We start from the raw sequence: 57,671 nt of genomic DNA, 5'->3' as shown, positions 1-57,671 counted from the left end.
TATCACTATTTTTTGATTTGTATAGTCCTAATAAAATATTTGATTTTAATTCTTCTCTTTTAAATGGTTTTATCAAATAGCTAATAGGGTTGGTTCTAATTGCACGATTTATTGTTTCCTCATCGGAATATGCTGTTGTAAAGATTATTGGTATAGTGTAACTATTTTGAATCTCTTTAGCTATATCTATACCATCTTTATCTCCTCCTAAATTTATATCCATTAAAATTAAATTTGGAGAATTCTTTTTTACACTTTCTAGTGCACTTTCATAATCTGTAGCAATATCTGTTACTTCATAATCAAAACTTTCTAATGCTTTTTGAATTTCTAAAGCTACTATTGTTTCATCTTCTACTATTAATATTTTATTTTTACTCATATTCAATCTTAATTATTTTTAAAATGATAACATTTTTATGTCACAGGTATGTCACATATTTTCTTTCAAAAAAACCTTTTTAAAAAATTTTGATGCAAGTCTTGGATTATATGAGATTATTAAAAAAGGAATATTAACATTACCATATGCTGATAATTCTTTTTCAACATTTACTCCTCCAAGCTTTTGAAATAGTTTTAAATGGTCTTTTCTTATACCTGATAAAGCAATATCTACATCATTATTGATAAAAACATTATAGATACCATTCATTAGATATTTAAACTCTTGATTTAATCCTTGATTTCTTGTTTTTACAATATTCCTTGAGATTTCTCCTATTTTTTTATAAGTGTTTCTAAATTCGTCAAAATTTACTTTTTCTTCTGTTGGAAGTTTGTTATTTGAATCAAATATAAATCTGATTGTTCCTGAAATTTGATTGTTTGTTGTACAATATATTATTGCTGAGCTTTTATCAAAAAGGTCAAAGTTTAAGCCTTTTATTTTATCAGGACACTCTTTATCATAAGAAATTTCATGATAAACATCACTTCTTAATTTAAAAACCTCAATTAATTCTTCTGTATTTTTAATTAAATTTATATTAGAGTATTTATCTTCCCATTTGAGTTTCTTATTAAAGTTTATGGTCTCTTCAATAATTTCCTCAAGAAAAATTCTTTTTTTAAATATTTCTAAGGCTTCTTTTTGTTGTTCATTAAATTGTTCAGGAAGATAATTTGATTTTGAAATAGTTTGATTTACAAAATCTTGTAAATAGTTTATTGAAATGTTTTTATTTAAGTAACTCATGTTTGTCCTTTTTTAGACAAACTATATATGTTCTATGTCACATGTAGTGTTACAAAATAATTTCTATTCTTTATCCTCCCAAATTATTTTAGAAAATACCCCTTTTGTAGTATCTATGAAAATATTTCCTTTTAGCTGTTTTCTTGCTAAGGTATCAACAAGTGTAAGCCCTAAAGAATCATGAACTTTTTCTTTGTTATATCCTATTCCATTATCTTTTACTATAAGAGTAATTAAATTGTTTTTCTTTGTAAGAGTAATAGATATCTTTCCTATAAGATTAGGAAATGCATATTTAAAAGAGTTTGTTAATAGTTCATTTAATATTAAACCACAATAAATAGCTTGTTCCATTCTTAGGTTTGTTTTTATATCTATTTTTATATCTACATCTTTTTTATAACTTTCTTTCACTTCTTCAATTAAAACTTCAAAATACGCATAAGTATTTATATGTGAGATATTATCTTGTTTATATAAGAGTTCATGTAAGTGACTCATTGCATTAATTCTATTTTGAATAGTAAGTAAAATATCATTTAACTTCTCATTTTTTACTTCATCATTTTGAAGACGTATTAGTGAAACTATAGTTTGCATATTGTTTTTTACTCTATGATTAAGCTCTTTTAACAGAAGCTCTTTTTCTACTAATGTTTCTTTTAAATCTTTTGTTCTTTTGTTTACTTCTTTACTTAATCTTTTTGTTTCACTTTCTTGATGTTTTAATAATCTTTGATTTGCTTCATTTTTTTGTTTTTGTAACTTATTAATTTTATTAGCTAAAGCAATTGAAAAAATTATAGCCTCTAAAACAAAAGAAGTTTCAACAAAATATGGAAAATATTGATAAATATTAAATACTCCAGCACTTGATAGGAACATTGCTAAGCCAGATAGTAAGAAAATAGACCAACCAAAAAGAATAAAGTAAGCTTGTGTATTCTTTTTTAATGCAGCATATATTGTAAGGGACATTAAATATACAAGTAAAAGCATAGTTAATATATTTCTATATTTATCATATGAATTAGTAAGTAAGAAAAAGATTATAGATAAAATAAGTATTAGAATATAAATATTTAAAAATCTATTATTTTTTGGGTATTGTTTTGTATGTAAGAATTCTTTTGTAAAAAAAGCTAAAGCTAAAATAGGAATAGCAACAATTACAGAAGCAAAAATAAATACATTTTTTATTAGATAACTTTCTAAAATGTAAGTTGTAGCTAATCCTACATATAAAGAGTGATGAATAATTATTCCAATAATATAAAGAACATAATATAAGTAACTTACATCTTTTGTAAAAAAATATATAAATAAATTGTATATGGCTAATATTAGCATTGCTCCAAAAAATAGACATAAAATAGCTTGATGTTTTAATTCTTTACTTAAAAAGTTTGAATTCTCCCATAAATTAATTTTTACTATTAGTGGAGTTATTTCTGATTTAGCTTTTATATAATAGGTCTTCTTGCTAAATGGTTCTAGTACTATTTGAAATGTTGAATTAATTGTATTAGTATTTTTATCTTTAAAAAATAAACCTTTTTGTATCTTTCTATAATTATTGTCAGGCGAATAAAACTCTATGTGAGTGGTTAATGGGTTATCATATTCTAATATTTTTAAAATTTTTTTTTCAGTTTCATTTTTTAGTGTGAATTTTATCCATACATTAAAAGCAGGTGAATACCCAAATCCTACCATTTTTTTATCATTATTTCTAAAGTTTATGTTCTCTTTTTTAATATCTAATATTGAAAGATTTTGGGTAGAATCAATATATATTTGTGAAAATCTTAAAAGATCTATTTTTTCTATTTCTGAATAAATAGGTAATGTTTTTGAGAATAAAGGATTAAAAAGTAAAAGAACTAATATTAATAATTTTATATGCATATAGTCAAAGTCCTATTTTTTTCTAATTATACAGAATATTGATTAGTATATTTATAAAAAATAAGTAAAATATTATGAAAAGATTGAATTTCATTTTTACCTATAAAAATTATATTGTTTTAAGTTTTATCTGTTACAATTTCACTCTTAAAGATATTTCAACAGTATTACTATTTGGGGTATCGCCAAGCGGTAAGGCACTGGTTTTTGGTACCAGCATTCGCAGGTTCGAATCCTGCTATCCCATCCATTTATCGATTAGCGCGGAATAGAGCAGTCCGGTAGCTCGTCGGGCTCATAACCCGAAGGTCGTTGGTTCAAATCCAGCTTCCGCAACCAATTTCAAATAGTTTTTTTTATCTCTGAAGCACTTTTTATTATGTCTACCCCATATTTCTGTCTAAGTATTTGGATTTTATTACTAAGTTCTCTTTTTTTTATGTCTGATTCATATTCAAAAATATTATAAGTATACTCATTTGGATTTGAAAAATTATAAACTGTTAGATTTAATTGAATTATCCCATGATTATGGTGCGTATCATTTTTTTTAAATAAATTTATCATACTTTTTTTAAAGTCTTCTTCATTAAATATTCTATTTACATTTATAAAGTCTTTAGCTTTTAAATTTGATTCATATTTGATTTTTATAGCATAAGAAAGAGGGTTTTTATCAGTTTTTTTTACAATAAAACATAAATATCTACTTAATATTAGAACTCTTCTTTCAAGTTCTTGTCTATCATAAATAGCATCAAAACTTCTACCTATACCAATAGATTTTTTATCCCTTTGAAGGTTTAATTTATTATCTTCTATTCCACAGACTCTATTATAAAGTTCAATACCAGGCTTTTTCCAAGAGTAAAATAGTTCTTTTTTATTCTCAATATTACCTAAAGTTTTTATTCCATAACCTTTTAATCTTTCATGAAATTTTTTTCCAATACCTGGAAATTCTTCAATAGGAATATTTTTTATATAGTTTTTTATATCTTCTTTTTTTACAAGTTTTATCCCATCTGGTTTAGCATGCTCAGTTATTAATTTTGAAAGGTATTTTGATGAAGCTATTCCTATTGAGATAGGTAAATCAAGTTCTTCTTTGATTTTTTTCTTTAAATTAAATGCAAACTCTTCAATCTCTTCTTCTTTTATATAGCCACTTAAATCCCCAAAGAATTCATCAATAGAGTATTGTTCAACTAAAGGGATTTCTTTTTTTAATAAATCAGAGAGTTTCTTTGAAAGTTCATGATATAAAGGGTAGTTTGGAGCAATCATTTTTAAGTTTGGGCATAACTTTAAAGCTTCGTTTACACTCATTGCTGTTTTTATTCCGTAAGCTCTAGCTTCATAAGATGCTGTAGTGATGATTCCTCTTATTCTTCCGTTTTCATCTACAAAGTATTCTTTAAAACTTTTTTCGCCTTCATTTGTTAGAATTGTGCTAACAAAAGCTCCACCATTTTCACTTATATGTCTAAGCTCTTTTTTACTAGAAAATATATTTAGATTACTTCGTCCTCCTACGGCAGTAGGAATATTTTCTAAACTTTTATCAATAGTTCTGTGGGCTGATACAAAGAAACAGTCTAAATCTAGGTGTAAAAACATAAAATAATTATAGCAAAATATATTTCATTTTGCAATAGTATTTCAAATGGTAATATTAGAAATTAAATCAATATCATTATCTACAATAATTATCACATCAATACAATATGAAATATCAAGTTTTTTTATTTGAAGATAGTATTCAATACTTCTTTTTAATTTAGAGAGTTTACTTGGAGTAATATTATTTATAGCTGTTTCATAATCAAGGGCAGATTTTACTTCAATGAAGTGATAGATATTATTCTTTTTAGCAATAATATCTATTTCTCCAAGTTTTTTTGCAAAGAAATTTGTTTCTATAATATAAAAATCATAGTCTTCTAAATATTTACAAGCTTTTTGTTCTGCTAGTTTCCCTTTTTCTTTAGAAGACATCTTATATCAACCTCCACCAACAAACTGAAGAAGTTCTAATTTATCATTCTCTTTTGGTTGATAACTATTCCATTGCTCTTTTTTTACAATTTCCATATTTACAGCAGCAGCCATTACTTTTTCTTCTATTTTTAGTTTATCTATAATTGTTTGTAGTGTAGAGTTTGCATCAAAAGTTTTTTCTTCACCATTTACAATAAGATTCATTTTATATCCTTATTTTTAATTTTTAGTTTAACAGTTTATTTTCATAATAATCAAATGAAAAATAGTTACACTTTTATTTTAAGAATAGAAAACTAAAAAGTTTCCCATTCATCATCATTTTCTGTATTATTAGCTTTAATAACTTCTACTTTTTTTTCTTTATTTTCTTTTTTTAAAACTGAAGTTTCTTTTTCTTTTTTTATAGTTGTTGTTTTTTCATGTTTTTTTATTTTGACACTATTTTTATTTAGAAACTCTGATTTATTAGCTTCTTGTACAATATTTATTGCCATTTGTGAGGTCTGATTTGCAATGTCACTTGTGTTACTTGCAATATGTGCATTTTCTTGAGTAGCTTTATCTAATTGTGCAACTGCATCATTTATTTGAGCAATTCCTGTACTTTGTTCCTTAGATGCTGTTGTAATATCAACGATTAAAGTATTTGTTTCTTGAACTTTAGTATTAATAGTTTGATAACCTTCTATCATTTTTTGAGAAATTTCTTTACCACTATTTGCTTTTAATGTAGCATTTTCAACAATAGTTTTTATCTCTTTTGCTGCGTCTGCACTTCTATTTGCTAGGTTTCTAACCTCTTGTGCTACAACTGCAAAACCTTTTCCAGCTTCTCCTGCTGTTGCTGCTTCTACTGCTGCATTTAATGAAAGAATATTTGTTTGGAATGCTATTTGGTCTATTACTGTAATAGCTTCAGCAATTAACTGTGTTTGTGAGTTTATATCTTCCATTGCTGAGGTTGTTTGTCCTGCTAATTCTTGTCCTGTTTTTACAGAATTACTTAATTCTTGAGTATAATTTGCCATTTGAGCTATATTTTCTGAAGTATTTGTAATTGTACCAGTAATTTCTTCTAGTGCAGCAGCTGTTTCTTCTAAAGAAGCTGCTTGTTCATTAGAACTAACACTTAATTGTTCTACATTATTTCTAAGAGTTTCTGCATTTTCATTCATAGTGTTACCATTTTGTAAACTATCAAGTAACATTTTATTGATTATCTCACATAATTCATTTAAAGTTTTTGCAACTTCACCTTTAGGTGTTTGAATTTTTTCTCTAAAATCTCTATTTTTAAAACTAACTAATACCTTATTTAGTTCATTAATATCATTATGAACATTTCTCTCCATAATTTCAAGCATTTCATTAAAGATTATTTGTAGCTCTTTTAGTGCTTCATTTTGAGTTGTTTTAGTGATTTTTTTATCAAGATATCCTGCTTTTACTTCTGCAACTACTCTTTTTACATCATCAATTAATACAGAGTCTTCTTCAATCAAAGTTTGTGTTTTTTTGATATTTTGATTTACTTCTTTTGACATTGTACCAATCTCATCTTTACTACTATCATCAAGTAAGTCTATATTATTTTGTTCTTTATTAAGATATTTGAAAAAACTTAATAGTCCATTTTGGAATTTTTCAAGAGGATCAAAAATACTTTTCTTTGCAATTACAAGCATAACAAAGGCTAAAATAATCATAATTATAAAAATAATTATAATATTTGTAATCATAGTTTCAAATATTTCTTCTTCAGTTGAAGACTTCATTTCATTTATTGAAGTTGTAATATTATCTACATAAGCTCCAGTTCCAATTATCCAATCCCACGGTTCAAATTTAATTACATATGAGAATTTTGGCTGCGGTTTTTCAAATCCGGGTTTAGGCCATACATATCTTACTAAGCCTTCATTATCTCCATCAGAAGTAGCTTTAATCATTTCTTTAAAAACATAAACACCATTTGGGTCTTTATTTTCTGATAAATCAGTACCATTTAATGCTGGTTTAATAGCATGCATTATCATATTTGGATGAGAATCATTTATCCAATAATAACCATCTTTCCCATATCTAATCGCTTCAATTGCTTTTACTGCTGCTTGTTTATACTCTAATGTATTTTCTGGATTTTCTTGGGCTCTCTTGTAGAAGGCTTCTACTGTTTTATATGCAATTTGCACATAACTTTTAAGTTCTTCTTCTTTTGCTTTAAAAGCTTGCTGCTCAAACTCATTTGTTATTTTATCTGAGGTTTTATATAAAGCTATATTTGATTCAATTAAGATTATTACAGAAACAATTACAATTGAACTTATAACTATTAGTAGTAATTTAGCTTTTATGGATAGATTTTTCATTATTTTCCTTTTGCTAAGAAGTTTAATGTAAAATTATACATAAAAGTTAATGTAAAGAACTTTATCAAAATATTATTTTTATTAAATGTCATTTTTTGATATATAAACTTTTGAATCTATCTCCCATTCCAGTAGGCTCGATAAGCATCTTTACTTTTTGTAACTCTCTTAAATAATTATTTTCAGAACTATTATCTTTAAGTATTTCTAATAGATTTATAATCCCAAATTCAATTAAAGTATTCATTTGAGTATTGTATTGAATATCTTCTATTTTATTATTTTTAAATAAATCTATTAAATGAGTAAAAAATACGTCATAAGTAAGGTCAGAATTTTTAAAATAATTTTCTAATCTAATGTTTGTTTCAAAGATTGGTAAAACTTTATGCTTTGAATAAATTCTTGCGGAAAAATCATTTCTAGGAAAGTTATCCCCATAATCAAAACTAAGAAAATGAAAATGTGATATATTTTTACAAAGAGTATCTATAAAGTTTTTATATTCTAAACATACTTCCCCTTTTGTAATATTATATTTCCTACAATGATTTATAATATCTAAATCTATACACTTTTTAAAAGATATTTGATTGTTTTTTACAAAGGCTTGTTTTAATTCAGAGTTTTCTGTAAAAACTAAATCACAAGGAAATGCATCAAAAATCTCATTTGCTATAATAAAAGCATTTTCTAATTTTAAATCTTCGATATTATTATAATGTTTAAAATTTATTGCATCTGCAAAACATTCTTTTAAATATTTTTTTTGTACTTCTTTAAGGTTTTCAAATCTTTCCACAATAGCAAAATTTAAACTTTCTAAAAGTTTAGGTTTTAAAGTATAAATAAATTGAATAATATCAGCTAAAAGATATCCGTGGTGAGCACCAATTTCTACTATTGTTGTATTTTTGGGTAAATTACTCTTTTCTATTTCATCAACAATCTTTTTAGCAATACTTCCCCCAAAAAAACTGGAAGTTGAGACAGAAGTAAAAAAGTCACCTTCTTTTCCTATAGTTTTATAATTACTATAATAAGCATCTTTATCATAAAGCCAATTGTTCATATATTGGCTAAAAAGTATATTTTGATTCATTTTTGAAGTTTATCTAAAAAAAATTAATATTAAATATATAGTTTCTGTAACTACAATGTAAATGATTTTTGATATAATATCAGCTAATCAAAATTATAAAATATAAAGGAGTAGCCCAATGGAAAAAAGAACTAAAATTTTAGCAACATTAGGGCCAGCGAGTAATAGTGTTGAAATGATAGAAGGTTTAATAAAAGCAGGAGCAAATATGTTCAGGCTGAATTTTTCTCATGGTGATCATGAATATCATTCAACTACTTTAAAAAATATTAGAAAAGCAATGAATAATCTTAATACTACAATTGCAGTTTTACAAGATATTTCTGGACCAAAAGTAAGAATAGGGGAATTGGAAGAACCTTTTAAACTTTTTAAAGGTGATGAAATAACTTTTATAAAAAATGATATTGTAGGATATAAAGAAGCTGATAAAAAATATGTAGTATCAATTAATTATCCTGACTTACTAGACAAGGTAAAAGAAGGAGAATATATTTACTTATATGATGGAACAATTAGAGCAAAAGTAATAGAAACTGGTGAAGAGATAAAAGCAGTTATCGAGAATCAGGGTACTTTAGGTTCTAAAAAAGGAATAAACTTCCCTAATACAGTAATAGATATAGATGTTATTACTGAAAAAGATAAAGCAGATATAAAATGGGGAGTTGAAAATAAAGTAGACTACTTTGCTATTTCTTTTGTTCAAAATAAAAATGATATTGAAAATGCAAGAAAACTTTTAGGTAATTATAAGGGAAGAATTATTGCAAAAATTGAAAAGTTTGATGCTGTACAAAATATTGATGAAATTATAGAAGTAAGTGATGGAATAATGGTTGCAAGAGGTGATCTTGGAATTGAAGTCCCATATTATGAAGTTCCAACTATTCAAAAAAGATTAATAAAAAAAGCAAACCAAGCTTGTATTCCTGTAATTACTGCAACACAAATGTTACTTTCAATGACTGAAAATGAAAGAGCGACAAGAGCAGAAATTTCTGATGTTGCAAATGCAGTTTTAGATGGAACAGATGCTGTAATGCTTAGTGAAGAAAGTGCAGTAGGGATTGACCCTATAAATACTGTTGATACTATGGCACATATTATTAGAGAAACAGAGGAAATTTATCCTTTTGATAAGCATGACAAATTAGCTTATCATGATAAATTTGATGTTATTCAAGCAACTGCAACAAAGCTTGCAGATGATTTAAATGCAACTGGAATTATTGCTTTAACAAGTTCTGGTAAATCAGCAATGAAAATTTCAAGATATAGACCAAGAACACCAATTTATATCTTTACTCATAAAAGAAGAGTTTTAAATCCTCTTTGTGCAAATTGGGGTGTTCAACCAATTGCAAAAATAAAAGAAGCACAAGCTTCTAAGATGATTCATTCAATGCTTAAGCATTTAGAAGCAAAAGAGTTATTAAATAAAGATGGTATTTATATTGCAACAATTGGTTATCCAGTAGGACAACCAGGAAGTACAAATACTATTAAAATATTAACTCCATCAGAGATGGAATATTATTTAAATTTACCTACAATGAAAAAGAAGTAGAATAAAATATTATGGCAAAAGCCATAATATTTTAAATAACTTTTGCATATATTTCTAAAAGTTCAACTTGCTTTTCAAGTTCGTAAATTTTTACTTCTATTGATTTTATTTTTTGTGAATTAGCAAGGGTATCAACATCACTTTGAGTTTTTAATTGAGCATTTTTTTCTTCAATAATAATTTTTAATAAAGATTCATATAATTCAAAATCTTCTTTTGCAATTTTCTTTTTTCTTTCTAGCATATTGATTTTCGATATTTTTGTTTTATAAAAATTTTGTTCTTCTATGATTGTTGTATTTAAATTTAGTTTTGCTTTTAAGTACTCTATTCTTTGTGATTCAATATCATTGAAAGTTCTTACATCTAAAGGCATAGAAACAGATAAACCATAAGTTTTTGAATTTTCATCTAAAGAGTAGTTATTGTCTGTATCATGATAATGTGTATAGTCTAAATTAACATTTAAACTTGGGAGATATTGAGAAATAGTCATATCTTTTAGATAATCTTTTTGATTTATATCTGCTTTTGCTTTAGCTAATTCTAAAGAGTTGTCTAAAAAAGTTTCTTTATTTGTTAAACTAAGTGTTGGTAGTGTAAATCTTTTATATTCTTTATTTGATAAGTTATTAAAACTATTTTCTAATTCTTCTTTTTGATAATAAAGATCTGCTAATGAGTTTTTTATAGTATTTGCATCTAATATGGCATTATCTAAATAAGAAGTATCTAAAAAACCATTTAAAACTTGTTCTTTTTTTCTTTGAATATCAATGTTTGCATTTTTTAAAAGTAATTCATTTTTTTTAATATTTAAATCTAAAATATGCAGGTTAAATAAAATAGTAGTAGCTTGTTTTATAAGCTCTTTTCTTTGTGTTTCAATATCTAAACTGTTATATTTAAAATTTGCATTTGCATATTTTATAGCACTATAAATTCCTCCACTTTTAAAAATAGGTTGGTTTATAGAAATTATACTTTTAGCTGTATCATAAGTATCTGTATAGTTTTTTGAATAGCTAAAAGTGATTGGATTAATCCAATCTTTTTTTAACTTTGAGCTATTTTCTTCATTTTGTTTTTTATTAAAGTCAATGATATTTAATCTATCTTCAGAAAGAATATTTTCATCAACTTCATTTGCATTTAAAAAAGTAGTGAATAAAAGGAAAATAAAAAAATTTTTATTTAATTTTTGTAAGTGCATTTTCTAACCTCTTAAATCCTTCCTCAATCTCTTTTTTTGATATAGTTAATGGTGGTAAAAGTCTTAAAGTGTTTCTTCCTGCTTTTAAAACTAAAACACCTTCTTCAAAACATTTTGAAATAAGTGCTGTAAGAGTTTCATTGTCTTTTATTCTAAAACCTTTCATAAGTCCAATCCCAACTTTTTGAGTTAGTATTTCAGGGAATTTATTTTGAATTTCATTTAGTTTTTTATCAAAATAAATAATTATTTCATCAAGCTCCCCACTATTTTTATATGAGTCTAAAAGTTCTAATACCTTATTTGCTGCAGCACAACTTAAATAATTACCACCAAAAGTTGAACCATGGTCCCCTGGTTGAAAAATATCTTTGTGTTTTGTAATAACTGCACCAATAGGAACTCCTCCTCCTAAACCTTTTGCCATTGTAATAACATCTGGTTCAATTTCATAAAGATTTGAAGCTAAAAATTCACCTGTTCTATAAGCACCAGTTTGAACTTCATCAATTATTAATAAAATACCTGCTTCTTTTAAGAATTTTGCTAGTTCTTGAATATCTTTTTTTTCAAAAGGTTGTACTCCACCTTCTCCTTGAACAAGTTCTATCATAACAGCAACAGTTTCATCATCAATAGAGTTATAAATATCATCAATTCTTGCATCATATTTAAATCCATCAGGATATGGTGAAAAATTTGGACTATGCATAGAGCTTTGTCCCGTAGCTTTAACTGTTGTTATTGTTCTTCCATGAAAAGAGTGTTCTAAAGTAATTACTTTATATCTTTTTTTGTTGAATTTTGTTTCTCCATACTTTCTTGCAATTTTTATTGCACCTTCATTTGCTTCTGCTCCTGAGTTAGAGAAAAATGTTGCAACATCCATTTCTGAAAGTTGTGCAATTTTTTCAGCAAGTTTTGCTTGTGGTTCAATTGCATAAAGATTTGAAATATGAGTAATATTACTAACTTGTTTATATATTGCATCTGCAACTTCTTTATTTCCATGACCTACTGAAACTACTCCTATACCTGAAGTAAAGTCTATATAGTCTTTGTCTTTCTCATCAAAAAGTGTTGCGTTTATACCTTTTTTAAAGTTTACATAATTTCTTGCATATGTATGAAGTACATACTGTTTATCTAATTGTTCTACCATTTTTTTTCCTAAAATAATCTATAATATTTGAAAAAGATTATATCTAATAGTATATTTAATTTTAGTCATTTATAGCTTTATCATAATAACGATTTAAATCAAATAATCCAAATTGAAGTTTATTTTGTTTTTTAAATTGATTTGTAAACCAGTCATAATCTTCCCAAAAATCTGGATTTGCTCTATTTATTATAAATTTTGAAAGTTTTTTCTTTTGTTTTTTAGAATCTTGATAATCATAAATTAGATTGAAAAATTCATTTAAATCATCTTGTTTGACTTTTATAAAAATATTGGGATAAGAACCAACAAAACCTTCTATAAAATTAATTCTATCTTTTTTAGGGTTTAATCTAGAATCTTCATTAAACATTAATGCCACATTATCATGCCATCTATTTATAACCATAGAGTAAACTAGATTTTCATTATTGTTTAATTCAATTTTAATATAGGCTAGATTCGTTTTATCATCTGTATGATATTGAATAAATCTTGAGTTATTTGGTAAAGTCAACATTTTTAAGCTAGTTTCAATCTCTTCTTTTGTTTTGTACTTTCGTAAGATTTTTGTATTTTTATAGTCCTTTTCAATAAAGTTTATTTTATCTTTTTTAATATTTAGCTCTTTAAATAGTTTATCTATAAACTCATCTTTATAATCTTCTGTTGAATATTCAATGTTTGGTTCATTATTTGAAGGTATATAAAGGGCAAAGTGTTTAGCTAACCAACCTTTATACCAAGAATTAAAATACTCTCTTCGTGAATTTTTTGGTAAAAATTCTAAGAAGTTTGTTTCCCCTTCAATTCTTAGTCTATCCATATGCTTTCTTACTAAAAACTGATGGGAAGTACTTCCAAAAATATCAAAACCAGCAACTAGAGAATAATATAATCTTTCAAGTAAAGGAAAGTCAATAAGCCATAAAGTTTTTGGAGTATTCCCTAAAGCTCCTTTATGAACGGAAGCTGAATCAAAATGTCTATAAATAGTTAGTATAGAATCATTTTTTTCTTTATTTCCTTTCCAAATATTTTCTAAAGAAAGACCATCTTTATAATACTTTTTATAGATTTTATTTTTATTATTAAAATATATTTCAGCTTGTTGATAGTTTTTAATAATAGTAAAAGTCTCCAATAAATCAGGATTTTCTCCGTACTTATTTGGAATAGACAAGTTTTTAAGATTTTTATTTAAATAAGAAGAATCTTTTACTGCAAGGTCTGAATTTGGATCCATAAACATAACCCAGAAATGATCATTTATTACATTTAATGCAATTTGCCCTTTACAAACAGGTCCTCTAATATAATTCATAATGAAATAGTGGATATCATCAAGAAGAAACTCATATCTACTCTTTGCTGGAATTTGTTTAAAAGTCTTTAAAGCATTTGCAGATATTTTTGTATCAAAAGGGGGCATATATGGTTTTTCTACCCAAGGAATATTTATAAATAATTCTTTATATCTATTTAGCTTAAAGTCGTTTAACTCATAAATCATATGAGTTTTATGCACAATAGTGGATTTGATTTTTCTAATTCTGTAAAAAAAATCCTCTTCTATTTTTTCGTAAGGGAATCTAGTAGGAATAATTTCTATTTTACCAGTTTTAGTTTTTGACCTTACTATTTCAAAAAAGTTATTACTATTTTTATCAAAATATAAATGTGCAAGGAAAATATGTTCATAAATATATCTTGCTGTAACTTGGTATTTTATCTCTTGTTTATTAAAAAAGTTTTCAAACTTCTCTATTTGATTTTTTTCAAAATCTGAAATCAAATGTTTCTCATCAGAAGTTTGAGTTTTCTTTTTTAACCATTTTTCAAGAACTTTATGTTCATCTTCGCTTAAGGCTGGAAATCCATAAGGCATACCTTTATGGGGGTTGTCTTTTAGATAATCTTTTAACTCTTTTTCATTTTTCACACAACTTAAGTCATCTGTTTCAGGAGAATATTTACCTATATTAGTTGGTTTCTTTTGTTTTTGATTTAAAAATTCTAACATTATAGAATTATTTGAATCTTCAAAATGTTTATTTACCGAGAAAAACTCTTTTTCTCTCCAATGTTCTTCTCTAGATGCATCTACAAATAGTCTAGTAGGTTCTGCTGCTGTTAATCTATTTTCATAAATATCTTTTTTATTTGCACCTCTAATAAGACCTTCAAAAGATGATAGTTTTAATTGACAAGGTGAGTTATAACAAGAGTGACAGGTTACACATCTATTATCTAAAATAGGTTTAACATCTTTAGTATATGAAATCTTATCACTTGCAAAAATAAGACTTTTAAAACTAAAAATAAGAAGGGAAAAGAAGAGTAAAAAAATATACATTAAGATTCCTAAGGTTTGATTGAGGCTATTATACATAAATTTAAATTTTTAAACTCCTTTTTGATAAAATCCAAACTAAAATTAAAGGGAAAAAATGCAGCATTTAATTCGAACAGCAGATTTTACAAAAGAAGAAATTCTTGAACTTTTTGATGATGCTAGAATGTTTTTAGATATGGAAAGTAACGAAGTTTTAAAAGGTAAAATTATCGTTAATCTATTTTTTGAAGATTCTACTAGAACAAGAAGTGCTTTTGAAATGGCAGCAAAAAGATTAGGAGCACAAGTTATTTCTTTAGATGTAGGAAGAAGTTCAAGAAGTAAAGGTGAGACTATCTTTGATACAATTGCAAATATAAATGCTATGAGTCCAGATGCAATTACTATTAGACACAGTGAATGTGGATTACCAGGAAGTTTGATAGAACATGTAAATTGTCCTATTATAAATGCAGGAGATGGAAAACATGCGCATCCCACGCAAGCACTTTTAGACCTCTTTACAATGTATGAACATTTTGATGGAGATTTAGAAGGTAAGAAAGTAGCTATTATTGGAGATGTAAAATCATCAAGAGTTGCTGGTTCAAATAGAAGACTTCTTCCTAGATTTGGTATGGAAGTTTGTTTTGTTGCTCCTGATTGTTTTAAATATGAAAGTAATGAATTTAAACAATATGATAAAATTTCTGATGTAATTGATGAGGTTGATGTAATCATGAGTTTAAGAACTCAACTTGAAAGACACAATGAAGTATATTTTCAATCTTTAAATGACTATGCAAAAGATTATTGTATTACAAAAGAAGTGTTTGGAGATAGAAATATTCTTTTACTTCATCCAGGTCCAGTAAATAGAAATATTGATATTTCTGATGAAATGCTAAGTGATCCACGAAATAAGATTTTAGAACAAGTAAAAAATGGTGTTGCAGTAAGAATGGCAATACTTAAAAAACTAATCAAATAAATTGAATAAAAACTTACAAGAAATATTAAATTATTATGGCTCTTTAAAAGAGCCATTTCTTTTTATAATTTCTTATGACTTAACAGAATTTTATGTGAAACCTTTAAAAGAACTTCCAGAAGATATAAAATATGAAATAAAAGAGAAAGTCTCTTCAAAGATAGATAAAAAAGAAGAACTTACAAAATATCCAATCTCTTTTAAGGAATATAAAAAAGCTTTTGATTCTTTACAAAAACATATTAAAAGTGGAAATTCATATATTTTAAATCTTACTTTTAAAACGCAAGTTGAGACAAAATATAATTTAAATGAAATTTATGAAAAAGCAAATGCAAAATATAAACTAAAGTTTTTTGAAGAATTTGTTTGCTTTTCCCCTGAAAAATTTATTGAAATAAAAAAGAATAAAATTTCTACTTATCCAATGAAGGGAACAATTGATAGTAAAATAGAAAATGCAAGTGCCAAGATTTTAGGAAATACAAAAGAAATGGCTGAGCATACTATGGTTGTAGATTTATTAAGAAATGATTTGGGAATTATGGCTAATAAAATTACAGTAGAAAAGTTTAGATATCTTGATAAAATAAATGCAGGAGATAAGAAACTTTTACAAGTAAGTTCCAAAATATCAGGGCATCTTGAAAAAAATTGGAATGAAAAAATAGGTGATATTTTAATTTCACTTCTACCAGCTGGGTCAATTACTGGAACACCTAAAAAGAAAACTGTAGAAATATTAAAAGAGAATGAAACTTACGATAGAGGTTATTACACTGGAGTTTTTGGAGTTTTTGATGGAAGTTCTTTAAATAGTGCTGTAATGATAAGATTTTTAGAAAAACAAAAAGATGGAAAACTTTTTTATAAAAGCGGTGGTGGAATAACCTGTGATTCAAATCTAGAAGAAGAATATAAAGAACTACTTGATAAAGTTTATCTACCTTTTTAAATTACAAATAGATTACAAAAACAGAAAAATATATTATTTGTAACCAAAAAGTATATTTTCTTTACTACAATCCTAAAAAATTTTTTAGGAGATGAAATGAAAAATAAAATTTTCATTATAGAGTATCAAAAAGGAAGTGATAAAGGTTTTGATGGTTTTAGACCTGATACTAAACCAATTTTAGATGCTATTGAAGATTTAACTGATTATCAAACAGAAATTGTTTTTTATAAACCAAATAGAAAGTATGAATTATTAGACTATTTAAAAGAAAGAGCTGTTGCAGTAATAAGTAGAATTAATCCAGGAAATTTAAAAGAAGTCGATGAATATTTTCAGTTTTTAAAAGCTTTAGGAAATAGTGGAGTTGAGGTTCATACTCATCCAGATGTTATGATAAATCTTGATTTTAAAGATATCTTAGCAAAATTAAAAGATACAAGACTAGGTGATGATGAAACATATTTTTATCATACATATACAGACTTTGTGAGAAAATTTCCAAAAGATTTGAAAAAGCATGGAATTAGAGTTTTAAAAACAAATTATGGCTCAACAGGTGAGGGTGTTTATTTAGTTTCTTTAAAAGATGATGGTTCTATTTATTCTGTAGAAGCTGTAAACAATGATAAGTTTTACTATGATAATATGAATGAATTCTTAGAAAAATTTGAAGTTAAATTTGAAGAAGAATCAGAAAATGCTGCATATTTTAAAGGAAAAACTGGTTTTGTAGGCTGTAGATATCTTGAAAGAATCAGTGAAGGAGAAGTAAGAGTTCTTCTTGTAAATGATAAACCAATCTCAGTAGTTCATAAAAAGCCTCAAGAAGGTGAGTTTTCAGCAACACTTTTTTCTGGTGCAAAATATAAATATGAATCTCCAGATGAACCTAAATGGAAAGATGTTATTGATCTTACAATGAAAGGTTTAAAAGATATAAAACCTTTTTTAAATGGACAAAATTATCCTTTATTATGGACTATGGATTATATTATGGATTATGATGATAAAAAAAGAGATACCTATATTTTATCAGAAATAAATTGTTCTTGTGTTGGTATTACTACAGAATTACAATATGCAAAAGAAGTTGCAAAAGTATTTGTAAAAAAAGATAAAAAATCTAATAAAAAGTAGGTTATCCTACTTTTTTGCTTCTATATTCTTTTATAATTCTTTTAATAAATTATAAAAGGATAAATATGAAAAGTACAGCTTTACTTCTAATAGATTTTCAAAATGATTATTTTGAAACTTTTAAAGATTCAAAATTTCCATTAAACAATAGTGAAGGGGCTTCTTTAAAGGCTTCAAAAATTTTAGAAAAGTTTAGAGATAAATCTATAGATATAATTCATATAAAACATGAAAACCCAAAAGTTGATGCACCTTTTTTCCAAGTAGGTTCAAATGGAGCAAATATACATAAAAATGTAGAACCTCTAGAAAGTGAACTTGTGATAACAAAAAATTATCCAAATTCATTTTTACAAACCAATTTAAAAAATTATTTGGATGAAAAAAATATTGATTCTGTAGTTATTGTGGGAGCAATGACTCATATGTGTGTAGATGCAACCCTAAGAGCTGCAAAAGATTTTGGATATAATTGTACAGTTATAAGTGATGCTTGTGCAACAAAAGACTTAGAGTTTGATGGGAAAATAGTTTCCTCTTTTGATGTTCACAAAAGTTTTATGGCTGCTTTTGAATTTGCTTATGCAAAAGTAGAAAGCACTAATGAATTTTTAAAAGGTTTTGATACTTGAAATTAAATAATTTACTTGTTTTATATGTTTATGATAAAGAATCTTCAAAAAATGAAGTTTTACCTCTTTTAGAAGAAAAGTTAAAAAAAGTATTTACAGCAAATAGTTTAAAACAAGCCCAAAGTTGTTATAGGAAATATTCACCTTGTATTATTGTTCTTGATGATTCTTTTTTAGATAATACTATGGTGAAGTTTCTTCAAGAAATTAGACAAAGTGATATAAAAACAGCATTCTTAGTTTTAAGTAATAATAAAGCAAATGAATATCTTTATGCATTAATGGAACTTTATATTACAAAATATATTTTGAAACCATTTAAAATCGAACACTTACTTTTAGGTTTAAACAAGTGTCTTGAAGTTATTGAAAGTAGAATTTACAGTAATGTAAATTTAGGAAATGGTATTTTGTTTAATTTTCAAACCCAAAGCCTTACAAAAGATGGGAAAGTTTTTGTATTAAATAAAAAAGAATCCATTTTAGTAAATCTTTTTATACAAAACCCAAATAGAGTAATAACTTATGAGGAGTTGGAATATCATATTTGGGATAATGAGTGTACCACAGCAGCTTTAAAATCTTTAATTAGAGATTTTAGAAAAAAAACTTATAAAACAATTCTTAAAAATTATTCAGGAATTGGATATAAATTAAATCTCCAAAATTAGCTTTTCCTCCAAAGTCTTAAAAAGCTTATAATATCATCTTTTACATAGCCATTTTGAGTTATATCATGTTTAGTTTGAGCTAAGATTACGACTTTAGCATTCTTATATTTCTTTAAAGCCTTAGTACAGTGTCCTTCCACTTTATAATCTTTGCTAGCTTCTGATTTTTTACTAAAAAACTCATCATTTGTTCCAATAATATTTAAAATTGGATCACTTTTTTTAGCTCCAATTTTAAAATCTTTTGAATAATATCCATTCTCGCAAGAATAAGCTGTAATAATTCTAGCTTTAAATTCTTTCCCTTTATATGCAGCAGCTGCTAAACCACCTTCTGAATTTCCCATTAAAAAGATATTGTTTTTATCAATAAAATCAAAGTTTTTTATTTTATTTATATTAAATACTATTTCAGCTTGTCTTAGTTTATGTACTTTCTCATAAGCAGATATTTTATCAGGAGTTTTATATGTAGGTCTGTTATCTATTTTTAAAGAGTTTGGGCAAATAAAAATAAAACCTTGTTCCACAATCCATTTTCTATAAACTGTACCTTTATTTAATCCACTTGAACCATGTATAAATAAAACTAAAGGAAATTTCTTATTAGTATGATTTTTCTCTTTTAGTAGTTTTTTTATTTTATAATACTGTCCATAATAAGGTTTTTCTAAGCCCATAAAGCCTTTTGGTAAACCTATATAAGAGTATTTAAAGGTATCTTCAAAATTATCATATTTATTAAATTCTTTTTTTATTTTTTTCAAAATTTTTTATCCTGATTTTTTGAAATTATACCAAAAGCAAAAAAAGAAAGGATAAATTAAATATTTATTTTGATATTATTAGAAAAATAGGAATAAATAGACAATATGGAATACTTTGAAACTATAAAATGCTTTGATACTGAAGTTTATAATCTCTCTTTTCATGAAAAAAGAGTTACAAATACAATAGGTTTAAATCTAAATTTACAGGAGTATATTTATCCCCCTTCAAGTAGACTTTATCGATGTAAATTAATTTATAATGAATCAGAAGTTTTAGATGTACAGTATTTTGAATATACTAAAAAAAAGATAAACAGTTTTAAAATAGTTTTTGATGATAAAATAGAGTATTCTAAAAAGTATTTAGATAGAAGTAATTTAGATACTTTATCTTTGAAAAAAGAAGATAAAGATGAGATTATAATTATAAAAAATGGTCTAGTTTCAGATACTTCAATTGCAAATATTGCAATATTTGATGGAACAAATTGGCTTACTCCTAAAATACCTTTGTTAAAAGGAACAACAAGGGCAAGACTTTTAAAAGAAGGTGAAATCATAGAAAAAGATATTGATTTAAATATGTTGAAATTTTCTAGAAAAATAGCTCTTATGAATGCAATGATAGGTTTTGATATTTTAGAAGATTATTCATTCTTTTCATAAACTCTATTTAAAAGTTTTTCCCATTTATTTTCTTTTCCCCAGTTTATTTTTGCTTTTTTATAAATCTTTTTATTTTTTAATATGAAAGCTTCTTTTTCATTAAATATAACTTCTGGGATTAAATCTTTTCTTTTATCAAAAGGAAGAACTTTAAAACTGAGATTATCTAATATTAAAGGTATAGAGTTTTTATTTTCAAGATAAGATAAAACCATATGGTAATTTGTTTTGCCTTTTACTTTTACAATAGTTAAAAATAGTTTTTCTTTCTTAATACCAATCTCTAAAAGTGTAAAATATTTTGCAATAGCATAATCTTCACAATCACCTTTACCTTCAATCATAAACTCTTTTGGAGTAGCCCAATAATCATCACTTAAATATTTCTGTGAATCTTGTATTGGAAGAATTTTATTATAAAAAGTATTTACATAATTAAGTTTTTTTTCTATTGAAAAATCTTTTATATTCTTTTTTAATTCTATATATTTTTTAAGCCTCAAATAAATAGCATTTCTAGAGTGATGCTCCTCAATTTTTTTTATATCAGTTTTTGAAAGCTTTATACTATTTGCTTCTAAGTTAATAATTGTTATTAGAATAAGTAAAATTATTTGTTTCATAAGATATAATATCAAACTAATTTGAATACAGGATAAAAAAATGATTAATAATATATTAGAAGATGAAAATTATAAAGAATTAGTAAGTTCACAAATTAAAGAAACAATGGAGTATTTAGTAGAATTAGGTGAAGAGTTTGCTCTTACTGCAAATATAGATGCAGTGAATTTTAATCCTGAATTACCAAGTGCTACAAAAGAGCAACTTGCTAAGTTTTCACTATTTATACTTAAAAATTATACCTATACAACAATAAAAATAGATGAAACGCATATTAGTTTTGAAGCTGGTTTTGGAAGTGAAAATTTTGGTTCAACAGTGACAATCCCTTTTCATGCAATTTTTCAAATAGTTGTAGATGAATCTATATTATTTGTAAATTCAGTTGCTACAGTTGACAAGTATAATGAAGAGTTAAAAAAAGAAAAATCTATAAATATTTTTAAACGAAATCCAAATAATAAAAGATTCGATAGTTGAAATATCAACGAGAATTAAAGGCTGCTTTTAAGATCTCAATTCCTGTTATGATGGGATACCTTGTTTTAGGCTTTGCCTTTGGATTACTATTAGTTTCTTTTAATTATGACTGGTATTTAGCACCGTTAATGAGTATTTTTATTTATGCAGGGGCTTTGCAATTTGTTGCAATAAATTTTTTCAATGTAAAAGCAGGATTTGTAGATATAGCAATTGCTAGTTTATTTGTTAATTTAAGGCAGTCTTTTTATGGATTATCTTTATTGAAAAGATTTAGAAAGACAGGAAAACTAAAACCTTATTTAATATTTGGATTAACAGATGAAACTTATGCCTTGTTAACTACAATAAAAGATGATGAACAATTGAAAAAAAGATGGTATTATTTCTTTTTAACGGCATTGAATCAAATTTATTGGTTTGTAGGTGCTACAGCAGGGGCAATCATAGGTTCTAATATTGAATTTAATACAGCAGGTTTGGAGTTTTCTTTAACTGCACTTTTCGTAGTATTATGTATTGAGCAGTATAAAAACTTAAAAAATTCAATTCCTTTTTTAGTAGGAACAGTTGCTTCTATTTTTGCTTTAATTTTTATACCAAGTGATAAAATGCTTATTGTAGCTATTTTTATTTCTTTATTGTTACTTTTCTTTTTTAGAAAAAGGCTTGATTTAAATGACTAATTTTGAAATATATATAGCAATTATAATAATGGCTTTAGTGAATTTCTTGACTAGAGTTTTTCCTTTTTTGTTTTTTACAAAAAATGATTTGCCCAAATCTTTAGAATTTATTGAGAAGTTTTTTCCTGCAACAATTATGACAATTTTAGTTTTTTATACTTTAAAGGATATTGACTTCTCTTTATCTCCTTATGGGGCAAAAGAGATTATAAGTATTTTATTTACTGCTTCTCTTCATATACTTATGAAGAATTATCTTATTTCAATCTTTTTAGGGACAATATTTTATATGGGTTTAGTACAGTATTTTTAATAAGGAAATTAATTAAAGAATATGAAACAAAAATAGACAAAGTCTATTTTAGTTTTTTGGTGAAAATGGGAATAATGCAGATCCCCAAGTAAGTCCTGCACCAAAAGCATCAAACAAGATGTTATCTCCTGCTTTTATTTTACCTTGCTCATAGGCATAATTCATTGCCATAGGAATTGAAGCTGCTGAAGTATTTCCATACTTATCAACTGTTACAACAGTTTGCTCCTCATTTAAACCTAAAGAATCACCTACTGCTTTAATAATTCTGTAATTAGCTTGATGTGGGATAAAGTGATTTATATCTTCATTTGTAAGATTATGTTTTTTTAGCATATCTTTTACATCAGAAGTAAGTGTTTTTACAGCTAGTTTGAAAGTCTCATTACCTTTCATTCTTATACACGCCATTTTATTATCTACTACTTCTTGTGAACAAGGATGTTTACTTCCTCCTCCTGGAGTTTTAATTAAATCATCATAATTCCCATCACTAGAACAGTTTACATCAACTATTGCTTCTTCTTTTTTATCAGTTGCAGAAATAATTGCTGCACCTGCTCCATCTCCAAAAATAAAACAAGTACCTCTATCTGTATAGTCTAAAATTGAAGAATATTTTTCTGTACCTACAATAAGTACATTTTTTTTCATTCCAGATTCAATAAAAGCTTTTGCAACAGAAAGAGCATATACAAAGCCAGTACAAGCAGCACTTATATCCATAGCTTGAACTTTTGGTAATTCTAATTTTGACGCAATTAAACAAGCAGTAGAAGGCATACAAAGATAATCAGGTGTTACCGTTGCACATATTACTAAGTCTATTTCTTCTTTAGAAATATTTGCTCTATCAATTGCAACTTGAGCTGCTCTTGTACCTAAATCAGAAGAAGCTTCATTTTCTTCAGCTAACCTTCTTTCTTTTATACCTGTTCTTTTAGTGATCCATTCATCACTTGTATCTATAATTTTTTCAAAATCAAAATTAGTCATTATTTTAGGAGGAATATATGCTCCTACTGATCTAAATGCTGCATACGCCATAAAAAATTCCTTAAATTAATAGAGGTTTTAAGCAGAGTAATGCTTTAGTTTTTCCTCAATATCATGGTTTAAGTTAGAACTTGCACTATTAATAGCTTGAAAAATAGCATTTTGAATAGCTTTAGGGTTTGATTTCCCATGTGCAATAATTACAGGAGCTTTTACACCTAATAATGGAGCACCTCCATATTCAGCATAATCTACTCTAACTTTTAAGTTTTTAAACACTTTTCTCATTAAAACTGCACCAGCAATTGAGATTAGTGATCTTTTCAAATTCTTTTTAATAATTTTACCAATAGTATCTGCAACACCTTCTGCAGTTTTTAGTAAAATATTACCAATAAATCCATCACAAACTACAACATCAACTGTACCTTTAAATATATCACTTCCTTCTACATTTCCTGCAAAGTTAGGAATTTTTGATATTAACTTATAGGCTTCTTTTGTAACTTCATTTCCTTTACTCTCTTCTTCCCCATTACTTAAAAGTCCAACAAGTGGTTCATCAATTTGCAAAACATCTCGAACATAAGTTTGTCCCATAACTGCAAATTCAAATAGGTTTTTTGCATCACAATCTACATTTGCACCTACATCTAATACAAGAGTATTTTGATTTTCACTAGTAGGCATTAAGGTTGCAATAGCAGGTCTACTAACACCTTTAATTCTACCAATTCTAAGTGTTGCTAAAGACATTGAGGCTCCAGAGTGACCAGCTGATACTACTGCATCTGCTGAACCTTCTTTTACAAGGTCAATTGCTTTATAAATTGTTGATTCTTTTCTTTTAAGTGCATCGGTTGCTGAGTCAGACATTGATATTACATCTTCTGTATGTAAAATTTCAATTCTATTTTTATAGTATGAAGGAATTAATTCTTCGAGTTTATTTTTATCTCCTACTGCAATAGCAGTAAAATTATTGTTCATTTTAAGTGCGGCAATTAAGCCATCTATTATGGGTCCAGGACCGAAGTCCCCTCCCATAGCATCAATTGCAATCTTAAGCATTAGCTTTTATATTCACCAGTATTTGGGTTTACCGTATGAGGCATTTTCCAAGTTCCATCACTATCTTTAACTGGTCTTTTTAAAGTAATTTTATAGTGAGTTCTTCTTTTTGCTGCTCTAGTATGTGATACTCTTCTCTTAGGTACTGCCATAATATTCTCCTTATTTTAATATTCTTTTTCAACGAAATCTACATTTATACAATTTTTACAAATGTGATAGTCACTACGTATAGATGATATCTCACTTTGAATAATTTTATCAAAGTCTATTATATGATTATCAACTTCTATAATCAAATCTTCTGATTCAGAGGATTCATTCTTGAAAATACCATCACTTATCAAGAAATTGAATTCATCCTCTAAAGTAATAGTATCATCTTCACCGCATCTTGAACATTGAATTGAGGCTTCTCCTCTTAAAATGCTGTCTATTTTGACTAAAGATTGCGATATTTTACAAAAAGTACCTTCAATTTTTACTGAATCGTATTCAGCACTAAAAGTTTTAGGGGTCTGTGGTACTTTTTTAAATTCAATTTTCATTAGAAAATTTTAAGTTCTTAGCAAATTTCTCTATCTGAGAAGAAAAATTTAATTTCAATAGCTGCATTTTCTAAAGAATCTGAACCGTGTACTGCATTTGCATCAATTGATTCTGCAAAGTCTGCTCTAATAGTTCCAGCTTCTGCTTCTTTAGGGTTTGTAGCACCCATTAAATCTCTGTTTTTAGCCATTGCATTTTCACCTTCTAAAACTGAAACTACAACTGGTCCAGAAATCATAAATTCAACTAATTCTCCAAAGAATGGTCTTTCTGCATGTACTGCATAAAAAGCTTCTGCATCTGCTTTTGAAAGCTGTACTTTTTTTGTTGCAGCAATTCTAAGTCCATTTGATTCAAATCTATCTAAGATTTTACCAACTACGTTCTTAGCTACTGCATCAGGTTTAATTATTGATAATGTTTGTTCCATAGGTATTTTCCTCATTTATTTTTTAAGCCGCGGATTATACCTAAAAAATAAAAAAAAGGCAAGTAGTAAAAAACTACTTACCTTTTGTTAAGATATTTAAGTAAGTAATGATACTTGTTTTAGACTATATTTTAGTCTTCAACGCAAGGTTCACCAGCAATCATTCCATCTCTTGTTGGATGTGATGCTCCTTCTCTTGCATCCCACACTATACAACCTTCTGTAGGACATGCTTCTGCACATGCTGGTTCATCATTATCACCAATACATTCAGTACATGTTTCAGGGTTTACATAATAAATATCTTCACCTGTTGGGTTTTCATCATTATCAACAATTGATTCTGTTGGACATTCATCTAAACATGCATCACAATTTATGCAAATATCTGTAATTTTAACTGCCATTTGTTAGCTCCTAGTAAAATTTTAGAAACTTTAGCACAGTAAATATAAATTTATCTTTAAATAATAAGAATTCTCAAATAACGATATAAAGGGCTTTATAAATGAAAACAATAATAGATATCATTAAAAAAATAATTTACAAAGGAAAAAAATTTTCCTAAAGTAAAAGTTTTCTTAAATTTGTAAATTTATATTTTATTTAGTAAAATTTTTAAAAAACTTGTATTATAATGTTATCACAAATTTATTTTAATAAAAGGAAATTACATGTTAGTAACAAAAAAAGCTCCAGATTTTACAGCAACAGCAGTACTTGCTGATGGTCAAATTGTTGAAGATTTTAATTTATATGATAATATTGGTGAAAAAGGTGCAGTATTATTTTTCTACCCACTAGATTTTACTTTCGTTTGTCCATCTGAAATTATTGCATTCTCTAATAGAATTAAAGATTTTGAAGATAGAGGAATTCAAGTAATTGGTTGTTCTGTTGATTCTCAATATTCTCACTTTGCTTGGAGAGAAACACCTGTAGAAAATGGTGGAATTGGAAGAGTTAAATTTCCATTAGTTGCAGATCTTTCTAAACAAATTTCAAAAGATTATGATGTATTATTTGGTGAATCTGTAGCATTAAGAGGATCTTTCTTAATTGATAAAGATGGAACTGTTAGACATGCTGTAATTAATGATTTACCACTTGGAAGAAATATTGATGAAATGATTAGAATGGTAGATACAATGCAGTTTACAAATGAACATGGTGAAGTTTGTCCTGCTGGATGGAATAAAGGTGATGAAGGTATGAAAGATACTGCTGAAGGTGTTGCTTCTTACCTTGCAAAACACGAAGGTGATTTATAATAAATTATTAAAGCTAATTAAGGTGAATCTTCACCTTAAGCTTTGATTTATACTATTTAATTGACTTTTTTTTAAATAAACACTAAAATTACAAAACCTAAAATACAAAATAACTACAAAAACTACATTACTTAAATATGTAATTCTGAAAAAGGCAAAATATATTCATGGAAGAGTCAAAAACTCAATCTAAGCCCAAAAATGCCAAAAATTCAAATGGTAATGGGAAAAAGACAAGAACACATATACCTGTAGAAGGGTATAAAATAGAACAGTTAAGGGAGTTACCCTTAGAAGAACTTTTAAAAATTGCAAAAGATTTAGAAGTAGAAAATCCACAAGAACTTAAACGACAAGATTTAATGTTCAATATTTTAAAGTCTCAAATTGACCAAGGTGGTTTTATATTATTCACTGGAATATTAGAGATAAAAGATGGTGGTTTTGGATTTTTAAGAGCTTTAGATGGTAATTTCTCAGATACTTCGAATGACTCTTATGTAAGTGCAACTCAAATTAGAAAATTTGCATTAAGAACAGGTGATATTGTAAGTGGACAAGTAAGACCTCCTAATAAAGAAAGTGAAAAATATAATGCTTTACTTAAAATTGAAGCAATCAATTATTTACCAATCATTCAATCTAAGAATAGACCTTTATTTGATAACTTAACTCCTCTTTTCTCAACAGATAGATTCTCTTTTGAATATGATCAGACAAGAATGACAGGAAGAATGATAGATTTATTTTCTCCTATGGGGAAAGGTCAAAGAGGGCTTATTGTTGCTCCACCAAAAACAGGTAAAACAGAACTTCTAAAAGAACTAGCACATGGAATATCAAGAAATCATCCTGATACACATCTTATGGTTTTATTAATTGATGAAAGACCAGAAGAAGTAACAGATATGCAAAGGTCAGTAAAGGGTGAAGTTTATTCTTCTACTTTTGATTTGCCTGCACACAATCATGTCAGAGTTGCAGAAATAGTTATTGAAAAAGCAAAGAGACTTGTAGAAATGAAGAAAGATGTCGTTATTTTACTTGATTCTATTACAAGATTAGCTCGTGCATATAATACAGTAACACCAAGTTCTGGAAAAGTACTTTCTGGTGGAGTAGATGCAAATGCTTTACATAAACCAAAAAGATTTTTTGGAGCTGCACGTAATATAGAAGAGGGTGGTTCTTTAACTATTATTTCTACAGCTTTAATTGAAACTGGTTCAAAAATGGATGAAGTTATTTTCGAAGAGTTTAAAGGAACTGGTAACTCTGAGGTTGTATTAAGTAGAGATGCTGCAAATAAAAGAGTTTATCCTGCTTTAGATATTATTAGATCTGGAACAAGAAAAGAAGAGTTATTATTGACTCCTGATATTTTACAAAAAACTTGGATCTTAAGAAATGCTATTGCTTCAATGGATGAAGTAGAAGCTTTAAAATTCTTATACTCAAAAATGCAAAAAACGAAAGATAATGAAGAGTTTTTTGCCTCTATGAATGAATAAAAGAGAGGTTTCTCTCTTTTATTCCTATACAACAATACAGCTTTAAACTATAGAATGTTAAAATTCACTTATTAAATATTATCTTACCTTAGGCTATTTGATGCGAAAAACCTTACTAATATTACTTTGTGCTTTATTTATATTTATTTTAATACACAAGTTTTATTATGAAGTAGAAATAAAAAAACTAACTGAAGAAATTTATACAAAAAAAAGTAAAGAAGTAAAACAATTATTTAGAAATGAAGTTAAAAAAAAGTTTGGAAGAACTTTTGGTCTTACTTATTTACTTAGTAAAGATAAACAAATTATTGATGCTTTATTAAAAAATGATAATAGTAGTTTAGATTATAGAGATTTAATTGATGAAATAGAAGAGTATGGCGAGTATAAAAACTTATGGGTACAAATAATTGATAAAAATGGTTATAGTTTTTATCGAAGTTGGACCAACAAAGTAGGAGATCACGCAGCAAGTGCAAGAATTGATATTGCTGATATGATTAAAAGTCCTAAGCCTATAAAAGGAATTAGTACAGGAAGGTTTGATATGACTTTTAAAACTATGATTCCACTTTTTCATAAAGGAAAATTCCTTGGTATAATTGAAATGATATCTAAATTTAATTCTATTGCAAAAATATTAAAAGAACAAAATATTGAACCTTTAATGGTGTTACATGAAAACTATACAAAAAGATTTATTAAACCCTTTACAGGACTTTTTATAGAAAATAATTATGTAGCTAATTTAAATGCTTCCAAATCTTTTATGGAAAAAGCAGAAAAAATTGGAATAAAAAAACTTATGTATTTAGAAAAACCACTAGTATTAAAAGAATATATTGTAATCACTGATCAAATTAAAAATATGCATGGTGGAGAAATGGGATTTTTTATATTCTTCCTTGATAAAGAAAAACTAGATAAATCAATTTTATATAATTTTAAAGTTGAGTATTTTATTAAAGTTAGCATTTTACTAATTATTCTAATATTATTATTTTTATATATTTTAAATAGAAACTATACAAAGCAATTAAATAAAGATGTTGAGAAAAAAACTTCAAAAATAAAGAAACAAAAAGAAAAATTGAAATCTTTATTAAAAATCTATGATAAAAATGTAATATTTTCAAAAACAGATTCAAAAGGGATAATTACCCATGCAAGTAAAGCTTTCTGTGAAATATCAGGCTATACTTTGGAGGAATTAATTGGAAAACCACATAATATAGTAAGACATCCAGATATGCCAAAAATAGTTTTTAAACAGATGTGGGAAACTATAAAGAGTGGAAAAATTTGGAGAGGTGAAGTTAAAAACTTAAGAAAAGATGGAAGTTTTTACTGGGTTGAAGCAGAAGTTGAACCAATTTACAAAAATAAAGAAATTGTAGGTTTTAGTGCAGTAAGACAAGATATTACAGATGCTAAAGAAATTGAAGAAATCCAAAAAGAGATAATCTTTACTATGGGTTCAATTGGAGAAAGAAGGTCAGAAGAAACAGGAAACCATGTAAAAAGAGTTGCTGAGTATTCAAAGTTATTAGCTTTAAAATATGGATTAAATGAACAAGAATCAGAAATGTTAAAACAAGCAAGTCCTATGCATGATATAGGAAAAGTAGCTATACCAGATAGTATTTTAAATAAACCAGATATTTTAACTGAAGAAGAAAGAAAAATAATGCAAACTCATGCTCAACTAGGATATGAGATGCTTAAAAACTCTAATAGACCTCTTTTAAAGACAGCTGCAACAATTGCTTATGAACATCATGAAAGATGGGATGGTACAGGTTACCCAAGGGGTTTAAAAGGAAGTGATATTAATATCTATGGAAGAATAACTGCAATTGCAGATGTTTTTGATGCATTAGGTAGTAGTAGATGTTATAAAGAGGCTTGGGAAGATGAAAGAATATTTAAATTTTTAAAAGAAGAATCTTCAAAGTACTTTGATCCTAAATTAATAAAAATATTTTTTGAAAACTTAGATGAGTTTTTAGAAATAAGAGATAGTTTTAGTGATTAATAAAAGATATAAATTGCATAATTGTTTAACATTAAATTTATAAAAGTTTGAATAATATTCGCTATTAATAAGGGTATTTTATGATTAATATTAAAAATTTGAATAAATATTATGGTGATACTAAAGTCTTAAATAATATTTCAATAGAAATTGATTCAGGTGAGATTTTTGCAATTGTAGGACATAGTGGAGCAGGGAAATCTACACTTTTAAGATGTATTAATGGACTTGAAGTTTATAGTGAAGGTTCTTTAAAAGTACATAATAAAGAAATAAAAAATTTGAGCAAAGAACAATTAAGAGAGTTTAGAAAAGATATTGGAATGATTTTTCAACACTTCTCATTAATTCAAAGAAAAACTGTATATGAAAACATAGCACTTCCTATGGAGCTTTGGGGATATGAAAAAAAAGAGATCAATAAAAAAGTAAAAGAGTTGGTCAACCTTGTTGGTTTAGAAGAAAAAATTGATGTTTATCCAAGTCAATTAAGTGGTGGACAAAAACAAAGAGTTGCAATTGCAAGGGCTTTAACCCTTGACCCTGATATTTTACTTTCTGATGAAGCTACTTCTGCACTTGATCCAAATACAACTACATCTATTTTAAATCTTTTAAAAGAGATTAATAAAAAACTAAATATTACAATTGTATTAGTAACTCATGAAATGGAAGTAGTTAAGCAAATTGCTCAAAAAGCTTTATTATTAGAGCATGGGAATATTATTGGTTTGGATGTAACAGAAGAACTATTTTTAAAGCCTGATGAAAAAATGAAACATTTTTTAGGGGAAAATGAAGTAGTACCTAATAAAGGTATAAATATAAAACTATATTTTCCTAAAGATAATGTTTATCAAGCATTTATTACTAAAATGGCAAGAGAATTAAATATGGATTTTAATATTGTATGGGGAAAACTTGAAGAAATAAATACCCATATTGTTGGAAATATGGTGATAAATATAAAAGAAGAAGAGAAACAAAAAGTTCTTGAATATATTAAAGAACATGATATTGTATGGGAGGTATTATAATGTTTGATATTTTATTTCCAGCTTTGGGTGAAACTATATATATGTCTTTTGTTGCCACTTTTTTTGCTGTTATCATTGGATTCTTTTTAGCTATTATTTTAATTTTGAGTTCAAAAGGTGGATTAAGACAAAATTTAAAACTTTATACAGTTTTAGATGTTGTTATAAATACTTTAAGATCTTTTCCTTTTATTATTTTAATGATTGTTTTATTTCCACTTACAAAATTTTTAATAGGAAAAAGTATTGGTACAACAGCTGCAATTATTCCCCTTACAATAGGGGCAGCTCCTTTTATTGCAAGGCTTATTGAAAGTGCTTTTAAAGAAGTAGATAGAGGTGTCATAGAAGCAGCAAAATCTTTTGGTGCAAGTGATTGGCAAATTATTTTTAAAGTAATGTTAATTGAAGCTATGCCAAGTATAATTTCAGCAATTACATTAACTTTAATAACTGTTATTGGTTTTTCTGCTATGGCTGGTGCTGTTGGTGGTGGAGGTTTAGGAGATGTAGCTATTAAATATGGATATTACAGATTTCAAACGGATACTATGATTTATACGGTTATTATTCTTATTGCACTTGTACAAATTTGTCAAAGTGCAGGAGATTATTTATATAAAATTACTAAAAAATAAAGGAAAAAAATGTTTAAAAATATTTTAAAAGTTACGTTTGCTGTTGCTCTTGCATTAGGTTTAACTGCGTGCACAAAAGAAGAGAAAAAAGAAGAGGTTAAAACAGAACCTAAGAAAACAGTAATTAAAGTTGGAGCTACTCCAGTTCCTCATGTTGAGATTTTAGAGGTTGTAAAACCCCTTTTAAAAGAAAAAGGTTATGATTTAGAGATAGTTGAATTTACTGATTATGTTACTCCAAATATTGCAGTTGATGAAGGTGAACTAGATGCAAACTTTTTTCAACATACTCCATATTTAAATGAGTTTAACAATTCTAAAAATACAAAATTAGTTAAAACTGTAAATGTTCACTTAGAACCAATGGGTTTATATTCTAAAAAAATTAAATCTTTAGATGAGTTAGAAGATGGTGCAACAATTGCTGTTCCTAATGATCCAACAAATGAAACAAGAGCTTTAAATATCTTAGTTAAACAAGGCTTACTTAAGTTTAAAGATGCACAATTTAAAACAGCACTTGATATCATAGAAAATCCAAAGAATCTTAAAATTAAGGAATTAGATGCCCCTCAATTACCAAGAGTTTTAGATGAAGTTGATGGAGCAATTATTAATACAAATTATGCTTTAGCTGCGGAATTAAATCCTTTAAAAGATGCTTTAATTATTGAATCAAAAGACTCTCCATATGCTAATATTTTAGTAGTAAAAGAAGGAAATGAAAATAAAGATTATGTTAAAGCTTTAAATGAAGTATTAAACTCTAAAGAGATTAAAGATTTTATTGCTAAAAAATATAAAGGTTCTATTGTAGAAGCTTTCTAAATATAAAAAGGAGTTTCCTCCTTTTTATATATTTTCTTTAAACACTTTTGAGTATTGTTCCATTCTAAAATCAAAAGTTGTGTATTTTTTATTCTCTTCTTTTCTTTCTTTATATAACTTATTTGAACCTATATATCTATTTGCAGCATTTGATGGAGAAGTTAATGAAATAGTTTTGAATTCTCTATTTTCAAAATAAAATTTATGTAGTTTAGGAATTTCATTATCTATAAGTTCAAATTTAATATCTTGTTTTTTTAATATCTTTCTTAAAAAAAATTCTGGACCATTTTTTGAGTTTCCTCCTGTAAATATTAAAGTATCAATATTTTTATATTCTTTTAGATAATAAAGCATATCCCTCAAAACAATATTTTCCATACCTAAATCACTTGCATCAATTTTTGACCTTTCACATGAATCAACTATATCACAAATACCAATTTGATTATTATCTAAAAAGTTTTTTCTTTGAACTACAGCATCTTTACTATTATTAAATAATAAATCTAAATTAAAAACTTTATCAAGAACTTGCCATAAAAGATTGTCTTTTGAACCATAACAAAAATTAACATCTTCTTTTTTGAACTCTTTATTACAGAATCTTGGAGGAGGTAAAGTTCCAACTATAATTTTTTTTGTATCTTTATTTAAATAAGGTTTATAAGGATGAAAATGTTTAAACATAAAATATTATAAACTAATATGCTTATATAAATACTTATGCTAAAATCACTTTTTTATAAAAGGTTCAATTTGAGAATTGGTATTTTTGATTCAGGACTTGGTGGTCTGACTGTTGTAAAAGAGATTGCTAATAAATTTAAAAATGTAGAAATCAACTATATAGCAGATACAAAAAATGCTCCTTATGGAGAAAAAACAGAAGAAGAGATATTAAAATTTAGTAAAGATATTACTAAGTATTTAATAAAAAATCATAACATAGATGCTTTAGTTGTAGCTTGTAATACTGCTACATCAGCTGCAATAAGTTATTTAAGAGAAGAGTTTAAAAATTTAATAATTATAGGAATAGAACCTGGTGTAAAGCCGGCATTGTCTTTAACTAAAACGGGTAATATAGGTGTCCTAGCTACCAACGCAACAATAAAGGGACAAAAATATAAAAATTTATTAAATTCTCTTTGTATTAATAGCTGTAGTAATATTTATTCGCAGTCTTGCCCTGGCTTGGTTGAACAAATAGAGTTAGGCTTAATAGATGATGTTCAAACTATAAAAATGTTAGAAGGCTGGTTGTTACCTATGAAAGATAAAAGTATAGATACTATTGTATTAGGTTGTACACATTATCCAATAATTGAACATAATATTAGAAAAATTTTGGATAAGGTAAATATTATTCATACTGGTGAAGCAATAGCCAAAAGACTTGAAGAATTATCTAGAAAATTGGATTTGATTAGAAGTACAGATTTTAAAGTAAATATATATTATACTGGCAAGTTAAATACAAGTATGGTCAATATAGTTTTAGGGCCAAAAGTGAAATGTGAGAAAATTGAAATAAAGGAAAATAATGAGTGAAAATGAAATGATAGAAAAGAAAGTTTTAGCTTTAAAATATAGACCTAGAAGATTTGAAGATTTAGTCGGTCAAAGCACAATTTCTCAAACTCTATCATTGGCATTAGATTCAAATAGATTATCTCATGCTTATCTTTTTTCTGGACTTAGAGGAAGTGGTAAAACTTCAACTGCTAGAATTATGGCAAAAGCTTTATTATGTTCAAATGGACCAACTTCAAAACCATGTGAAGTATGTGAAAACTGTAAAAGTGCAAATGCTTATAGGCATTTAGATATTATTGAAATGGATGCTGCATCAAATAGAGGTATTGATGATATTAAGGACTTGATTGAACATACAAAGTATAAACCAAGTTCTGCAAGATTTAAAGTTTTTATAATCGATGAGGTTCATATGCTTACAACACAAGCTTTTAATGCTTTATTAAAAACTTTAGAAGAACCTCCTGGCTTTGTAAAGTTTATTTTAGCTACAACTGACCCTTTAAAATTACCTGCAACAATTTTGAGTAGAACTCAACATTTTAGATTTAATAAAATAGCAAACTCTGATGTAATGCACCATTTATCTCATATTTTAAATGAAGAAAATATAGAATTTGAAACAGCTGCTTTAGAAATCTTAACAAGAAGTGGGCAAGGAAGTTTAAGAGATACTCTTACTTTATTAGACCAAGCAATTATTTTTTCAAAAGGAAAAATAACAGTGTCTGCAGTAGTGGATATGTTAGGACTTATAGAGCCTGAATTAATGGAGAAATTATTTGAAACAATCTTAAAAAAAGAAGATGTAACTTCTTTAGTCAAAGAGTTAGAAAATTATGAGATATCACAAGTATGTGATGAAATGACAATTTATCTAAGACAAAAAATGCTTGAAAAAGATGCTAAATTTGACTTATTACTTTTTGATAGATTTTTTAGAATTTTAAGTGATGCAAAACATTTATTATCATTGAATTCTGATGGACTTTTTGTTTTGATTTTAACTTTATCAAAAATGATTGAAGCAACAAATTTAAAATCAATTGATGAAATAATTAATCAAGTTGAAGATATTGAAGTTAAACCTGCTATGAAAGAGGCTATATCAGTTAATAAAGTATTAGAACATGCAAATAATGATGTGAATAATACATATAATGATGCTAAGCCTTCAATTTCTTCTTTAGAAGAAGAAAAAGAAATTAATGTAGAAAATGAGAATAATATATCTTTAGATTCTATAGATGCAATTGAAACTGTAGCTCCAATTGAAACAATTGAAAAAGAAGTACAAGAGCAAGAAAATGATTTTTCGACTCCCTTTGATGAGTTTGCCACACCATTTGATGAAGAAATAAATTTAGAAGATAATAATAAAAAAGAAGAATCAACTTTAAAACAAGAAGATACTGAACTTAATAATCTTCAAGAATCAAACATTAATCTTGAATCAACTACTTCTACTGAAGAAAATAATATTGAAGAACTTGAAGAGGCTGAAGAAGAGATTATTTCTGAACCTTATGACCCAAGTAAAGATGTATATGAAACTTTAATAAATAAAGTATATGAAAGAGATGTCCAATTAGGAGAACTTTTTGAAAGAAATTTTGTATATAAGTCTTTTGAAAATAAAAGTTTAAAAATAAGTTCATATGCTCAAGGAGATGAAAGAAAATTTCTTTTAAAACATTATGGAGTGATTAAATTATTTATTTATGATATTTTTGGACAAGATATTGAAATTGAATTTATAAAGGAAGATCCCTCCTCAAGATAAAATAGAGAAAAAAGAGGAAAATTTAGAGAATAAAGAAGATAACTCTTCTCAAAGTAGTTCTATGCTAGAAGATGTTGAACTTGGTTCAGGTTGTGTTGCAGATATGCAAAAAACAGCAAATCCAAGCCCTTCTCAAAAAGAATTAGAACTAAATGATATTTTAAATTCTCCAATGTTAGATAGAGCAAAAGAATTATTACATGTAAAAAAGATTACTGTTAAAACAAGAAATTAAAACTACTTAAGTCTTAGTTTAATATAATCATATTTTTAATTTAAAAAAAGGTGTAACAATGTATTTTAAACTTATTATGTTAATAACGTTTATTTCACTTTCTTTAAGTGCAAATGAGTTGGATAAAAAAGTCTTAGATTTTGAAAAAAATAGATTTTCAAAAAATTCAAGAATTGAAATAGTTGATTTATCAGTAAATATGAAAAAGCAAATACCTAATAAAAATTGGTACGGATATATTATTGATGTTAATGTAAAAATGGCAGGAAAAGATGTCAAAGCAAAAGATATATTATTTTCTAATGGTGAAATTGTAGCTACAGAACTTTTTGATATAAAAAGTGGAGATTCTTATAAGGATTTGATGACTCCTTCTTTAACAAGAAAATATTATGATGAAGAAAAACTTATTGCAGGTAACTCAAAAGCAAAAGATAAAATTGTAATTTTTTCAGATCCTTTATGTCCTTTTTGTATGGATTTTGTTCCAGATGTAATAAAACATGTAAAAAAATATGAAGATAAAATTGCACTTTATTATTATCATTTTCCTTTAAGTAGAATTCACCCAGCAGCAGTACCTTTAGTAAAACTAATGGTTAAAGCAAAAGAAGATGGAATAAAAAATATTGAAGAAAGAGTTTATTCTGTTTATTGGGATGAGGAATTTTCTTCAAAAGAACAAAATGAAGATGTTATTATTTCTTCTTTTAATAAAATATTCAAAACTTCATATACAAAAAAAGATATTAATTCAAAAAATATAAGTGATGAAATTTTTGAAGATGTTTCTATGGGAGAGGAAGTTCTTGTTCAAGGTACACCTACTATTTTTATTAATGGTGAACAAGATAAATCTAAATTAAAATATGAAGAGTTAGGAAAGTAAAATGAAGAAATTAGTTATAGCGACAAGAAGCAGTAAACTAGCATTATGGCAAAGTGAATATATAAAAGCACAGCTAAATGAACATTATCCTGAAATAGAAGTAGAGTTAAAAACTTTTTCAACTAAAGCAGATAAAATCCTAGATGTTCCTTTAGCTAAAATTGGAGGAAAAGGACTTTTTACAAAAGAGTTAGAAATCGCACTTTTAAATAAAGAAGCTGATATTGCAGTTCATTCTTTAAAAGATGTTCCTGTGGAGTTTGAAGATGGTTTTGTATTAGCTGCATTATCAAAAAGATTTGATCCAAGAGATGCTTTATTAAGTGAAAAGTATGCAAATATAAAAGAGCTACCAACTGGTGCAATTGTTGGAACAACAAGTTTAAGAAGAAGATTAGAAATAAAACTTTTAAGACCTGATATTGTTTTAAAAGATTTAAGAGGGAATATTAATACTCGAATCGCAAAATTGAAAGCAGGGGAATATGATGCTATTATTCTTGCTGCAACAGGTGTTCAAAAACTAAAGATTGAAGATGAAGTTAAATATTTTGTACCTATCTCAACTGATGATATGATTCCATCAATGGGACAAGCAACTTTAGGAATAGAAACGTTAAATGACCCTAAGCTAGTTGAGTTACTATCAGTTTTACATGATAAGAATGCAGAAATTGAATCAACTATTGAAAGAGACTTTGTTAGAACTTTAGAAGGTGGCTGTCAAGTTCCTATTGGAGTAAAGGCTACTATTTTAGATGAAAATTCTGTTGATGTTAGAGCTATTGTTGGAATGCCTGATGGTAGTGAATATATTCAAGAAGATATTGTTGCTGATATTGAAGAGTATAAAACAATAGGACAAACATTAGCACAAACTTTTATAGATCAAGGTGCAAAAGAATTACTTGAAAAAGCAGAAAAAGTAGCATTTGCATAGCATTTTTAAGGGCTTTATGCCCTTCTTGATAAAATACTTCTCAATTAATAAAAAACCTTTTTAATTTTCAAATTTTTACTAGACTTTTTTTATATGTTTTTGTATTATCTTAAATAGTAAATGTAATTTTTATTTAAGGAGTAATTATGATAAATAAGAAAGTAGGTAGAATTAAAGCAGAGGATTGTGTTTTTGTACAAGTTGATATACAAGAAAAACTTTTTCCCCATATTTCAGATAATGAACAATTAGAAAAAAATTTAGTTACATTAATTAAAGGTTTAAAACTACATGAAATACCAATTATTGTAAATGAACAATATAAAAAAGGTATTGGGGAAACAATTCCAAGTTTAAGAGAACTTACTGATGAGTATCCTCATTTTGAAAAAACAACATTTTCTTGTTGTGGAAATGAAGATGGATTAAGTGCAATAAAAGCAACAAATAGAAATACAGTTATTTTAGCAGGAATTGAAACTCATGTATGTGTTTTACAAACTGCTATTGATTTACTTGAAGAAGGTTTAAACGTGGTATTAGTAACTGATTGCGTAAACTCAAGAAAGGCAGTAGATAAAGAGACTGCAATTTTAAGATTAACACAAGCAGGTGTAGTTCCAACAACTTATGAGTCATTACTCTTTGAATTAACAGTAAATGCAAAAAATCCAGTATTTAAAGAAATCTCAAAATTAGTAAAATAGAATTTTCTATTTTACTAAGAATAATATTTACTAATTCTTACAATTTTGTTATAATAAAACACCTATTTTAAGGATTTTTGGTGAAATCTATAATAAAATTATTATTACCTTTTCTTATTTTAACTAATTTGTATTCTCAATCAGAAGAGTATTATGAGTTTGAAGAATATCTAAAACTTTTTAATCAAAAAATAATATATAATAAATTCCAAAAAGAAATACAAGAAGATTCCAAAGCTATTAAAAGAAATAAAAACAAAGTAAAAATAGTAATGGTATATCCAGGTAAACAAATTTCTGATTATTGGAGAAAAAGTAAACTATCTTTTGAAAAAAGATTAAATGAATTAAATATAAATTATGAATTAAGTGATTTTTTTACTAAACCTGCTGTAGAGGTAAAAGAACAATCTAAACAATTATTGAAAGCTTTAGAAGAAAATCCAGATTATCTAATCTTCACCCTTGATACTAAAAAACACAAAAAATTTATAGAAAGATTAATTAGTATAAATAAAACAAAAATTATTTTACAAAATATTACAACACCTCTTAAAGAATGGGAAAATAGACAAGCTTTTTTATATGTAGGTTTTGACCATTATATAGGAGCTAAGTATTTAGCTAATTATTATATAAAAGAAACTAAGGGAAAAGGCAACTATGCTGTTCTTTATGGCTCTGATGGTTATGTTAGTTATATGAGAGGTACTAAATTTATTGAATATATTTCTTCTCACTCTAATTTAAAATTAATTCATGAATATTACACTGATTTTGATAAACAAAAAGCAAAAGAAGCTACAAGAGATTTATTGAAAAGAAATGATAACGTAGAGTTTATTTATGCATGCTCGACAGATATTGCATTAGGTGTTATGGAAGTTTTACAAGAAAAAAATTTACTTGGTAAAATAAAAGTGAATGGTTGGGGTGGAGGAAATAGTGAGTTAAAAGCTATTGAAAACTCTTTATTAGATATTACTGTGATGAGAATGAATGATGAAAATGGTATAGCAATGGCAGAAGCTATTAAGTTTGATATATTAGGCAAAAAAGAAAGTATACCAACAATCTACTCAGGAAACTTTGAAGTTATAAAAAAAGGGATAGAAAGTAACTTTTTAGAAAAACTAAAAAAACGAGCATTTAGGTATACAGAATATGAGTAGACCTAAAGTATCTCTTAGTTTTATAAATAATGCTTTATTATTTGTTTTTTTATTAGTTTTATCTATAGGTATTTCTTTTTGGGTATATTTATCTACAGAAAAAGTATTAGATTATAATATTAAGCAATATTTTTCTCAGACGAAAAACCTATTAAATATAATAATTGAAAATGAAAAAACAAGTTTAGATTATATGACTTTTGAAGCTGCTGAAATTATAGAAGACCTACCTTTTAATCAAAGTTTATTAGAAAGAAAGCTTGAAAATTTGAGTTTTCTTGATAGAGTTGATATTTTATATGTTCAGAAAAATGAAAAAACTTTAGATTTTAGTAACTCTTTATTTAATACTAAAGAAATTATTGTAAATATAAAAAAAGATGATTTAAAAAACACTTTTACGATAGTAAGCTTAAATAATAAAAAGTATTTACTTTTAATCCGTTCAAAAGATATTATTGATAAAAAAACAGGGAGAGTTCAAGCTAAACTATATATAGGAAAAATTATAAATGATAATCTTTCTTTTGTAAATATGATAAAAAAAAGTGCATCATTAAATGATATAAAAATATATATAAATAGGGAATTAATAGTAAACACAAGTAATAAAGTAACTGTAAATATAAAAGATTTTAAAGATAAAAAAATTATAAAAGAAAATGGAAAAATATATTTTAAACAAAAAGTAATTATTGATAGCAAGAATAGTTTTGATTTTGTCTTTTCAACTAATAATTTAACTAGTTCCTTATTAAAAGAAGACTTTAAAATAATTGGTATCTTACTCTTTATCTTTATAATATTTGTTTTTATTGTTTTATATATGATAAGTGATAAATATCTAATAAAACCTTTTTCAAGATTATTGAAATTTGCAAAAAAAGCAAAAGACAATGAGTTGGTATTATATGAAGAAAGCCAAATTTTAGAGTTTGATAATTTTGCAATGGATTTAAAATCTATAATTGATGAATTAAGAGATTTAAAAGAACAATACTCACGAGCCATAGAGGGAGTACAAGATGGTTTATGGGATCTTGATTTAATTACTGGTAAATCTTATTATTCAAATAGATATCTACTAATGCTAGGTTATAAAAACCATTTAGAAGTTGATATTAAGAATTTTTGGAAAAAAAGTGTTCATAAAAAGGATTATAGAAAAACTTTAAAGAAATTAAGTAAACACTTGAAAGGAGAAACAAGTTTTTATGAAGATAATTACCGTTTCAAGTGTAAGAATGGATCTTATAAATGGTTAAAAGTTAGAGGAAAAGTTTTCTTTGATATAGAAGGGAAACCTATACGAATGACAGGATTTCATACTGATGTAGATCACTTTATAAGATTACAAGAAGATAATAGAAAAAAAGAACAAATGATATATCAACAAAGTAAATTGGCTGCAATGGGAGAAATGATAGGGAATATTGCTCATCAATGGAGACAACCTCTAAATGTAATAAGTACTATTGCCTCAAGTCAAATTATGCAAATAGAACTTGGACTAACTAAAAAAGATGAAACAATTAAGGATTTAAATAAAGTAATTGATACAGTGCAATATTTATCAACTATTATAGATAAGTTTAGAAACTTTTTTAATCCAAATAAAGAGTTAGAACATTTTAATATTAAGGATATTATTAAAGAGAATATAGACATTTTTGAAACATCATATAAGTCCTATGGAATTGAGTTACATACAAAATTAGAACCAATTGAAATTCAAGGTTATAAATTTGAACTAATGCAAGTTTTAATTAATATAATAAATAATGCAAAAGATGCTTTAAGAGCTAAAGAAATAGAAGATAATAAATTTATTTTTATGGAAAACTATATTAAAAATGATAAAGTAATAATTAAAGTTTATGATAATGCAGGTGGAATAAAAAGTAGTATTAAAAATAAAGTTTATGAACCATATTTTACTACAAAACATAAATCTCAAGGAACAGGTTTAGGACTTTATATGTCATCTGAAATCATAAAAAAACATTTTAATGGAACTCTTTATAATGAAACAATAGAATATGAGTATGATAATAAGAAGTATAAAGGAGAAGAGTTTATTATAGAAATACCCATTAATATAAATTAATAGGTTTTAAATTCTTAATAAATACTTCCCGTATTTTAAAGTCCATAATATAAATAAAACTATCCAAATAGTAGCACTTAAATGTAAAATACCCATAAAGATTGATGAATTATTTAATACTAAGATAGAAGCACTGATTCTTGAAATTAAAAGTATTTGTGTTAGTGCAAAAAGAAATTTTGTAAAATTATCTGCCATGATAGTCTGAGGTGGAATAGCATGACCTAAACTAACTCTACTTCCAAATCCAATTAATAAAGTTGTTACAAAGCCAAGTGCAAAAATATGTAATCCCATTTTTAAAATTGAAACTTCTAAAAGAGATTCTATAAATAAACCTAAAAATCCAATAGGAAACCATGCAAATCCAATAACTAAAATTTGTAAAATAGCACTTGTCTTTTTAAACATATTAAGTTTTATAAATATATAAGCAAAAAATATAAAAGACAAGAATGAAGTAACTGTTATCATAGTATTAATATTAAATTGTAAAGCAATACCTACAAGTAAAATAAGAAAAAAAGATACAGGTTTAATATATTTAGGTTTTTGCCAAGGTTGGATTTTAGTATAAGTGAAGTAAAAACCTGGAATCATTCTTAATGCAACAAAATAGACCATATTTATTAAATATGCAAAAAAGATTAAATATGATAAATCAATTGTAAATATAGCTTCAATAAGTAGAAGAATAGCTCCTAAAATAAATATTGAGTTTAAATAAATACTGTCTTCTTTTATAATCGCTTTTCCTGATTTAATAGTGGTATAAAATATCTTTGCAAAATAAAACATCACTAAGGAAACAAGAGTTTTTCCAATAAGTGGATTAATAAGTAAAGTTATAAAAAAAGCAACTTGAAGTATAATCCAAGGTTTTATATATAATTTTTCTTTTATAGGGATTGAAGCATTATATTTAGGAATTACAGTAATTAAAAAACCTAAAAATGCATTTGTAAAAACAGCATAATTTAAACCAAATCCATGAATTAGCGTGAAGTTCATATTTATTTTGCCCAAAAGAGAAAATAAAGTTAGTAACATAATAAAAATTGAAAAGAAAATAGAACTTACAAAAAATATTTGATGAGGTTGAGAGCAGAATCTCTCTTTCCAAGATTGTTTAATAGGAGTTTCATTTGGAGAAGTTGAAAATTGCATAATATATCCTAATGATTTTTAGGAAGTATTACATAAAAAATTTATAATTATATTGATTAAAGTCAATAAAGAAGGTTTATCTTTTATTTAAACCTTCTTTATATTAAAAGAGTTTTATTTTAAATCCATTGTTCCTGCTGGAACATGAACATTTCCATCCATAATAATTCTTGCACTTCTACTCATAGAAGCTTTTTCAACTATATATTTCCCATCTTTTTGTGATAAAGTTGCACCAACTTTAATTGCTCCTGATGGATGACCAAAAGTAACTGTCTCTTTTTCTCCACCACCTGCTGCAAGATTTACAAGTGTTCCTGGAATACAAGCAGCTACACCAATAGCAACAGAAGCTGTACCCATCATAGCATGGTGTAGTTGTTGCATAGATAAAGCTCTAACATGTAAATCCATCTCTGATGCTTTAACTTCTTTTCCCGAAGAAGTAATAAAGTCTTGTGCTGGACTTACAAATGCAATTTTAGGTGTATGTTGTTTTGTTTCTGCTTCTTTTGGATCTTTAATTAATCCCATTTTAAGTGCACCTGCAACTCTAATTTTTTCAAACCTTTCTAATGCAGCTGTATCAGAATTAATATCACCTTGAAGCTCAGTCCCTTTGTATCCAATTTCATCAGCATTTACAAATACAGTTGGAATACCAGCGGTAATCATAGTAGCTTTAAATGTTCCTACTCCTTCAACTTCTAAATCATCAACTAAGTTTCCAGTAGGAAATAACTCTTCAGAAGGATCAACTGGTTCAACAAACTCTAATTTTATTTCTTCTGCTGGAAAGGCAACACCATCAATTTCATAGTCACCCATTTCTTTAACCATTCCATTTTCCATATTTACATAGCACAGAATAGTTTTTTTAATATTTGCTTGCCAAATTCTTACACAACAAACACCATTTTCAGGAACATTATCTACCAAACCTTCTTTAATAGCAAATGGACCAACAGCAGATGATAAGTTTCCACAATTTCCACTCATATCAACAAAGTCTTTGTCGATTGCAACTTGACAAAAGTAATAGTCCACATCATGATTAGGAACTTCACTTTTCCCAACTAAAATAGCCTTAGAAGTAGAAGAACTTGCTCCTCCCATTCCATCCATTTGTTTTTTATAAACATCAGGAGAACCAACAATTCTTTGAAGTAATTTATCTCTTTTAGCCGGATTTTCTTGTGCTTCTTTTGGAAGGTCAGCTATATTAAAAAATGTACCTTTTGAAGTACCACCTCTCATATATGTTGCTTTTACTTTAAATTGTGGTTGATAACTCATAGTTTTCCTTTTATATTAAATTATTCATAAAAATATTTTATAATAACTTTATGAATAATTTTAGGGGGGGGTAAACCCCTAAAATTAATGATGACATTCTGCTAAAAATTATCCTTCAGCAACAACGTCTTTAGCGAATTTTTGTAAAATACCACCATTTTTATAAACTTCAACTTCAGCAGAAGTATCAAGTCTACATAAAACTGGGAATTTTACAACCTCACCATTTGCTCTTGTCATTACTACAGTTAAGTCACATCTTGGAGTGATTTCACCTTCGATATCAAAAGTTTCAGAACCATCAATATTATAAGTAAATCTAGTATCACCTTCTTTAAACTGTAATGGTAATACACCCATTCCAACAAGGTTAGTTCTATGGATTCTTTCGATAGATTCAGCAATAAGTACTTCAACACCAGCAAGTCTAACACCTTTAGCAGCCCAGTCTCTTGAAGATCCTTGACCATAGTTAGTCCCAGCAATGATAATAAGTGGTTGTTTTCTATTGTTATATTCTTCAATAGCTTCCCACATTCTTGATTCTTTACCTTCAGGCATAATCTTAGTTAAAGAACCTTGTTTAACATTTCCATTTTCATCTTTAACCATTTCATTAAATAGTTTTGGATTTGCTAAAGTAGCTCTAGAAGCTGTATTATGATCCCCTCTATGTGTTGCATAAGAGTTTAAGTCTTCTATTGGAAGACCTTTTGAGATACAATATTCACCAGAAGCAGACTCAGGTAAAATTGCATTTGATGGAGATAAGTGATCTGTTGTAATATTATCAGGGAATACACCTAATGGTCTTAAACCTTTTAATGCTGGCATACTCATATATTCATCTTCCCAATAAGGTGGTTTTTGAATATAAGTTGAGTTTGGATTCCATTTATAGAATGGTTCTGCTTTAACAGAAGTGATTCCATCTCTATTAAACATTGGCTCATAAATAGCATTATACATCTCAGGTCTAACAAACTCTTTTTCAACTGCATCAATTTCTTCATCAGATGGCCATAAGTCAGCTAGTTTAATATCATTACCATTTGCATCTTTACCTAAAGAATCATTTTCAATATCAAATCTTACAGTTCCTGCTAATGCATATGCAATAACAAGTGCAGGAGATGCTAAGAATGCTTCTTTTACATATGGGTGGATTCTTCCATCAAAGTTTCTATTTCCAGAAAGTACAGCTGTTGAATAGATATCTCTATCAATTACTTCTTGTTGAATTTTTGGATCTAATGCACCTGACATACCATTACAAGTAGTACAAGCAAAACCAACTACACCGAATCCTAATTTTTCCATTTCTGGTAATAATCCAGCCTCTTTTAAATAAACTTCAATAACTTTAGAACCTGGTGCTAAAGAAGATTTAACCCATGGTTTTCTTTGTAATCCAAGCTCATTTGCTTTTTTAGCTAAAAGTCCTGCTGCAATAACATTTCTTGGGTTTGAAGTATTTGTACAAGAAGTAATAGCAGCAATTAAAATACCACCATCTGGAATTAAATCACCTTCTTGTTTCCATTCTTTTACAATACCTTCATCTTTTAATGTAGAAGTTGGAACTAATTTATGAGGTTTAGAAGGACCTGCTAAAGATCTAGTTACTTTAGATAAGTCAAACTGAATAGTTCTAGCATATGTAGCATTTTCAAATTGATCTGCCCATAAACCATTTGCTTTAGCATAAGCTTCAACTAATTCACATTGTTTTTGTTCTCTACCTGTTACTTTTAAGTAAGAAATAGTTTGCTCATCAATTGCAAATAAACCAGCAGATGCTCCATATTCAGGAGTCATATTTGCAATAGTAGCTCTATCTCCTAGATTAAGATATTTAACACCTTCCCCAAAGAACTCTAAGTATGCAGAGATAACATTGTTTTCTCTTAAAAATGAAGTCATAGAAAGTGCAATATCAGTAGCAGTAATTCCAGGTGCTCTTTTACCTACAATTTCAACACCAACAATTTCAGGAACTCTCATATAAGAAGGGTTTCCTAACATTACATTTTCAGCTTCTAATCCACCAACACCAACTGCAATTACACCAAGTGCATCAACATGAGGTGTGTGTGAGTCAGTACCAACTAATGTATCAGGACTTGCAATTCCATCATTTAAATGAACTACTGGAGACATTTTTTCTAAGTTGATTTGGTGCATAATACCATTCCCTGGAGGAATTACATCTACATTATTAAATGCTTCTTTAGTCCAGTTAATGAAGTGGAATCTATCAGCATTTCTTCTATCTTCAATATCTCTATTTTTTTGAAATGCATCTGGGTCATATCCACCACACTCTACTGCAAGTGAGTGGTCAACGATTAATTGTGTTGGAACAACTGGGTTAACCTTATCAGGATTTCCACCTTTACTAGCAACTGCTTCTCTTAGTCCTGCTAAGTCAACAAATGCTGTAAGTCCAAGAATATCGTGACAGATTACTCTTGAAGGGTACCAAGGGAAATCTTTATCTGTTCTTTTTTCAATTAATTGAATAAGTGAATCTTTTAAGTCTTCACTAGGACATTTTCTAATTAGATTTTCTGCTAATACTCTTGATGTATAATTTAGTTTTTCAAAAGAACCAGGTTGAATATCTTCAACAGCTTCTTTAACATCATAGTAACAGGCATCTGTACCATCTAATTTTTTAAGATATTTCTCGTTTGTCATTTTCATATCCATTTTATTTTATTTTGATTTATTTTTAAATAGAAGAAATAAATTTTTCTATTTACCAACAGTGTTAAATTTTGTTGAATTCTTCCACTGTATTGTGGCATAAAATTAAGTAGCCTCAAAAGAGACTGACTTAAATTTTTATCTAAGAGTTTGTTTACTTTGTATAAGTAAATTATTATCTATCTTCTAAAGCAACAAAGTCTCTTGGCTCAGGTCCAGTATATTCTGAACTTGGTCTAATAATTCTATTGTTTGCTCTTTGTTCGAATGCGTGAGCAGCCCATCCAGCAGCTCTTGACATAATAAATAATGGAGTGTAGTATAGTCTTTCGATTTCCATGTAGTGGTAAATTAATCCACCAAAGAAGTCGATATTATCAGGTAGACCTTTTTCAGCTTTAACTTTATCTCTAACTGCTTTTGCAATATCAAATAATTTAGGATCAGAAGTCTCTAATTCTTTTAATTCATTTGCTAAATCAAAACCAACTGGAGATCTTGGGTCTACTTCTCTATATACTCTGTGACCGAATCCCATAATTTTTTCTTTTCTTGCAAATAGTTCATCTACTTCTTTTAATGCATGATTAACATCATCAAATTGAAGTACAAATTTAATAGCAACTTCATTTGCTCCACCATGTAAAGGACCTTTTAATGTTCCAATACCAGTAGTCATACAAGCATATATATCTGATAAAGTTGAAGCAGTAATTCTATTTGCAAATGTAGAAGCATTAAACTCATGTTCTGCATATAAAGTTAACATTGCATTCATAGCTTTAACTTCAACATCTAAAGGTTTAGTTTCTTTTAATCTTTCTAAGATATACCCTGCCATAGTAGTTTCTTCAGAGATTAAATCAATTTCTTTACCATGTACATGCCAGTGATGCCAGTAAACTAAGAAAGATGGGAAAGCCCCTAATAATCTAATAATTTTATCCATTTGATCAGAAAAATCTTCTGCTTCTGGTTCAACACAACCTAAAGCTGAAGTTGCAGTTTTCATTACATCCATTGGATGAGAAGAAGCTGGAATTGATTTTAATACATTTTTTACAGAGATTGGTAATTCTCTACCTGCAATAATTTGTCTTCTAAACATTTTAAGTTCATGTTTATTTGGAAGTTCTCCTTTTAATAAAAGAAATGCAACTTCTTCAAAATCTGCTTTTAATGCTAAATCTGCAATATCATAACCTCTATAGTTAAGACCATTTCCTAAACCACAAGTACAAATTGCTGATTGTCCAGCTGTAACACCTGCTAATCCACTCATTATAATTCTCCTTTTTTTCTTTTCCCTAGATTTATTTTAATTATATGGTTAATAGTTAATAAACTATTTCGCTTTTCCCTTTGCAAATAATTCATCCATTTTTTGCTCATAATCATGGTAATTTAACATATCGTATAATTCCATTCTTGTTTGCATTGTGTCTATAACACTTTCTTGAGTACCTTTATCTTTTAATTCTTGGTATACATTTAATGCAGCTTTATTCATTGCTCTAAATGCTGATAATGGATAAAGAACCATATCAATACCTACACTTGCTAATTCTTCAGTTGTAAACATTGGAGTTGCTCCAAACTCAGTAATATTTGCTAATACTGGAACATCCATTTGATCAGTAAACTCTTTGTACTCTTTTAATGTATGAATTGCTTCAGCAAAAATAGCATCTGCACCAGCTTCAACATAAGCTTTAGCTCTTGCAACTGCTGCTTCTTGACCTTCAGATGCATGTGCATCAGTTCTAGCAATAATATAGAAATCTGGATCAAGTTCTTGTTTTGCATCTACAGCAGCTCTAACTCTATCACACATTTCTTCAGTTGAAACTAATTCTTTATTTGGTCTGTGTCCACATCTTTTTGCAGCAACTTGATCTTCAATATGAAGTCCTGCAGCTCCAGATCTGATAAATTCTTTAACAGTTCTTGCTACATTAAATGCGTGTCCCCAACCAGTATCTGCATCTACGATTAATGGAGTATCACAAATAGAAGTAACTCTTCTAATATCAATACATACATCTTCAATCATAGTCATACCTAAATCAGGTAATCCATAAGAAGCGTTTGCAATACCACCACCTGATAAGTAAATAGCTTTGTGACCTACTTTAGTAGCTTGTAACGCTTGATAAGCATTTATTGTTCCTACAATTTGTAAAGGAGACTCTTCTTTTAATGCCTCTCTAAATCTTTTTCCTGCGCTTGTCATAACACGTCCTTTAATTTGAATTGACTATTATTATACATCATTTGGACATATTGGGAGTGTATGATTTTGTTTTTAATTTCGCAATTTTTTTTGTAAAAAAATATAATTGTACAATTATTGTAAATATTAACAATAATTGAACTTATATGTAATTAGTAGTACAAAATATGAGGTTATTTATAAAATAGAGAAAGTAAAAGGATTAAAACCTTTTACTTTTTATACAAATGAGAATAAGTCAGAGAATTCATTGAAGTTCATAGCTTCAATAGTTTTTTGTTCAAAAGAAATAGCTTCTATTTCTTTGCAAGTTTTTGCTGAAAATTTAGTTTTTAAAGCATTTTTATATTTTTCATTTAATAAAGGAATACCATCATCTCTTCTAAGTCTATGACCAATAGGATATTCAACTTCTATTTTTTCAGTTGATGTACCATCTTTGAAAAATACTTGAACTGCATTTGCAATTGATCTTTTATCTGCTTCTAAATATTCTTTAGTATATCTATCATCTACTTGAACATCTGTTAACTCTCTTAATTTATCAATTCTAGGGTCACTTGCTGCTTCATCAGTATATGAATCGGCAGTTAATTTTCCAAAAATTAGTGGATATGCTACCATATATTGTATACAATGGTCTCTATCTGCATAATTATTTAGGGGTCCTACTTTATTAATGATTCTATGACCTGATTCTTGTGTAGTAATAATTATTTTTTCTATTTCATCAATTTTATCTTTTACATAAGGGTGTAATGTCATTGCACATTCGCAAGCTGTTTGTGCATGAAATTCTGCAGGGAAAGATATTTTAAATAATATATTTTCCATTACATATGATTCAAAGGCTTGTGGGATATGTAAAACTTCACCTTTTTCTTTTTGTTTTTTCATTTTTACATCTTGATATCCCCAATAATCAGCAGTTAGAGCTGAAGGGTAACCCATTTCTCCACTTAAAGCTTTTAATGCTAGATTAACTCCTCTTGAAGAAGCATCACCAGCTGCCCAAGACTTCCGTGAACCAGTATTTGGAGCATGTCTATAACATCTTAAGGCACCACCATCAATCCAAGCATGAGATACTGCATTTCTTACTTCTTCCATTGTTCCACCAAGCATTGCAGCAGCAACAGCTGTAGAAGCAATTCTTACTAATAATACATGGTCTAACCCTTCAATATTAAAGCAGTTTTCAAGAGCTAAAATACCTTGAATTTCATGTGCTTTAATCATTGCAGTTAAAATATCTTTTACTTTTAGTGGTTCTTTGCCTTCTGAAATATTTTTTCTTGAAAGATAGTCTCCTACTGCCCAAATTGCACCTAAATTATCTGAAGGATGTCCCCATTCTGCTGCCAGCCAAGTATCATTAAAGTCTAACCATCTTGCAATACAACCTATATTAAAAGCAGCTCTTTCTGGATCTAACTGAAACGATGTTCCTGGAACTTTTGCACCTAAAGGTCTAAATTCTGCTCCAGGTACAACAGGACCTAATAATTTTGTGCATTCTGGATGTTCTAGTGCTAAAATTCCACAAGCAATAGTATCAATTAAGCAAGACCTTGCCGTATCATAAGCTAAGTCGGAATTTATCTCATAGTTTACTGCATATTCTGCAATATCAGTCATAAGTTTGTCAAACTCTGGTCTCTTGGTGTCTAAAATACCCATATTATTACTCATAATAAGTCCTTTATAAAATTGATTTTAATTATTAAAATTATATAATAAATTTTAATAGAGTCATTGTATAGTTTTTGTAAGCATAATTACAGTTTTTTTTAATAAAATGAATTTTTGTACAATATTTGTTCTTATGGAATAAATTAGTACAATACTATAAATTATTATGGAGTTTTATATGGTGTACAAAAACGGAATTGAAAAATTTATAGAAATATTTAAAAGATCAAATCTAAGTATATCAAAATTTGCTTCTTTAATTCAAAAAGATAGAAGAACAGTGACATCTTGGATAGACAATATTTCAGATATAGAACCAAATGAAGAGGTAAAACAAAAGATATGTCATATTTTTAGATATCCAGATTTTATTTGGGAAGATGGTTGTACTGGAGATGAATTTATAAAGTCAATCACTCAAATTCCACAAAAAGAAGTTAGAATTATTGATGAGGATTATACAGGAAGATTAAAATATATAATTGATTTAGAGAAAAATAGAAGATTTGTAATTCAAGCACAATTCCCTGGTCCAATGTATAGAGACAGTGCGGTAAAAAGAGTTTATCGTTCAAAGACTAGTTGTGAAATAGAGGATTTAAAACAAAAAAGAATTGACCAAATGCTTAAGTATGATTATGATACAACAGAGTGGTATTCTATAAAATCTGTTTTATCTTTTTGTTTTGCAAGTATTGGAAACTTTTATACAAAAGAAGAGAAGTTAAGAATATTAGAACTGATGTATGAACTTTTTAATAATAATTATAATAAAAAACTATTTTTATTTGATTCTTTTTCTAGGAAAATATATGGAACAGAAACAACATATATTTCAATAAATGTAAAACAAAAAATACTTTTCTTTAAATCTCCAATTGAATCAGTATTTATTGAAATTAGGAATAAAAATTTAGTGGAAAGAATGCATAAATATTATTCTTCTCCTGTTGAAGCTCCTAGTCATGTTAACTTTTTAGAGTCAGTAAAAATTATTAAAATCTTACAAGATGCTATAAAATATAATAATAGTATATTACAAGCATATGAAACAATAAATAGAACTACAGATTATGGAGAATTATTTTATAATAATCTAAGTATTGATTTACAAAGTCAAGTTAGTAAACCTAAGCCTGGGCAAAGAAGAAATTAAGTTTAAGGATTAAAATGAGTAGCAAAGAAAGATTATTAAAAGTCACATTTGATGAAGTCTATGAAAATGGTTATTATGCAACATCAGTAGATAAAATCCTAAAAAAAGCCAAATTAAATAAAGGAAGTATGTATCACTTCTTTAAATCAAAAAAAGAATTAATGTTAGCAGTAATTGATGCGCATATTTTTGAATACATTGATAAAAAGTATAGTGAAATTTTAAAAACAGATAAGAACTATATTGATGAGATGTTTAAAGTTTTATATAACAAAGAGACTTTTAATTTTACTTTTGGTTGTAGATTGAATACTTTAGTTCAAGAATTGTCACACCATGATAAAGATTTTAAAGAAGCCTTAGAAAAAGTTTATTTTCACTTTGAAAAAGTATTAGAACAAGTTTTACAAAAGGCAAGTGATAATAATGAAATTGAATATTCAGATATTAAAGGCTTAGCTGTTTTTGTAGTTGCTTGTATAGAAGGAGCTTTATCAACTGCTAAAAAATCTCAAGATGGAAAGCATTTTGAAACATGTATAAAACAGTTGGAAGAGTTTTTTAAAAAAATTGAGAAATAACTCTTGACTATATAGTCAAAATTTGGTATAATTTTTTTGACTAGTTGGTCAGGTCCCTTTTTTTGTGTCCATTGATTTGACTGAATAGTCACATTTTCCCCCAAAAGAGTTTAACTTAAAGATTATTTTAATTATAACTACTCTTTATCCGCAACTACTTAATAGTAGTAATAATGACATTTGCGAAAAAGCATCAGCCTAATTAAAAGAACGTAAAGTTCTTTTAATTAGAATAACTTTTTATATACTATTCTTAACATTTTACTTTACTTCTTATATCAATAATGAAATTTTGCTACTTTGGGGATACTTCAAAGTTCATAGTTAGTATTAGAGTTAAAATAGTAGAGATAAATTTTCAAGGGATTATTATAATAAATCCAACTCTTCACTGATATCTTTTATTAGTTTTGAAAGTGGGCGTTTGTGTAAATCTTCATCTTTTTTATAATTACCAAGTAGATATCTATAAATCTCATCTTCACTAAAGCCAAAACTTTTTAATTCTTCTATATAACTTTTTGGATAATAAGCTTTTTTTATCAAAAGTTCTAGAACAATATCTTTATGTTGTTTATATAACTCTTTTAGTTTAAATATTTCTATATTTTCATTTGTCGATACAAAATCTATTTCAAAACTATCATAATTGTATTTTTCTTTTTCTATGTTAAAGAAATTAATATCATTTGGTGTATAAGTTAGTTTAAAATCATTTTCTTTTATTTCATATGGATTAATCAAATCTTCTTTGATTTTATTACTTTTTGTGTGATTACAAATAGAACAACTTGGTATAAGATTATAAAAACTCATTGCTAAAAAAGGATAAATTGACTTTGGATAAAAGTGGTCTATCTCTGGTCTTAACTTTCCACTTTTTTCATCTACTACAAAAGTATAATTTCTATTACAATAAGGACAAGATTGTAAATCCAATTCTTGAACAAACCTATATGCACCATATGTTGTTCTTTCTCTCCAATTGTCATACTCTTTTTCAAAAATATCTTTTCTTAGTATTTTATATATTCTTTTCCAATTTTTTTCTTTTGTATTTATTTTCCCAATGCTATTAGGAAAATTATTTTCAAAATATTTTATATATTCTTTCATTTTAGAGTTGTTAGCTTCTAAAATATCTTTTAAATTATCTTTTATATATTCTAAGCACTCTTTATCGATTTGTTTTAAATTTGAATCGTCTATATTTTCAAATAATTCTTTTATTTTATGCAATGTTTTATCTATATGCATATCAAAAAGTTCTTTATTAAATAATATTCCTATCATAATTGTTTTAACTCTTTAGAGATTTTTTCTTGTAGTTTTTCTAGTTCTTCTTTTCTTTGTTTTTTTATAAAATCATCATCAAATTTTTTATAATACATATCTAAAAGTTTTGTTTTTAAAAACTCTTCTCCAATCATTTTTATAGTGGCTAAGATTTTTATTTTTTCTTCTTTTGTTGGATTAAAATCTTTATCTTTAAAATCTTTAATTATGTTATCTATTTTATTTTTTGCAAACTCGCCCATAAGACCATTTTCCATAAAGAAACCATGAGAAAGTAAGGTATGAATATTTGCTCCAAATGGATTTATATTAATAAACTTACTTACATTTAGACAATTTCCTTTTTGTAGTTTTTCAATATTTATTGAAGGATATTTGTCTTTTGTATTCTCATCTACTTTATCTAAAAATATTATATTTTCTTTTGGTAAGTCTGATAGAATAAATGGAGAGTGTGTAATGAAAATCAAATGAAAAGAACATTCAAAATTTTCTATAGCTTGAAGAGTTTCTCTTATATATGACTTTTGCCAATTAGGATGTAAAGAATTTTCGACTTCATCAAAAATTAATGTAAATACTTTGTTTCTATAATTTTTATATTTATTAAGTTTTAAATTTATATAAAACTTAATAAATTCACCATTACTTAATTCTTCAATAGAAACTTTTTTTTCATTTAAAAAAAAGAAATTAAAGTAATTTACATATTTCTTTATTTTTAAAGTATGTAGTGAATCAATTTTTATTGCGTTTGTAGTGAAGTATTTATATTCTTTCTCTGATGGAATATCTATCTTTAACTTTTTTAATTCTTTTTTAATACTTTTAATATTTTTTATCTTTTCTAAATCAAAGGTATTTATATTATCAAGTAAAATTAAACATAAAAATTTATTATATTGATTTATATATAATTTATTTATTTTCTTTATTTCATCATTTGAAAGTAAATAAGATTTTAATCCTATATCATATAATAATTTAGAAAAACTATCTTCATAATTAAAATTTTTTAATGAAAACCTCATATATTTAATTGAACTTTTATTTATTGATGATGAACTTTGGGCAATTTCATTATGTATATTTTCCTTAGATATTTCTATGAAATTAGAAATATATTTTTTTGATTTAAAAGAATTTAATTTATATTTGCAATAAATTTCTTTTATATTTGATAGAATAAAATTCTCATTTTGTTTAGAGATATATAATATTAAAAATTTTGCAAAATTTACACTATCTATAGAATGATAAATATTATAATTATCATAGAAATAAGAAATGAAATTACCTAAATTAGTCTTCCCACTACCATTTTCCCCAACAATTGCAGTGATATTTATATTATTAGGAAAAATATTTACATAGTCTTTGTTTTTATCAATAGTCAATTCATTTTTATCTTCATCATACTCACACTCAAAATTTGGAGAAAAATTAAACCCTTGTTTCTTTATATTCTTATAATCCTCAACCCACAAATAAACTAATTCCATAATAACTCTTTAAATATAATATTTGAAAATATATTACAAAAATATTATTTAAAAGTTTACATAAATATCAATAACTTATTAAGAGGTTTTTTATTTGATTCAAGATAAAAACTAGAAAAAAGTATGAATCTGCTAAAATAATAAATTATAAAAAAGAAGGAATATCATTGAAACAATACTTAGACTTACTGCAACATATTTTAGATAATGGTATTAAAAAAGAGGATAGAACAGGTACTGGAACTACTTCAGTTTTTGGTTATCAAATGAGATTTGATTTAAGTGAAGGTTTCCCTCTGGTAACTACAAAAAAAACTCATCTAAAAGCTATTATTTCTGAATTACTTTGGTTTATTGAAGGTTCTACCGATGAAAGAAGATTAGCTGAAATACACTATGGACAATGTAGAGAAGATATTATTGGTAAAAAAACAGTTTGGACTGCAAATGCAGATGCCCAAGGTAAAGATTTAGGTTATACAAATACAGATACTATTAAAGAACTTGGACCTGTATATGGAAGTCAATGGAGATCTTGGATAGGAGCTGATGGTAAAGCCCATGATCAGCTTGAAACTGTAATTGAACAAATAAAAAATAATCCAGATAGTAGAAGAATCATTTTAAATGCTTGGAATGTAGCAGAGATAGATAATATGGCACTTCCACCTTGTCATACTTTTTTCCAGTTTTATGTGGCAAATGGAAAATTATCTTGTCAACTATACCAAAGAAGTGCAGATGTATTTTTAGGAGTACCTTTTAATATCGCTTCTTATGCTTTATTAACTATGATGATTGCACAAGTTTGTGATTTAGAAGTAGGGGATTTTGTACATACTTTTGGCGATGCTCATATTTATTCAAACCATATGGAACAAGTAAATTTACAACTTAGTAGAACACCACATAAAAAACCAACTATGAAAATTAATCCAGATATTAAAGATATAAATGATTTTAAAATGGAAGATTTTGAGTTAGTTGATTATATATGTGATGAACCAATCAAAGCACAAATGGCTGTATAAAAAAAGGCAAAAAATGAAAATATCAATGATAGTAGCCTATGGAAAAAACTGGGAAATTGGTTTAAATAATCAAATGCTTTGGCATATAAGTGAAGATTTTAAAAACTTTAAACAAATAACTTCAGGTCACCATATTTTAATGGGAAGAAAAACTTTTGAGTCAATTGGAAAACCTCTTCCTAATAGAACTTCACTTGTCTTAAGTAGAGGAGAGTTTGAACAAGAAGGTGTTTATACATTTAATGATATTCAAAAAGCTTTAGATTTTGCAAGGGCAAATGCAGAAGAAGAATTATTTGTAATTGGTGGAGCAAATATCTATGAAACTATGTTTGACTATGTTGATAAAATGTATTTAACTGAAGTTGATTTTGAAGGTCAAGCAGATGCTTTCTTAAAAGAAATTGATTTTTCTTCTTGGGATTTACTTGAGCAAAGAGAATATGAAGAGATAAAAGAGGGAGATAAAGTTAAGTCT

55 protein-coding genes, 2 tRNA genes and 1 pseudogene (2 of these 58 cut by a window edge) are annotated in these 57,671 nt (G+C 26.8%); 30 read left to right on the top strand and 28 right to left on the bottom strand.

Going from position 1 to position 57,671, the window contains the following annotated elements:
* The 3 genes from CP965_RS07995 to CP965_RS07985 all read right to left on the bottom strand — a co-directional run.
* Positions 1–382, bottom strand: the 5' portion of a protein-coding gene (locus CP965_RS07995) for a response regulator (RefSeq protein WP_129061573.1). Its footprint begins 308 nt before the window's first position; the window shows 382 of its 690 coding nt (coding positions 1–382); the start codon lies at positions 380–382; the stop codon falls past the left edge of the window.
* A 51-nt stretch (positions 383–433) separates the two neighbouring features.
* Positions 434–1,198: an N-acyl amino acid synthase FeeM domain-containing protein gene (locus CP965_RS07990; RefSeq protein WP_129061572.1), complete on the bottom strand. Its 765-nt coding sequence runs from the start codon at positions 1,196–1,198 to the stop codon at positions 434–436.
* 63 nt (positions 1,199–1,261) lie between these two features.
* Positions 1,262–3,106 (bottom strand): 7TM diverse intracellular signaling domain-containing protein, encoded by a 1,845-nt coding sequence (locus CP965_RS07985; RefSeq protein WP_129061571.1) that lies wholly within the window; start codon positions 3,104–3,106, stop codon positions 1,262–1,264.
* A 175-nt stretch (positions 3,107–3,281) separates the two neighbouring features.
* Here CP965_RS07985 and CP965_RS07980 point away from each other — a divergent pair.
* Positions 3,282–3,356 (top strand) — tRNA-Gln (locus CP965_RS07980).
* A 12-nt stretch (positions 3,357–3,368) separates the two neighbouring features.
* Positions 3,369–3,445 (top strand) — tRNA-Met (locus CP965_RS07975).
* A gap of 3 nt (positions 3,446–3,448) precedes the next feature.
* Here the strand turns inward: CP965_RS07975 and CP965_RS07970 are convergent.
* From CP965_RS07970 to CP965_RS07950, 5 genes and pseudogenes are all read right to left on the bottom strand, one after another.
* Positions 3,449–4,726, bottom strand: a complete 1,278-nt coding sequence (locus CP965_RS07970) for a Y-family DNA polymerase (RefSeq protein ID WP_129061570.1) — start codon at positions 4,724–4,726, stop codon at positions 3,449–3,451.
* 42 nt (positions 4,727–4,768) lie between these two features.
* Positions 4,769–5,104, bottom strand: coding sequence for a YraN family protein (locus CP965_RS07965; protein WP_129061569.1), 336 nt, complete (start codon positions 5,102–5,104; stop codon positions 4,769–4,771).
* Between the two features lie 6 nt (positions 5,105–5,110).
* Positions 5,111–5,311, bottom strand: coding sequence for a sulfur carrier protein ThiS (gene thiS / locus CP965_RS07960; RefSeq protein ID WP_129061568.1), 201 nt, complete (start codon positions 5,309–5,311; stop codon positions 5,111–5,113).
* A 92-nt stretch (positions 5,312–5,403) separates the two neighbouring features.
* Positions 5,404–7,350 (bottom strand): annotated as a pseudogene (locus CP965_RS07955) (methyl-accepting chemotaxis protein); the annotation flags it as partial.
* A gap of 217 nt (positions 7,351–7,567) precedes the next feature.
* Positions 7,568–8,551 (bottom strand): SAM-dependent methyltransferase, encoded by a 984-nt coding sequence (locus tag CP965_RS07950; protein WP_228712694.1) that lies wholly within the window; start codon positions 8,549–8,551, stop codon positions 7,568–7,570.
* A gap of 148 nt (positions 8,552–8,699) precedes the next feature.
* Between CP965_RS07950 and pyk the strand changes: the two genes are divergently transcribed.
* Positions 8,700–10,151: a pyruvate kinase gene (gene pyk / locus CP965_RS07945; RefSeq protein ID WP_129061565.1), complete on the top strand. Its 1,452-nt coding sequence runs from the start codon at positions 8,700–8,702 to the stop codon at positions 10,149–10,151.
* A 31-nt stretch (positions 10,152–10,182) separates the two neighbouring features.
* Here pyk and CP965_RS07940 read toward each other — a convergent pair whose 3' ends face one another.
* From CP965_RS07940 to CP965_RS07930, 3 genes are all read right to left on the bottom strand, one after another.
* Positions 10,183–11,364: a TolC family protein gene (locus tag CP965_RS07940; RefSeq protein WP_129061564.1), complete on the bottom strand. Its 1,182-nt coding sequence runs from the start codon at positions 11,362–11,364 to the stop codon at positions 10,183–10,185.
* Positions 11,342–12,526: an aspartate aminotransferase family protein gene (locus CP965_RS07935; RefSeq protein WP_129061563.1), complete on the bottom strand. Its 1,185-nt coding sequence runs from the start codon at positions 12,524–12,526 to the stop codon at positions 11,342–11,344. The genes CP965_RS07940 and CP965_RS07935 overlap by 23 nt, the downstream gene beginning before the upstream one ends.
* A gap of 61 nt (positions 12,527–12,587) precedes the next feature.
* A complete protein-coding gene (locus tag CP965_RS07930) occupies positions 12,588–14,882 on the bottom strand; it encodes a fatty acid cis/trans isomerase (protein WP_129061562.1) in 2,295 nt (764 codons plus the stop codon).
* A 94-nt stretch (positions 14,883–14,976) separates the two neighbouring features.
* Between CP965_RS07930 and CP965_RS07925 the strand changes: the two genes are divergently transcribed.
* From CP965_RS07925 to CP965_RS07905, 5 genes are all read left to right on the top strand, one after another.
* Positions 14,977–15,852, top strand: coding sequence for an aspartate carbamoyltransferase catalytic subunit (locus CP965_RS07925; RefSeq protein WP_129061561.1), 876 nt, complete (start codon positions 14,977–14,979; stop codon positions 15,850–15,852).
* 1 nt (position 15,853) lies between these two features.
* A complete protein-coding gene (locus CP965_RS07920) occupies positions 15,854–16,807 on the top strand; it encodes an aminodeoxychorismate synthase component I (protein ID WP_129061560.1) in 954 nt (317 codons plus the stop codon).
* A gap of 96 nt (positions 16,808–16,903) precedes the next feature.
* Positions 16,904–17,947 carry a Cj0069 family protein gene (locus CP965_RS07915; protein WP_129061559.1) on the top strand — a complete coding sequence of 348 codons (1,044 nt, stop codon included), beginning with the start codon at positions 16,904–16,906 and terminating at the stop codon, positions 17,945–17,947.
* Positions 17,948–18,012: 65 nt separating this feature from the next.
* Positions 18,013–18,579 (top strand): cysteine hydrolase family protein, encoded by a 567-nt coding sequence (locus tag CP965_RS07910; RefSeq protein ID WP_129061558.1) that lies wholly within the window; start codon positions 18,013–18,015, stop codon positions 18,577–18,579.
* Positions 18,576–19,250 carry a response regulator transcription factor gene (locus tag CP965_RS07905; RefSeq protein WP_129061557.1) on the top strand — a complete coding sequence of 225 codons (675 nt, stop codon included), beginning with the start codon at positions 18,576–18,578 and terminating at the stop codon, positions 19,248–19,250. Before CP965_RS07910 ends, CP965_RS07905 begins: the two co-directional genes overlap by 4 nt.
* Here the strand turns inward: CP965_RS07905 and CP965_RS07900 are convergent.
* A complete protein-coding gene (locus CP965_RS07900) occupies positions 19,247–20,017 on the bottom strand; it encodes an alpha/beta hydrolase family protein (protein WP_129061556.1) in 771 nt (256 codons plus the stop codon). The two genes, CP965_RS07905 and CP965_RS07900, sit on opposite strands and share 4 nt — an antisense overlap.
* 105 nt (positions 20,018–20,122) lie before the next feature.
* Here CP965_RS07900 and CP965_RS07895 point away from each other — a divergent pair, with 105 nt between their 5' ends.
* Positions 20,123–20,686: an aminotransferase class IV family protein gene (locus CP965_RS07895; protein ID WP_164971007.1), complete on the top strand. Its 564-nt coding sequence runs from the start codon at positions 20,123–20,125 to the stop codon at positions 20,684–20,686.
* Here the strand turns inward: CP965_RS07895 and CP965_RS07890 are convergent.
* Positions 20,668–21,309 (bottom strand): transglutaminase-like cysteine peptidase, encoded by a 642-nt coding sequence (locus CP965_RS07890; RefSeq protein ID WP_129061554.1) that lies wholly within the window; start codon positions 21,307–21,309, stop codon positions 20,668–20,670. The genes CP965_RS07895 and CP965_RS07890 overlap by 19 nt on opposite strands.
* A gap of 40 nt (positions 21,310–21,349) precedes the next feature.
* Between CP965_RS07890 and CP965_RS07885 the strand changes: the two genes are divergently transcribed.
* From CP965_RS07885 to CP965_RS07875, 3 genes are read left to right on the top strand one after another with little or no spacing between them, the layout of a single operon-like run.
* A complete protein-coding gene (locus CP965_RS07885; RefSeq protein ID WP_129061553.1) occupies positions 21,350–21,790 on the top strand; it encodes a DarP family protein in 441 nt (146 codons plus the stop codon).
* Positions 21,787–22,476, top strand: coding sequence for an AzlC family ABC transporter permease (locus CP965_RS07880; RefSeq protein WP_206732278.1), 690 nt, complete (start codon positions 21,787–21,789; stop codon positions 22,474–22,476). Before CP965_RS07885 ends, CP965_RS07880 begins: the two co-directional genes overlap by 4 nt.
* A complete protein-coding gene (locus CP965_RS07875) occupies positions 22,469–22,789 on the top strand; it encodes a branched-chain amino acid transporter permease (protein WP_129061552.1) in 321 nt (106 codons plus the stop codon). Before CP965_RS07880 ends, CP965_RS07875 begins: the two co-directional genes overlap by 8 nt.
* A gap of 48 nt (positions 22,790–22,837) precedes the next feature.
* Here CP965_RS07875 and CP965_RS07870 read toward each other — a convergent pair whose 3' ends face one another.
* From CP965_RS07870 to CP965_RS07845, 6 genes are all read right to left on the bottom strand, one after another.
* Positions 22,838–23,836, bottom strand: a complete 999-nt coding sequence (locus tag CP965_RS07870) for a beta-ketoacyl-ACP synthase III (protein WP_129061551.1) — start codon at positions 23,834–23,836, stop codon at positions 22,838–22,840.
* Positions 23,837–23,863: 27 nt separating this feature from the next.
* Positions 23,864–24,856 (bottom strand): phosphate acyltransferase PlsX, encoded by a 993-nt coding sequence (plsX, locus tag CP965_RS07865; protein WP_129061550.1) that lies wholly within the window; start codon positions 24,854–24,856, stop codon positions 23,864–23,866.
* Positions 24,856–25,008: a 50S ribosomal protein L32 gene (rpmF, locus tag CP965_RS07860; RefSeq protein ID WP_101183229.1), complete on the bottom strand. Its 153-nt coding sequence runs from the start codon at positions 25,006–25,008 to the stop codon at positions 24,856–24,858. The genes plsX and rpmF overlap by 1 nt, the downstream gene beginning before the upstream one ends.
* A 15-nt stretch (positions 25,009–25,023) precedes the next feature.
* Positions 25,024–25,404: a DUF177 domain-containing protein gene (locus CP965_RS07855; protein ID WP_129061549.1), complete on the bottom strand. Its 381-nt coding sequence runs from the start codon at positions 25,402–25,404 to the stop codon at positions 25,024–25,026.
* 17 nt (positions 25,405–25,421) lie between these two features.
* On the bottom strand, positions 25,422–25,835 hold the full coding sequence (gene ndk, locus CP965_RS07850; protein ID WP_129061548.1) for a nucleoside-diphosphate kinase: 414 nt from the start codon (positions 25,833–25,835) through the stop codon (positions 25,422–25,424).
* Between the two features lie 131 nt (positions 25,836–25,966).
* Positions 25,967–26,242, bottom strand: coding sequence for a 4Fe-4S dicluster domain-containing protein (locus tag CP965_RS07845; protein ID WP_129061547.1), 276 nt, complete (start codon positions 26,240–26,242; stop codon positions 25,967–25,969).
* A 267-nt stretch (positions 26,243–26,509) separates the two neighbouring features.
* Between CP965_RS07845 and CP965_RS07840 the strand changes: the two genes are divergently transcribed.
* The 6 genes from CP965_RS07840 to CP965_RS07815 all read left to right on the top strand — a co-directional run bounded on the left by CP965_RS07840 (position 26,510) and on the right by CP965_RS07815 (position 33,158).
* Positions 26,510–27,106 (top strand): peroxiredoxin, encoded by a 597-nt coding sequence (locus CP965_RS07840; RefSeq protein ID WP_129061546.1) that lies wholly within the window; start codon positions 26,510–26,512, stop codon positions 27,104–27,106.
* Positions 27,107–27,273: 167 nt separating this feature from the next.
* A complete protein-coding gene (rho, locus tag CP965_RS07835; RefSeq protein WP_129061545.1) occupies positions 27,274–28,617 on the top strand; it encodes a transcription termination factor Rho in 1,344 nt (447 codons plus the stop codon).
* 100 nt (positions 28,618–28,717) lie between these two features.
* Complete coding sequence (locus CP965_RS07830) at positions 28,718–30,655, top strand: HD domain-containing phosphohydrolase (protein WP_129061544.1); 1,938 nt, start codon at positions 28,718–28,720, stop codon at positions 30,653–30,655.
* Positions 30,656–30,735: 80 nt separating this feature from the next.
* On the top strand, positions 30,736–31,692 hold the full coding sequence (locus tag CP965_RS07825; RefSeq protein WP_129061543.1) for a methionine ABC transporter ATP-binding protein: 957 nt from the start codon (positions 30,736–30,738) through the stop codon (positions 31,690–31,692).
* Positions 31,677–32,330 (top strand): methionine ABC transporter permease, encoded by a 654-nt coding sequence (locus CP965_RS07820; protein WP_164971006.1) that lies wholly within the window; start codon positions 31,677–31,679, stop codon positions 32,328–32,330. Before CP965_RS07825 ends, CP965_RS07820 begins: the two co-directional genes overlap by 16 nt.
* A 9-nt stretch (positions 32,331–32,339) precedes the next feature.
* A complete protein-coding gene (locus CP965_RS07815; RefSeq protein ID WP_129061541.1) occupies positions 32,340–33,158 on the top strand; it encodes a MetQ/NlpA family ABC transporter substrate-binding protein in 819 nt (272 codons plus the stop codon).
* Between the two features lie 24 nt (positions 33,159–33,182).
* Here CP965_RS07815 and CP965_RS07810 read toward each other — a convergent pair whose 3' ends face one another.
* Positions 33,183–33,848, bottom strand: a complete 666-nt coding sequence (locus CP965_RS07810) for a uracil-DNA glycosylase family protein (RefSeq protein ID WP_129061540.1) — start codon at positions 33,846–33,848, stop codon at positions 33,183–33,185.
* Between the two features lie 69 nt (positions 33,849–33,917).
* On the opposite strand from CP965_RS07810, the gene murI reads away from it, so the two are divergent.
* From murI to CP965_RS07775, 8 genes are all read left to right on the top strand, one after another.
* Complete coding sequence (gene murI, locus CP965_RS07805; protein ID WP_129061539.1) at positions 33,918–34,712, top strand: glutamate racemase; 795 nt, start codon at positions 33,918–33,920, stop codon at positions 34,710–34,712.
* Positions 34,705–36,480: a DNA polymerase III subunit gamma/tau gene (locus CP965_RS07800; protein WP_129061538.1), complete on the top strand. Its 1,776-nt coding sequence runs from the start codon at positions 34,705–34,707 to the stop codon at positions 36,478–36,480. Before murI ends, CP965_RS07800 begins: the two co-directional genes overlap by 8 nt.
* Before the next feature lie 61 nt (positions 36,481–36,541).
* The gene (locus CP965_RS14120) at positions 36,542–36,715 is read left to right on the top strand and encodes a hypothetical protein (RefSeq protein WP_164971005.1); all 174 of its coding nucleotides are present in this window, start codon (positions 36,542–36,544) and stop codon (positions 36,713–36,715) included.
* A 58-nt stretch (positions 36,716–36,773) separates the two neighbouring features.
* A complete protein-coding gene (locus tag CP965_RS07795; RefSeq protein ID WP_129061537.1) occupies positions 36,774–37,604 on the top strand; it encodes a DsbA family protein in 831 nt (276 codons plus the stop codon).
* 1 nt (position 37,605) lies between these two features.
* A complete protein-coding gene (gene hemC / locus CP965_RS07790) occupies positions 37,606–38,544 on the top strand; it encodes a hydroxymethylbilane synthase (RefSeq protein ID WP_129061536.1) in 939 nt (312 codons plus the stop codon).
* A gap of 146 nt (positions 38,545–38,690) precedes the next feature.
* On the top strand, positions 38,691–39,251 hold the full coding sequence (locus tag CP965_RS07785; RefSeq protein ID WP_129061535.1) for a hydrolase: 561 nt from the start codon (positions 38,691–38,693) through the stop codon (positions 39,249–39,251).
* Between the two features lie 80 nt (positions 39,252–39,331).
* A complete protein-coding gene (locus tag CP965_RS07780) occupies positions 39,332–40,423 on the top strand; it encodes a substrate-binding domain-containing protein (RefSeq protein ID WP_129061534.1) in 1,092 nt (363 codons plus the stop codon).
* Complete coding sequence (locus CP965_RS07775) at positions 40,416–42,530, top strand: PAS domain-containing protein (protein WP_129061533.1); 2,115 nt, start codon at positions 40,416–40,418, stop codon at positions 42,528–42,530. Before CP965_RS07780 ends, CP965_RS07775 begins: the two co-directional genes overlap by 8 nt.
* Positions 42,531–42,536: 6 nt before the next feature.
* Here CP965_RS07775 and CP965_RS07770 read toward each other — a convergent pair whose 3' ends face one another.
* The 6 genes from CP965_RS07770 to prpD all read right to left on the bottom strand — a co-directional run bounded on the left by CP965_RS07770 (position 42,537) and on the right by prpD (position 51,627).
* The gene (locus CP965_RS07770; RefSeq protein ID WP_129061532.1) at positions 42,537–43,697 is read right to left on the bottom strand and encodes an NnrS family protein; all 1,161 of its coding nucleotides are present in this window, start codon (positions 43,695–43,697) and stop codon (positions 42,537–42,539) included.
* Positions 43,698–43,811: 114 nt separating this feature from the next.
* A complete protein-coding gene (gene prpF / locus CP965_RS07765) occupies positions 43,812–44,993 on the bottom strand; it encodes a 2-methylaconitate cis-trans isomerase PrpF (protein WP_129061531.1) in 1,182 nt (393 codons plus the stop codon).
* 108 nt (positions 44,994–45,101) lie between these two features.
* The gene (gene acnD, locus CP965_RS07760) at positions 45,102–47,693 is read right to left on the bottom strand and encodes a Fe/S-dependent 2-methylisocitrate dehydratase AcnD (protein ID WP_129061530.1); all 2,592 of its coding nucleotides are present in this window, start codon (positions 47,691–47,693) and stop codon (positions 45,102–45,104) included.
* 184 nt (positions 47,694–47,877) lie between these two features.
* Positions 47,878–48,984 (bottom strand): citrate/2-methylcitrate synthase, encoded by a 1,107-nt coding sequence (locus tag CP965_RS07755; RefSeq protein WP_129061529.1) that lies wholly within the window; start codon positions 48,982–48,984, stop codon positions 47,878–47,880.
* Positions 48,985–49,047: 63 nt separating this feature from the next.
* A complete protein-coding gene (gene prpB, locus CP965_RS07750; protein WP_129061528.1) occupies positions 49,048–49,935 on the bottom strand; it encodes a methylisocitrate lyase in 888 nt (295 codons plus the stop codon).
* Between the two features lie 219 nt (positions 49,936–50,154).
* Positions 50,155–51,627 (bottom strand): 2-methylcitrate dehydratase, encoded by a 1,473-nt coding sequence (prpD, locus tag CP965_RS07745; RefSeq protein WP_129061527.1) that lies wholly within the window; start codon positions 51,625–51,627, stop codon positions 50,155–50,157.
* A 178-nt stretch (positions 51,628–51,805) separates the two neighbouring features.
* Here prpD and CP965_RS07740 point away from each other — a divergent pair, with 178 nt between their 5' ends.
* Both CP965_RS07740 and CP965_RS07735 read left to right on the top strand, forming a co-directional pair.
* Positions 51,806–52,783 (top strand): hypothetical protein, encoded by a 978-nt coding sequence (locus CP965_RS07740; RefSeq protein ID WP_129061526.1) that lies wholly within the window; start codon positions 51,806–51,808, stop codon positions 52,781–52,783.
* Positions 52,784–52,797: 14 nt separating this feature from the next.
* Positions 52,798–53,364, top strand: a complete 567-nt coding sequence (locus tag CP965_RS07735; protein WP_129061525.1) for a TetR/AcrR family transcriptional regulator — start codon at positions 52,798–52,800, stop codon at positions 53,362–53,364.
* A gap of 369 nt (positions 53,365–53,733) precedes the next feature.
* Here the strand turns inward: CP965_RS07735 and CP965_RS07730 are convergent, their stop codons facing one another.
* Both CP965_RS07730 and CP965_RS07725 read right to left on the bottom strand, forming a co-directional pair.
* Entirely contained in the window at positions 53,734–54,657 is a 924-nt protein-coding gene (locus CP965_RS07730) for an HNH endonuclease (RefSeq protein WP_129061524.1), read from the bottom strand.
* On the bottom strand, positions 54,654–56,162 hold the full coding sequence (locus tag CP965_RS07725) for an AAA family ATPase (RefSeq protein WP_129061523.1): 1,509 nt from the start codon (positions 56,160–56,162) through the stop codon (positions 54,654–54,656). Before CP965_RS07725 ends, CP965_RS07730 begins: the two co-directional genes overlap by 4 nt.
* A gap of 167 nt (positions 56,163–56,329) precedes the next feature.
* On the opposite strand from CP965_RS07725, the gene thyA reads away from it, so the two are divergent.
* Together thyA and CP965_RS07715 are read left to right on the top strand one after the other, a co-directional pair.
* Positions 56,330–57,193: a thymidylate synthase gene (thyA, locus tag CP965_RS07720; RefSeq protein WP_129061522.1), complete on the top strand. Its 864-nt coding sequence runs from the start codon at positions 56,330–56,332 to the stop codon at positions 57,191–57,193.
* 13 nt (positions 57,194–57,206) lie between these two features.
* Positions 57,207–57,671, top strand: the 5' portion of a protein-coding gene (locus CP965_RS07715; protein WP_129061521.1) for a dihydrofolate reductase. It continues 39 nt past the right edge of the window; 465 of the gene's 504 nt are visible here — the first part of the coding sequence; its start codon is at positions 57,207–57,209; its stop codon lies beyond the right edge, outside the window.

Origin of the sequence: Halarcobacter mediterraneus, from assembly GCF_004116625.1 — a bacterium.
In the GTDB taxonomy this organism is placed as follows: domain Bacteria; phylum Campylobacterota; class Campylobacteria; order Campylobacterales; family Arcobacteraceae; genus Halarcobacter; species Halarcobacter mediterraneus.
This window is presented reverse-complemented; position numbering and strand designations above follow the sequence as displayed.

Bases quoted from the DNA above. Each gene is read 5' to 3' on its own strand.
- CP965_RS07990 (WP_129061572.1), bottom strand. From the start codon at position 1,198: ATGAGTTACTTAAATAAAAACATTTCAATAAACTATTTACAAGATTTT.
- CP965_RS07985 (WP_129061571.1), bottom strand. From the start codon at position 3,106: ATGCATATAAAATTATTAATATTAGTTCTTTTACTTTTTAATCCTTTA.
- CP965_RS07970 (WP_129061570.1), bottom strand. From the start codon at position 4,726: ATGTTTTTACACCTAGATTTAGACTGTTTCTTTGTATCAGCCCACAGA.
- CP965_RS07965 (WP_129061569.1), bottom strand. From the start codon at position 5,104: ATGTCTTCTAAAGAAAAAGGGAAACTAGCAGAACAAAAAGCTTGTAAA.
- thiS (WP_129061568.1), bottom strand. From the start codon at position 5,311: ATGAATCTTATTGTAAATGGTGAAGAAAAAACTTTTGATGCAAACTCT.
- CP965_RS07950 (WP_228712694.1), bottom strand. From the start codon at position 8,551: ATGAACAATTGGCTTTATGATAAAGATGCTTATTATAGTAATTATAAA.
- pyk (WP_129061565.1), top strand. From the start codon at position 8,700: ATGGAAAAAAGAACTAAAATTTTAGCAACATTAGGGCCAGCGAGTAAT.
- CP965_RS07940 (WP_129061564.1), bottom strand. From the start codon at position 11,364: ATGCACTTACAAAAATTAAATAAAAATTTTTTTATTTTCCTTTTATTC.
- CP965_RS07935 (WP_129061563.1), bottom strand. From the start codon at position 12,526: ATGGTAGAACAATTAGATAAACAGTATGTACTTCATACATATGCAAGA.
- CP965_RS07930 (WP_129061562.1), bottom strand. From the start codon at position 14,882: ATGTATATTTTTTTACTCTTCTTTTCCCTTCTTATTTTTAGTTTTAAA.
- CP965_RS07925 (WP_129061561.1), top strand. From the start codon at position 14,977: ATGCAGCATTTAATTCGAACAGCAGATTTTACAAAAGAAGAAATTCTT.
- CP965_RS07915 (WP_129061559.1), top strand. From the start codon at position 16,904: ATGAAAAATAAAATTTTCATTATAGAGTATCAAAAAGGAAGTGATAAA.
- CP965_RS07910 (WP_129061558.1), top strand. From the start codon at position 18,013: ATGAAAAGTACAGCTTTACTTCTAATAGATTTTCAAAATGATTATTTT.
- CP965_RS07895 (WP_164971007.1), top strand. From the start codon at position 20,123: ATGGAATACTTTGAAACTATAAAATGCTTTGATACTGAAGTTTATAAT.
- CP965_RS07890 (WP_129061554.1), bottom strand. From the start codon at position 21,309: ATGAAACAAATAATTTTACTTATTCTAATAACAATTATTAACTTAGAA.
- CP965_RS07885 (WP_129061553.1), top strand. From the start codon at position 21,350: ATGATTAATAATATATTAGAAGATGAAAATTATAAAGAATTAGTAAGT.
- CP965_RS07875 (WP_129061552.1), top strand. From the start codon at position 22,469: ATGACTAATTTTGAAATATATATAGCAATTATAATAATGGCTTTAGTG.
- CP965_RS07870 (WP_129061551.1), bottom strand. From the start codon at position 23,836: ATGGCGTATGCAGCATTTAGATCAGTAGGAGCATATATTCCTCCTAAA.
- plsX (WP_129061550.1), bottom strand. From the start codon at position 24,856: ATGCTTAAGATTGCAATTGATGCTATGGGAGGGGACTTCGGTCCTGGA.
- rpmF (WP_101183229.1), bottom strand. From the start codon at position 25,008: ATGGCAGTACCTAAGAGAAGAGTATCACATACTAGAGCAGCAAAAAGA.
- CP965_RS07855 (WP_129061549.1), bottom strand. From the start codon at position 25,404: ATGAAAATTGAATTTAAAAAAGTACCACAGACCCCTAAAACTTTTAGT.
- ndk (WP_129061548.1), bottom strand. From the start codon at position 25,835: ATGGAACAAACATTATCAATAATTAAACCTGATGCAGTAGCTAAGAAC.
- CP965_RS07845 (WP_129061547.1), bottom strand. From the start codon at position 26,242: ATGGCAGTTAAAATTACAGATATTTGCATAAATTGTGATGCATGTTTA.
- CP965_RS07840 (WP_129061546.1), top strand. From the start codon at position 26,510: ATGTTAGTAACAAAAAAAGCTCCAGATTTTACAGCAACAGCAGTACTT.
- rho (WP_129061545.1), top strand. From the start codon at position 27,274: ATGGAAGAGTCAAAAACTCAATCTAAGCCCAAAAATGCCAAAAATTCA.
- CP965_RS07830 (WP_129061544.1), top strand. From the start codon at position 28,718: ATGCGAAAAACCTTACTAATATTACTTTGTGCTTTATTTATATTTATT.
- CP965_RS07825 (WP_129061543.1), top strand. From the start codon at position 30,736: ATGATTAATATTAAAAATTTGAATAAATATTATGGTGATACTAAAGTC.
- CP965_RS07820 (WP_164971006.1), top strand. From the start codon at position 31,677: ATGGGAGGTATTATAATGTTTGATATTTTATTTCCAGCTTTGGGTGAA.
- CP965_RS07815 (WP_129061541.1), top strand. From the start codon at position 32,340: ATGTTTAAAAATATTTTAAAAGTTACGTTTGCTGTTGCTCTTGCATTA.
- CP965_RS07810 (WP_129061540.1), bottom strand. From the start codon at position 33,848: ATGTTTAAACATTTTCATCCTTATAAACCTTATTTAAATAAAGATACA.
- CP965_RS07800 (WP_129061538.1), top strand. From the start codon at position 34,705: ATGAGTGAAAATGAAATGATAGAAAAGAAAGTTTTAGCTTTAAAATAT.
- CP965_RS14120 (WP_164971005.1), top strand. From the start codon at position 36,542: ATGCTAGAAGATGTTGAACTTGGTTCAGGTTGTGTTGCAGATATGCAA.
- CP965_RS07795 (WP_129061537.1), top strand. From the start codon at position 36,774: ATGTATTTTAAACTTATTATGTTAATAACGTTTATTTCACTTTCTTTA.
- hemC (WP_129061536.1), top strand. From the start codon at position 37,606: ATGAAGAAATTAGTTATAGCGACAAGAAGCAGTAAACTAGCATTATGG.
- CP965_RS07785 (WP_129061535.1), top strand. From the start codon at position 38,691: ATGATAAATAAGAAAGTAGGTAGAATTAAAGCAGAGGATTGTGTTTTT.
- CP965_RS07775 (WP_129061533.1), top strand. From the start codon at position 40,416: ATGAGTAGACCTAAAGTATCTCTTAGTTTTATAAATAATGCTTTATTA.
- CP965_RS07770 (WP_129061532.1), bottom strand. From the start codon at position 43,697: ATGCAATTTTCAACTTCTCCAAATGAAACTCCTATTAAACAATCTTGG.
- prpF (WP_129061531.1), bottom strand. From the start codon at position 44,993: ATGAGTTATCAACCACAATTTAAAGTAAAAGCAACATATATGAGAGGT.
- acnD (WP_129061530.1), bottom strand. From the start codon at position 47,693: ATGACAAACGAGAAATATCTTAAAAAATTAGATGGTACAGATGCCTGT.
- CP965_RS07755 (WP_129061529.1), bottom strand. From the start codon at position 48,984: ATGAGTGGATTAGCAGGTGTTACAGCTGGACAATCAGCAATTTGTACT.
- prpB (WP_129061528.1), bottom strand. From the start codon at position 49,935: ATGACAAGCGCAGGAAAAAGATTTAGAGAGGCATTAAAAGAAGAGTCT.
- prpD (WP_129061527.1), bottom strand. From the start codon at position 51,627: ATGAGTAATAATATGGGTATTTTAGACACCAAGAGACCAGAGTTTGAC.
- CP965_RS07740 (WP_129061526.1), top strand. From the start codon at position 51,806: ATGGTGTACAAAAACGGAATTGAAAAATTTATAGAAATATTTAAAAGA.
- CP965_RS07735 (WP_129061525.1), top strand. From the start codon at position 52,798: ATGAGTAGCAAAGAAAGATTATTAAAAGTCACATTTGATGAAGTCTAT.
- CP965_RS07730 (WP_129061524.1), bottom strand. From the start codon at position 54,657: ATGATAGGAATATTATTTAATAAAGAACTTTTTGATATGCATATAGAT.
- CP965_RS07725 (WP_129061523.1), bottom strand. From the start codon at position 56,162: ATGGAATTAGTTTATTTGTGGGTTGAGGATTATAAGAATATAAAGAAA.